The sequence below is a fragment of the Thalassobellus citreus genome, from assembly GCF_044385915.1.
In the GTDB taxonomy this organism is placed as follows: domain Bacteria; phylum Bacteroidota; class Bacteroidia; order Flavobacteriales; family Flavobacteriaceae; genus Thalassobellus; species Thalassobellus citreus.
The window spans coordinates 461,374-519,044 of sequence record NZ_JBISCC010000127.1 but is presented as its reverse complement, the minus strand read 5'-3'; the positions used below and the strand labels follow the sequence as shown (position 1 = coordinate 519,044).

At 32.4% G+C, this 57,671-nt stretch carries 48 protein-coding genes (2 of these 48 only partly in view); 12 read left to right on the top strand and 36 right to left on the bottom strand.

What is annotated here, in order from left to right:
- The 3 genes from ACH5TX_RS15870 to ACH5TX_RS15860 all read left to right on the top strand — a co-directional run.
- Positions 1-100, top strand: partial view of a 4Fe-4S binding protein gene (locus ACH5TX_RS15870; RefSeq protein WP_439340466.1) — the 3' end only. It extends 1,481 nt beyond the left edge of the window; 100 of the gene's 1,581 nt are visible here — the last part of the coding sequence; its start codon lies beyond the left edge, outside the window; it ends in the stop codon at positions 98-100.
- 282 nt (positions 101-382) lie between these two features.
- Positions 383-1,075 (top strand): glycosyltransferase family 2 protein, encoded by a 693-nt coding sequence (locus ACH5TX_RS15865; RefSeq protein WP_439340465.1) that lies wholly within the window; start codon positions 383-385, stop codon positions 1,073-1,075.
- Positions 1,072-2,562 carry a cellulose synthase family protein gene (locus ACH5TX_RS15860; protein ID WP_439340464.1) on the top strand — a complete coding sequence of 497 codons (1,491 nt, stop codon included), beginning with the start codon at positions 1,072-1,074 and terminating at the stop codon, positions 2,560-2,562. Before ACH5TX_RS15865 ends, ACH5TX_RS15860 begins: the two co-directional genes overlap by 4 nt.
- A gap of 249 nt (positions 2,563-2,811) precedes the next feature.
- Here ACH5TX_RS15860 and ACH5TX_RS15855 read toward each other — a convergent pair whose 3' ends face one another.
- Positions 2,812-3,891 (bottom strand): GTP pyrophosphokinase, encoded by a 1,080-nt coding sequence (locus tag ACH5TX_RS15855; protein WP_439340463.1) that lies wholly within the window; start codon positions 3,889-3,891, stop codon positions 2,812-2,814.
- A gap of 240 nt (positions 3,892-4,131) precedes the next feature.
- Between ACH5TX_RS15855 and meaB the strand changes: the two genes are divergently transcribed.
- Both meaB and ACH5TX_RS15845 read left to right on the top strand, forming a co-directional pair.
- Positions 4,132-5,136, top strand: coding sequence for a methylmalonyl Co-A mutase-associated GTPase MeaB (gene meaB / locus ACH5TX_RS15850; protein ID WP_439340462.1), 1,005 nt, complete (start codon positions 4,132-4,134; stop codon positions 5,134-5,136).
- Positions 5,137-5,887: 751 nt separating this feature from the next.
- Positions 5,888-6,187: a GIY-YIG nuclease family protein gene (locus ACH5TX_RS15845; RefSeq protein WP_439340461.1), complete on the top strand. Its 300-nt coding sequence runs from the start codon at positions 5,888-5,890 to the stop codon at positions 6,185-6,187.
- A 569-nt stretch (positions 6,188-6,756) separates the two neighbouring features.
- On the opposite strand, the gene scpA is transcribed toward ACH5TX_RS15845, so the two are convergent.
- The 8 genes from scpA to mce form a co-directional block, all read right to left on the bottom strand.
- Entirely contained in the window at positions 6,757-8,889 is a 2,133-nt protein-coding gene (scpA, locus tag ACH5TX_RS15840; RefSeq protein WP_439340460.1) for a methylmalonyl-CoA mutase, read from the bottom strand.
- Positions 8,886-10,703 carry a methylmalonyl-CoA mutase family protein gene (locus ACH5TX_RS15835; RefSeq protein ID WP_439340459.1) on the bottom strand — a complete coding sequence of 606 codons (1,818 nt, stop codon included), beginning with the start codon at positions 10,701-10,703 and terminating at the stop codon, positions 8,886-8,888. Before ACH5TX_RS15835 ends, scpA begins: the two co-directional genes overlap by 4 nt.
- A gap of 10 nt (positions 10,704-10,713) precedes the next feature.
- Positions 10,714-12,003, bottom strand: coding sequence for an acetyl-CoA hydrolase/transferase family protein (locus ACH5TX_RS15830; protein ID WP_439340458.1), 1,290 nt, complete (start codon positions 12,001-12,003; stop codon positions 10,714-10,716).
- Positions 12,004-12,051: 48 nt separating this feature from the next.
- The gene (locus ACH5TX_RS15825) at positions 12,052-13,371 is read right to left on the bottom strand and encodes a sodium ion-translocating decarboxylase subunit beta (RefSeq protein ID WP_439340457.1); all 1,320 of its coding nucleotides are present in this window, start codon (positions 13,369-13,371) and stop codon (positions 12,052-12,054) included.
- Positions 13,372-13,440: 69 nt separating this feature from the next.
- A complete protein-coding gene (locus ACH5TX_RS15820; protein WP_439340456.1) occupies positions 13,441-13,866 on the bottom strand; it encodes a biotin/lipoyl-containing protein in 426 nt (141 codons plus the stop codon).
- Between the two features lie 32 nt (positions 13,867-13,898).
- Positions 13,899-14,261: an OadG family protein gene (locus ACH5TX_RS15815; protein WP_439340455.1), complete on the bottom strand. Its 363-nt coding sequence runs from the start codon at positions 14,259-14,261 to the stop codon at positions 13,899-13,901.
- Positions 14,261-15,820: an acyl-CoA carboxylase subunit beta gene (locus ACH5TX_RS15810; protein WP_439340454.1), complete on the bottom strand. Its 1,560-nt coding sequence runs from the start codon at positions 15,818-15,820 to the stop codon at positions 14,261-14,263. Before ACH5TX_RS15810 ends, ACH5TX_RS15815 begins: the two co-directional genes overlap by 1 nt.
- A 40-nt stretch (positions 15,821-15,860) precedes the next feature.
- Positions 15,861-16,268, bottom strand: a complete 408-nt coding sequence (mce, locus tag ACH5TX_RS15805) for a methylmalonyl-CoA epimerase (protein ID WP_439340453.1) — start codon at positions 16,266-16,268, stop codon at positions 15,861-15,863.
- A 220-nt stretch (positions 16,269-16,488) separates the two neighbouring features.
- On the opposite strand from mce, the gene ACH5TX_RS15800 reads away from it, so the two are divergent.
- A complete protein-coding gene (locus ACH5TX_RS15800; RefSeq protein ID WP_439340452.1) occupies positions 16,489-17,868 on the top strand; it encodes an MptA/MptB family glycosyltransferase in 1,380 nt (459 codons plus the stop codon).
- A 61-nt stretch (positions 17,869-17,929) separates the two neighbouring features.
- On the opposite strand, the gene ACH5TX_RS15795 is transcribed toward ACH5TX_RS15800, so the two are convergent.
- The 9 genes from ACH5TX_RS15795 to mvaD all read right to left on the bottom strand — a co-directional run bounded on the left by ACH5TX_RS15795 (position 17,930) and on the right by mvaD (position 26,278).
- A complete protein-coding gene (locus ACH5TX_RS15795) occupies positions 17,930-18,151 on the bottom strand; it encodes a hypothetical protein (protein WP_439340451.1) in 222 nt (73 codons plus the stop codon).
- 45 nt (positions 18,152-18,196) lie between these two features.
- A complete protein-coding gene (locus tag ACH5TX_RS15790; protein ID WP_439340450.1) occupies positions 18,197-18,496 on the bottom strand; it encodes a hypothetical protein in 300 nt (99 codons plus the stop codon).
- Positions 18,497-18,524: 28 nt separating this feature from the next.
- Entirely contained in the window at positions 18,525-19,499 is a 975-nt protein-coding gene (locus ACH5TX_RS15785; protein ID WP_439340449.1) for a deoxyhypusine synthase family protein, read from the bottom strand.
- Complete coding sequence (gene speB / locus ACH5TX_RS15780) at positions 19,489-20,427, bottom strand: agmatinase (protein WP_439340448.1); 939 nt, start codon at positions 20,425-20,427, stop codon at positions 19,489-19,491. Before speB ends, ACH5TX_RS15785 begins: the two co-directional genes overlap by 11 nt.
- Positions 20,417-21,814 carry an arginine decarboxylase gene (locus ACH5TX_RS15775; RefSeq protein ID WP_439340447.1) on the bottom strand — a complete coding sequence of 466 codons (1,398 nt, stop codon included), beginning with the start codon at positions 21,812-21,814 and terminating at the stop codon, positions 20,417-20,419. The genes speB and ACH5TX_RS15775 overlap by 11 nt, the downstream gene beginning before the upstream one ends.
- A gap of 516 nt (positions 21,815-22,330) precedes the next feature.
- The gene (locus tag ACH5TX_RS15770) at positions 22,331-23,185 is read right to left on the bottom strand and encodes a pseudouridine synthase (protein WP_439336823.1); all 855 of its coding nucleotides are present in this window, start codon (positions 23,183-23,185) and stop codon (positions 22,331-22,333) included.
- A gap of 80 nt (positions 23,186-23,265) precedes the next feature.
- On the bottom strand, positions 23,266-24,168 hold the full coding sequence (locus ACH5TX_RS15765) for a geranylgeranylglycerol-phosphate geranylgeranyltransferase (RefSeq protein WP_439340446.1): 903 nt from the start codon (positions 24,166-24,168) through the stop codon (positions 23,266-23,268).
- Between the two features lie 53 nt (positions 24,169-24,221).
- Positions 24,222-25,148, bottom strand: coding sequence for a mevalonate kinase family protein (locus ACH5TX_RS15760; protein WP_439340445.1), 927 nt, complete (start codon positions 25,146-25,148; stop codon positions 24,222-24,224).
- Positions 25,149-25,198: 50 nt separating this feature from the next.
- Positions 25,199-26,278: a diphosphomevalonate decarboxylase gene (mvaD, locus tag ACH5TX_RS15755; RefSeq protein WP_439340444.1), complete on the bottom strand. Its 1,080-nt coding sequence runs from the start codon at positions 26,276-26,278 to the stop codon at positions 25,199-25,201.
- Positions 26,279-26,451: 173 nt separating this feature from the next.
- Here mvaD and ACH5TX_RS15750 point away from each other — a divergent pair, with 173 nt between their 5' ends.
- Both ACH5TX_RS15750 and ACH5TX_RS15745 read left to right on the top strand, forming a co-directional pair.
- Positions 26,452-26,787: a hypothetical protein gene (locus tag ACH5TX_RS15750; protein WP_439340443.1), complete on the top strand. Its 336-nt coding sequence runs from the start codon at positions 26,452-26,454 to the stop codon at positions 26,785-26,787.
- A complete protein-coding gene (locus ACH5TX_RS15745) occupies positions 26,771-27,634 on the top strand; it encodes a glycosyltransferase family 2 protein (protein ID WP_439340442.1) in 864 nt (287 codons plus the stop codon). Before ACH5TX_RS15750 ends, ACH5TX_RS15745 begins: the two co-directional genes overlap by 17 nt.
- A 98-nt stretch (positions 27,635-27,732) precedes the next feature.
- Here ACH5TX_RS15745 and ACH5TX_RS15740 read toward each other — a convergent pair whose 3' ends face one another.
- The 3 genes from ACH5TX_RS15740 to ACH5TX_RS15730 are packed head-to-tail and all read right to left on the bottom strand — an operon-like array spanning position 27,733 to position 30,170.
- On the bottom strand, positions 27,733-28,272 hold the full coding sequence (locus ACH5TX_RS15740; protein ID WP_439340441.1) for a DUF1697 domain-containing protein: 540 nt from the start codon (positions 28,270-28,272) through the stop codon (positions 27,733-27,735).
- Positions 28,273-29,484: a BaiN/RdsA family NAD(P)/FAD-dependent oxidoreductase gene (locus ACH5TX_RS15735; protein ID WP_439340440.1), complete on the bottom strand. Its 1,212-nt coding sequence runs from the start codon at positions 29,482-29,484 to the stop codon at positions 28,273-28,275.
- Positions 29,481-30,170, bottom strand: a complete 690-nt coding sequence (locus ACH5TX_RS15730; protein WP_439340439.1) for a glycerophosphodiester phosphodiesterase — start codon at positions 30,168-30,170, stop codon at positions 29,481-29,483. The genes ACH5TX_RS15735 and ACH5TX_RS15730 overlap by 4 nt, the downstream gene beginning before the upstream one ends.
- 61 nt (positions 30,171-30,231) lie before the next feature.
- Between ACH5TX_RS15730 and ACH5TX_RS15725 the strand changes: the two genes are divergently transcribed.
- Positions 30,232-31,074, top strand: a complete 843-nt coding sequence (locus ACH5TX_RS15725; protein ID WP_439340438.1) for a hypothetical protein — start codon at positions 30,232-30,234, stop codon at positions 31,072-31,074.
- Between the two features lie 112 nt (positions 31,075-31,186).
- On the opposite strand, the gene ACH5TX_RS15720 is transcribed toward ACH5TX_RS15725, so the two are convergent.
- The 6 genes from ACH5TX_RS15720 to msrB form a co-directional block, all read right to left on the bottom strand.
- Entirely contained in the window at positions 31,187-34,888 is a 3,702-nt protein-coding gene (locus tag ACH5TX_RS15720) for a metallophosphoesterase (RefSeq protein ID WP_439340437.1), read from the bottom strand.
- 170 nt (positions 34,889-35,058) lie between these two features.
- The gene (locus tag ACH5TX_RS15715) at positions 35,059-36,012 is read right to left on the bottom strand and encodes an aldo/keto reductase (protein WP_439340436.1); all 954 of its coding nucleotides are present in this window, start codon (positions 36,010-36,012) and stop codon (positions 35,059-35,061) included.
- Between the two features lie 33 nt (positions 36,013-36,045).
- The gene (locus ACH5TX_RS15710; RefSeq protein ID WP_439340435.1) at positions 36,046-37,608 is read right to left on the bottom strand and encodes a protein adenylyltransferase SelO; all 1,563 of its coding nucleotides are present in this window, start codon (positions 37,606-37,608) and stop codon (positions 36,046-36,048) included.
- Positions 37,605-37,850: a glutaredoxin family protein gene (locus tag ACH5TX_RS15705; RefSeq protein WP_439340434.1), complete on the bottom strand. Its 246-nt coding sequence runs from the start codon at positions 37,848-37,850 to the stop codon at positions 37,605-37,607. Before ACH5TX_RS15705 ends, ACH5TX_RS15710 begins: the two co-directional genes overlap by 4 nt.
- Positions 37,851-37,866: 16 nt before the next feature.
- Positions 37,867-38,406: a peptide-methionine (S)-S-oxide reductase MsrA gene (msrA, locus tag ACH5TX_RS15700; RefSeq protein WP_439340433.1), complete on the bottom strand. Its 540-nt coding sequence runs from the start codon at positions 38,404-38,406 to the stop codon at positions 37,867-37,869.
- Positions 38,399-38,854 carry a peptide-methionine (R)-S-oxide reductase MsrB gene (msrB, locus tag ACH5TX_RS15695; RefSeq protein WP_439340432.1) on the bottom strand — a complete coding sequence of 152 codons (456 nt, stop codon included), beginning with the start codon at positions 38,852-38,854 and terminating at the stop codon, positions 38,399-38,401. Before msrB ends, msrA begins: the two co-directional genes overlap by 8 nt.
- 185 nt (positions 38,855-39,039) lie before the next feature.
- Here msrB and ACH5TX_RS15690 point away from each other — a divergent pair, with 185 nt between their 5' ends.
- The 3 genes from ACH5TX_RS15690 to ACH5TX_RS15680 all read left to right on the top strand — a co-directional run bounded on the left by ACH5TX_RS15690 (position 39,040) and on the right by ACH5TX_RS15680 (position 44,029).
- Entirely contained in the window at positions 39,040-40,242 is a 1,203-nt protein-coding gene (locus ACH5TX_RS15690; RefSeq protein WP_439340431.1) for a Pycsar system effector family protein, read from the top strand.
- A 176-nt stretch (positions 40,243-40,418) separates the two neighbouring features.
- Positions 40,419-42,839: a TonB-dependent receptor domain-containing protein gene (locus ACH5TX_RS15685; protein ID WP_439340430.1), complete on the top strand. Its 2,421-nt coding sequence runs from the start codon at positions 40,419-40,421 to the stop codon at positions 42,837-42,839.
- Positions 42,840-42,898: 59 nt separating this feature from the next.
- On the top strand, positions 42,899-44,029 hold the full coding sequence (locus ACH5TX_RS15680) for a PepSY-associated TM helix domain-containing protein (RefSeq protein WP_439340429.1): 1,131 nt from the start codon (positions 42,899-42,901) through the stop codon (positions 44,027-44,029).
- Here ACH5TX_RS15680 and ACH5TX_RS15675 read toward each other — a convergent pair.
- From ACH5TX_RS15675 to ACH5TX_RS15635, 9 genes are all read right to left on the bottom strand, one after another.
- The gene (locus tag ACH5TX_RS15675; protein WP_439340428.1) at positions 44,026-46,410 is read right to left on the bottom strand and encodes a GAF domain-containing protein; all 2,385 of its coding nucleotides are present in this window, start codon (positions 46,408-46,410) and stop codon (positions 44,026-44,028) included. The two genes, ACH5TX_RS15680 and ACH5TX_RS15675, sit on opposite strands and share 4 nt — an antisense overlap.
- Positions 46,411-46,585: 175 nt before the next feature.
- A complete protein-coding gene (araA, locus tag ACH5TX_RS15670; RefSeq protein WP_439340427.1) occupies positions 46,586-48,091 on the bottom strand; it encodes an L-arabinose isomerase in 1,506 nt (501 codons plus the stop codon).
- 20 nt (positions 48,092-48,111) lie between these two features.
- Positions 48,112-49,701, bottom strand: coding sequence for a solute:sodium symporter family transporter (locus tag ACH5TX_RS15665; protein WP_439340426.1), 1,590 nt, complete (start codon positions 49,699-49,701; stop codon positions 48,112-48,114).
- 46 nt (positions 49,702-49,747) lie between these two features.
- A complete protein-coding gene (locus ACH5TX_RS15660) occupies positions 49,748-50,455 on the bottom strand; it encodes an L-ribulose-5-phosphate 4-epimerase (RefSeq protein ID WP_439340493.1) in 708 nt (235 codons plus the stop codon).
- Between the two features lie 4 nt (positions 50,456-50,459).
- Positions 50,460-52,133, bottom strand: coding sequence for a ribulokinase (locus ACH5TX_RS15655; RefSeq protein WP_439340425.1), 1,674 nt, complete (start codon positions 52,131-52,133; stop codon positions 50,460-50,462).
- Positions 52,134-52,310: 177 nt separating this feature from the next.
- Positions 52,311-52,997 (bottom strand): NUDIX hydrolase, encoded by a 687-nt coding sequence (locus tag ACH5TX_RS15650; RefSeq protein WP_439340424.1) that lies wholly within the window; start codon positions 52,995-52,997, stop codon positions 52,311-52,313.
- Positions 52,998-53,020: 23 nt separating this feature from the next.
- A complete protein-coding gene (fsa, locus tag ACH5TX_RS15645; RefSeq protein WP_439336802.1) occupies positions 53,021-53,677 on the bottom strand; it encodes a fructose-6-phosphate aldolase in 657 nt (218 codons plus the stop codon).
- Between the two features lie 10 nt (positions 53,678-53,687).
- The gene (locus ACH5TX_RS15640) at positions 53,688-55,724 is read right to left on the bottom strand and encodes a transketolase family protein (protein ID WP_439340423.1); all 2,037 of its coding nucleotides are present in this window, start codon (positions 55,722-55,724) and stop codon (positions 53,688-53,690) included.
- Positions 55,725-55,984: 260 nt separating this feature from the next.
- Positions 55,985-57,671, bottom strand: the 3' portion of a protein-coding gene (locus tag ACH5TX_RS15635) for a DUF5107 domain-containing protein (protein WP_439340422.1). Its footprint extends 1,604 nt past the window's final position; the window shows 1,687 of its 3,291 coding nt (coding positions 1,605-3,291); the start codon falls outside the window, past its right edge; the stop codon is at positions 55,985-55,987.

The window sequence follows — 57,671 nt, the reverse complement described above, 5'->3', positions numbered from 1 at the left end:
TTTAAAACTTGAAAACGGACCAGAAGAAGGGCGCATCAATCCTACCGATATTTTATTAGGAAACGATATTGATTTAATGGATTTGGTTAATAAAAAATAAGTCCTCACAAGTAAAGAGTTCATATACTTTTTGTCACAAGGAACGCAATCAAAAGGCAATAAAAAACTAGCAATTCAATAAGTATTCAACTGCACTCAAACTGGCATAAAAACCTTAAAACTCCACTCATATCCACAAGCTTAAATCAAACACAAAACACTTTTTTTTAATTAAAAAAGCCTTCATCCTTATAATCTATAATCAAAAACAACAAAATCCTAATATTTTGTTAAAATTTTAACTAAAAGTATTGTACTTTTGCCCCCTTACAACGAACACTTAATGCCCAATATAAAAGTCATCATACCTGCTTATAACGAAGCAAATTCTATTGCCAATGTCATTCATGACATTCCAGAAATTGTTGACGAAATAATTGTGGTAAATAATAATTCTACTGATGCTACAAAAGCCAACGCAAAAAAAGCGGGCGCAACAGTTTTAACCGAAACCAACAAAGGCTACGGATACGCTTGTTTAAAAGGCATGCAATACATTGCTAACCAAAGCAAAAAACCAGATATTATTGTATTTTTAGACGGTGATTATAGCGATTACCCAGAAGAATTAACCAAAATAGTAGCACCCATAATTAACGATAATATAGATTTTGTAATTGGCACTCGTGTAAAAAAACTACGTGAAGTCGGTTCTATGACCACACCTCAAATTTTCGGCAATTGGCTAGCAACCAATTTAATGCGATTGTTTTTTGGTGCAAAATTCACAGACCTCGGCCCTTTTAGAGCCATTAAATACAATAAGCTTTTAGCGCTCAACATGGTAGACAAAACCTATGGTTGGACCGTAGAAATGCAATTAAAAGCTTTAAAACAGAAACTAACATATACCGAAGTACCTGTAAACTACCGAAATAGAATTGGTGTTTCAAAGGTGTCAGGAACAATAAAAGGCGCTATATTTGCAGGCGTGAAAATCTTGAGTTGGATTTTTAAATACAGTATTAAAAAATGATTTTAGAAACAATAATTATAGTTATTTACACCGTAGCACTGCTAATGATTTTCACTTATGCATTAGCACAACTTAACCTGTTATTTAACTACCTAACCTCTAAAAGAAAAAAATTCACAGGAGAGATATTCGATTTATCTAAACCAGAAGAAGTCCCATTCATTACCATACAACTACCCGTTTATAACGAAATGTATGTTATGGAACGCCTGCTAGATAATATTGCTAAAATTGATTACCCACAAGATAAACTAGAAATTCAAGTACTAGACGATTCTACCGATGAAACCGTAGCAACAACTCGCGCACATATTGAAACCTTACAAGCAACAGGTTTAGACATACAACACATTACCAGAACAGACCGTAAAGGTTTTAAAGCAGGCGCTCTTAAAGAAGGTTTAGAAATAGCAAAAGGCGAATACATTGCCATTTTCGATTCCGATTTCCTTCCAGAAGAAGATTGGCTAAAACGTACCGTACCTTACTTTAAAAACCCAAAAATAGGAGTCGTTCAAACCCGTTGGGGACATATTAACCGAAACTACTCCATACTAACAAAAATACAAGCCTTTGCACTAGATGCGCACTTTACTTTAGAGCAAGTAGGCCGAAACAGTAAAGGGCATTTTATAAATTTTAACGGTACCGCAGGCGTTTGGAGAAAAACCTGCATTTTAGATGCTGGAAACTGGGAAGGCGACACCCTTACCGAAGATCTAGATTTAAGCTACCGCGCCCAATTAAAAAACTGGGAATTTAAATATTTAGAAGACGTACAAACTCCTGCCGAACTTCCAATTATTATAAGTGCTGCACGCTCACAACAATTTAGATGGAATAAAGGAGGAGCCGAAAACTTCAAAAAAATGATGTGGCGCGTTCTAAAAAACCAAAACATATCTACAAAAACAAAAGTACACGGACTTTTACATTTACTTAATAGCACCATGTTTTTAAACATATTAATTGTAGCTATTTTAAGTATTCCTATGCTGTACATAAAAAACGAATACGCCCATTTAAAATCGTATTTCATCGTTATGAGTTTCTTTGTACTAAGTACACTCATCTTTTTTATATGCTACTGGTTTATGTATAAAAACACTTATGGCGGCGGCTTTAAAAGCTTCTTTAATTACATAGGCATGTTTTTCGTGTTTTTCTCAATAGCCATGGGCTTTTCACTACACAATACCATTGCCGTTTTAGAAGGTCATTTAGGTAAAAAATCAGAATTTGTACGTACACCAAAATTTAATATTGGTGCGCTAAAAGACAATTGGAAAAAGAACAAATACATAAAAAAAACCGTCTCTATACATGTTATTTTCGAAGGCATCCTCATGCTATATTTCGCATTTGGTATGTATAGCGCCTTTATTGTGGGCGACCAAGGTGGCGATTTCGGACTCTTCCCATTCCACCTTATGCTATTTTTAGGCTTTGGCTACGTGTTTATAAAATCGTTAACCTCTAAGGTTTAAAACCAATTACCGAATAAAAGAATATTTAATATTATTTGGGCGTTACCTTTATCCTGAATTTAGTTCAGTATAAAGGTCGGGCTATTCGTTACAAGTCCTCGCTCGTACCTCGCTGTGGGCTTTCCTCTGCTATCCCTAACGCGGAAAAAGAAAGAGGTTCGTTTAACGGTTGCATAATATTAGTGGCGCGTTTAAACACTAATTTAATAAATAGAAACTTGCCATTAATTTATACTTTGTTGGCAGTAGTTATTTTTTCTTCCAACTTCTTATTACACTCAAAACACTTTCTAATATGTCTTCCGCCCAATCTTTAGGATTATAATTTTCTAATTCCTTTTCATTTAAAAGACTCATGAGTACTAAATAAATCAAAAATATCTCATCAGACATCCAAGTTCTTTCTCCTGATTCGTCAGTGTCTTGTCTTAAAAACTGAAGTTTAAGGTATTCGCCAGCAAATTCTTTTGATTTTTCTAAAGTCTCATTAAATTCTTCGATAGAATTTATTCCAATTGTTTTTGAGATATTTACAATGTGAGACAAATACCTATTTGAATCTTCGTCTTCTTCTGGGCTATATTCGAATCCAGCATCCTCACCAAATTTCCGGTAGACATCTGATATTGATTTATTCTCACTAAAATAATGTTTAATGGTATCAAGATTCAGTTCATTGTAGATAGATATATTCTCAATATCTGTTTTGTTTTCTATTGCTTTTGATAATTCAAATTGTTTTTGCTTTACTTGAACAAATTGTTCATCAGCTAATTCGAATAAGCCAGCTAGTCTGAATAGTTTACGCTTTAGTAAATCTGGAATATCAAATTTACTTTTATATTCTAATTCATGAGAAATTGCAGCCCAAGAATGCTGTAATACAGTCCTTAATTGAATTTCTGCATTCAAACCGTTAAATTTTGCCCATTCTGGCAGGTGTGACCTAATGGAATTAATTGTGACTATATAATGGTTTGAAAGATATCCAAATTCATTGCTTTTTAATATAGTACTTTTATCCACAGAATTCTTCAAATCAACATCAAAGTTCTCTCTAATTAGGGAATCTATTTTATCTATATCTGTTTGATAGTAGACGATTATTCGAACTCCACATAAATCCATAACTTCTTTTAAAGGATTTTTATATTTTCCTTTTTTTGATTCAACCTTATTTTTGAAACTTTCTATATCTTTGGATCTTCCCTCTACTAAATGAAATTTTATGTTGTTAGCATCGAGTATAGACTTAAGTAAGACTACAAGACTTTGAGAGAAACTTTCGTATATGGGTTTTAGTTCTTTATATTTTTCGACATGATTCATAAGTTGTTTTTAATTACTGCCACTAATAGATATGAAATCGCTTTAATGTTTTATATCTTACTCTAAACGAAGTTAGCTATTTTTTCTGACAAAGTCAAGTAAAAACACAGCTAACTAACAGCTATTCAAAACAATCCATTCTTTCTTAATTTTATCCTATTTAACCACAAAAAACAAGGTGTTATTCATGGTGCTTTTTTGTATTATCAGTATCTTTATATCAGTAATGTTATTCAAAAAATGAAAGACTACAAACCAAAAAGCAGACTCACCGCACAAGCCTATATTGATGGTGTTTTAAGTGGTAGCAGGGTTATTTTATCGAGAGCCATAACCATTATAGAAAGTAATTTAGAAAGCGACAAAGTACTTGCCAAAGATATTATTCAACATATTTTACCAGCTTCTGGAAACTCAATACGCATTGGTATTACGGGTGTTCCTGGTGTGGGTAAAAGTACGTTTATCGAGGCGTTTGGAAAACACCTTATAAATCAAGGTCATAAAGTTGCTATTCTGTCTATAGACCCAAGTAGTCAACGTTCCCGAGGCAGTATTTTGGGCGATAAAACCCGTATGGAAGAATTAAGTAATTTAGAAAATGCTTATATCCGTCCGTCGGCTTCTGGCGAAACGCTTGGTGGTGTTGCCAATAAAACCGCCGAAAGTATGCTGCTTTGTGAAGCGGCTGGTTACGATGTTATTTTAATTGAAACCGTTGGGGTTGGGCAATCGGAAACCGCTGTTCATGGTATGACCGATTTTTTCCTTCTGCTAATGCTTGCTGGTGCTGGCGACGAACTGCAAGGCATCAAGAAAGGCATTATGGAAATGGCAGATATGGTGGTTATTAATAAAGCCGATGGCGATAATATTCAGAAAAGTGAAATGGCGCGTTTACAATATCAAAATGCGCTGCATATTTTTCCGCAATCAGATTCTGGTTGGTCTCCGGTGGTTACAAAAGCATCGTCTACAAAAAATACAGGTATTGATGTGGTTTGGGATGAAATTACAAAGTACAAACAACTTGTTACCGACAATGGCTATTTTGATGAAAACAGAAATCAGCAAAAAATACGCTGGATGTTCGATAATATTAATGATGAGCTAAAACAGTTGTTTTATGGTTCGAAAGATATTGCGAATCAGCTTGATGTTTTAAAAAAGGATATTATTTCTTCTAAAATATCGCCTGTAAAAGCCGCTCAAAAAATAATTAAGGAGTTTAAGGAGTCGTTTTGATTAATTGTCATTCCTGCGCAGGCAGGAATCCATAATTACAGTAAAGTATAAATTTTGTAAAAACTGGGTGCGATGTCTCCTATCGTCGACATGACTAACGAACATTAATTTATATCTAAAACTTAAATAAAAACCCACAAGTCATTTCGACGAATGGAGAAATCACATAAAACAGCTCAAGTATTACGTAAAAAGCAGGATGTGATGTCTCCTATCGTTGACATGACTAACTAACACTAATTTATAATTAAAACTTAAATAAAAACCCCCAAATCATTTCGACGAATGGAGAAATCACATAAAGAAGCTCAAGTAGTACGCAAAAAGCAGGATGTGGTATCTCAGTCGTACCTCCTTCGATATGACTAATAAACACTAATTTATCTATAAAACTTAAAAATAAAACTCTCAGTCATTTCGACGATAGGAGAAATCACATAAAACAGCTCAAGTATTCTGTAAAAAAACAGGATGCAATGTCTCCTATCGTCGACATGACTAACGAACAACTATTTATATCTAAAACTTAAAAATAAAAACTCTCAGTCATTTCGACGAGAGGAGAAATTACATAAAGCAACTCAAGTATTGCGCAAAAAATAGGATGTGATCTCTCAGTCGCACCTCCTTCGACATGACTAACGAACAACTATTTATCAATAAAACTTAAAAATAAAAACCCCCAAGTCATTTCGAGCGCAGGGAGAAATCACACAACAGTAAGTTTTATAAATTTTTCTTACATTTAAAAATGCAAAAACGGTACTTCGTTTATATTCTTACCAATCAATACAGAACCACTTTATACATTGGGTTTACTAATAATATTCAAAACCGACTTGCACAACACTACTTTGATAGTCAAAACGCAAAAAAGTCTTTTGCTGGAAAATATGGTTGTATCTATTTAGTTTATTACGAAACTTTCGAATTTCCAAAACTCGCGATTGCCAGAGAGAAAGAATTAAAAAAGTGGCGTCGCGAAAAGAAAAATAATTTAATCTCGAATTTTAATCCAAAATGGGAAACATTGAATAATGACATTTTTTAATGCTCATGTTTGTTTATGCGTGTGCGATGTCTCCTTTCGTCGACATGACTAACCAACACTAATTTATATCTAAAATCTAAATAAAAACTCCAAGTCATTTCGAGCGTAGGGAGAAATCACACAACAGTAATCCAAACATTGCTTTAAAACAGGATGAGATTTCTCCTCTCGTCTACATGACAAGCAACAACAATTTATAACTAAAACCTAAATAAAAACTCCAAGTCATTTCGACGCTAGGAGAAATCACATAACAGTAAGCAATACATTGCCTTAAAATAGGATGCGATGTCTCAGTCGTACCTCCTTCGACATGACTAACAAACACTAATTTGTCTATAAACCTTAAATAAAAAATCCAAGTCATTTCGACAACAGGAGAAATCACATAATATAACTCAAGTATTGTGTAAAAAACAAAATGTAACATCTCTGTCCTACCTCCTTCGACATGACTAGCGAAAAACTTTTTGTCTCATTCCTCAGCAGGAATAAAAAACCCCATTTATGTTTAAACACAAATGGGGCTTCCAATCAAATCAATTTACTGAGTAAGTCACTCTGCCACTCTAGTCTTGTTCTAAATATTTCTCCATAATAGTAATTGCCGATTCTGAAATAACCGTTCCAGGTCCGAAAATAGCAGCTACTTTACGTTCTAATAAATAATCATAATCTTGTTCTGGTATAACACCTCCGGCAAACACCATAATATCTGGTCTTCCTAATTTTTCTAATTCGGAAATTAATTGCGGAATTAACGTTTTGTGTCCTGCTGCTAAACTAGAAGCGCCTACAAAATGCACATCATTTTCAATGGCTTGTTTTGCTACCTCTTCTGGTGTTTGAAATAAAGGTCCCATATCTACATCGAAACCTAAATCGGCAAAACTAGAAGCGACAACTTTCGCACCTCTATCATGTCCATCTTGTCCCATTTTTGCAATCATCACACGTGGACGACGCCCTTCTATTTCTGCAAATCTATCGGCAACTGCCTGCGCTTTTGCAAATGTATTATCGTCATTTACTTCTTTACTATACACACCACTTATTAATTTAGTATCTGCTTTATGTCGTCCAAAATGCACTTCTAAAGCATCTGATATTTCTCCTAAAGTTGCAAAATTTTCGGCAGCTTCAACAGCTAATTCCAATAAATTTCCTTCTCCTGTTTCAGCACAAGCTGTTAATGCTTTTAATTTAGCATCAACCACATCTTGATTTCTATTGGCTTTCAACTTCTTTAAACGCTCAATTTGAGACAATCTTACTACCGAGTTATCAACTTCTAAAATCTCGATATCCGATTTCTCATCAGTTTTAAATTTATTAACCCCAACCAAAATATCTTGACCTGAATCTAAACGCGCTTGTTTACGTGCCGAAGCTTCTTCAATACGCATTTTAGGAACACCGGTTTCAATAGCTTTTGCCATACCTCCAAGTTCTTCAACTTCTTCAATAAGTTTCCAAGCTTTTTTAGCAATTTCTTGCGTTAAGTATTCTACATAATAAGAACCCGCCCAAGGATCGACAGATTTAGTAATCTGTGTTTCATCTTGAATATAAATCTGCGTATTACGTGCTATTCTTGCCGAAAAATCGGTTGGTAACGCAATCGCTTCATCTAAAGCATTGGTATGCAAAGATTGTGTACCACCTAAACCTGCTGCCATAGCTTCTATACAAGTTCTAGCAACATTATTAAAAGGATCTTGCTCACTTAAACTCCAACCCGATGTTTGACTATGCGTACGCAATGCCATCGATTTTGGGTTTTGTGGGTTGAATTGTTTGATGATTTTTGCCCAAAGCATACGTGCTGCACGCATTTTAGCAATTTCCATAAAGTGATTCATACCTACTGCCCAGAAAAATGATAATCTAGGAGCAAACTCATCAATTTTTAATCCAGATGCTAATCCTGTTTTAATATATTCTAAACCATCGGCTAAGGTGTAAGCCAACTCAATATCTGCCGTTGCACCTGCTTCTTGCATGTGGTAACCACTAATTGAAATAGAGTTAAACTTAGGCATATATTTGGTGGTATATTCAAAAATATCACCAATAATTTTCATAGATGGTAATGGTGGATAGATATAGGTATTACGCACCATAAACTCTTTTAAAATATCATTTTGAATGGTTCCGCTCAAGTGATCTAAAGAGACTCCTTGCTTTTTGGCTGCTGCAATATAAAACGCCATAATTGGTAATACCGCACCATTCATTGTCATGGAAACCGACATTTTATCTAACGGAATTTGGTCGAATAAAATCTCCATATCCAAAATAGAATCGATAGCCACACCTGCTTTACCAACATCGCCCGTAACACGAGGATGATCGGAATCGTAACCACGATGCGTTGCTAAATCGAATGCTACCGACAATCCTTTTTGACCTGCAGCTAAATTTCTTCTATAAAATGCATTAGACTCTTCTGCTGTAGAAAACCCAGCATATTGTCTAATAGTCCAAGGTCGCGTTGCATACATCGTACTGTAAGGTCCTCTTGTAAATGGAGGCAATCCTGCAGCAAACTGTAGATGCTCTGCGTCTTTAATATCTTCTTTTGAAAAATGCTTTTTTACAGGAATGCCTTCTGGAGTATTCCAAATATCTTGATTGTCTGAAACAGCTGTGTGCTGTTTAGAATCTGTGTCTAATGTTAAATCTGAAAAATCCCGTCTCATACTTGTAAAGATTTAATTTTTTTTTGAATTTTATTCTGAACACTTGAAATAGTTTGTATCACATCCGATTTTAAATGAATGTATCCATCTAATCCAGCTTCATTTAATGCCTCAGCAATACCCACAGGGTTTCCTGCTAACAAAAGTACTTTATCTGTATTAAGTGACCTAAATGTTTCTACAAATGCTAAAGCATGTGCTTCATAATCGGCATCTGAACTACAAATAACCACCACATCAGATTCTGATAAGGCTGTGCATTTTGCGGCTTCAATAGCATCTTCATGACTTTTTTCTTGCCATACTTCAAATCCTGAAACCCCTATAAAATCATACGAAAAAGCAGCTCTCGCTTTTCGCATGGTTAAATTACCAAAACTGGTGAGTTCTACAATAGGGCGTTTATTAGTTTCATCAACCAATTGCTCTGTCACCTTTCTTACAGCTTCTATTTCTAATGACGCTCTTCGTGGTGTTAGTACTTTTGAATTGGATGCATCTCCTTCTGAAAGTATTTCTGAAGGTACCGTTTCCATAAGATTAGGATATTTATTAACCCCAACCATTGGCAATCTTCTTTGGCTTATCAACTTTATTTTTTCTTGACGAATCTCGGCAATTTGTTGTTGAATAAATTCACTTTCAAACGCTTTGTAAAATCCGCCTTGTGCTTCAATAGCTTTAAAAAGCTCTAAGGCCTTTTTAGCTATTTTAGTACTTGCTTCTTCTATAAAATAAGAACCATCAACCGGATTTGAAACTTTACCAAAATAAGATTCTTCTTTTAAAATGGTTGAAATATTTCCAGCGATTCTACTTGAAAAATCAGATGCATTATTAAATTCTTTATCGTAAGCATCAATAAGCACACCATCTACATTCCCTAGAATGGCAGACATAGCCTCTGTAGTAGCTCTTAATAGATTAGTATGTGCATCGGTTACCGATTTGCTCCAAATAGATGTTTTAGCTGTTAAAGCATGTTTAAAGTCTGTAACACCATATTGTTTTGCTACAGCACTTAATAAACTATTAAAAGCTCTAAACTTTGCAATTTCAATAAAATACTCTGAGCCTATTGCTAGTTGCACATGTAAATTATTAAATATAGGTTCTACATCTATACCCTTATCAACACACTGCTCTATTAAATACACTAAAGCATTTAACGTATATGCTACTTCTTGAACCTGATTAGATCCTGCATCTAAAAATGTGGTTCCAGACACCGTAATAGTTTTAAACTCTGGATATGACGCTCCTAATTTTAAAAGTGCTTCTAAAGTTTCAAACTTACTTGCATCTATACTTCCTTTAGTAAGATACTCTGATATTATTTCTAAATCGAAATACCCTCTCAGGTTTTTAGAATTATTTAAATTCTGTTCTGCAAAAGCAAAGAAATCTTTAGCAAAAGCAATAACGTTATTATCTAAAGCAAACGAAACTGCAATTTTATTGATATCTACTTCATTTAAAAGAATAGCTGCAGATACAGGATCTTTCATATGAAACAAAAGCCCAGTAACACCTTCTTTAACAGCTTTTAAAGCCGCTTTGTTTCCTGCTTTAGGAGAATCTACACAAATGGCTCTGTAATTAATTAAATTTTGTGAATTCTTACCTGTATTAGGAAGATACTCTAAAACATCCTCTGTATTATAAAAAGGTTGAAATTCTAATTTATTTAAGTTTTTCCAAACTAATTTCCTATTGAAATCTGCGCCTTTTAAATCGACATGCACTCTCTCAGTCCACGCCTCTTTAGTAACAGGGTTGAAATCTGAAAAAAGTATTTTTTTATTAGTTTCCATATAATTTATATTAAACCATTACATTATTACTTCCAAAACGCTCAAAAATAGCTTCATCTAATTCAGCTCTATGATCTGGATGTGCAACATCTCTAAGCGATTCTGCTCGTTGTTTTAAAGTTTTACCAAATAACTCTGCAACACCATACTCTGTTGCTACATATCTAGCATGCGCTCTTGTTGTAACCACACCTGCGCCAGGTTTTAACGCTGGTACTATTTTAGAAACGCCTTTTAATGTTGTTGATGTGATTGCTATAATTGGTTTTCCGCCTTTTGATAAAGCAGCACCACGCATAAAGTCCATTTGCCCTCCAACTCCAGAGAACATTCTAGTTCCTATTGAATCGGCACAAACTTGACCAGTAAAATCTATTTCGATAGCTGAGTTAATAGCCGTTACTTTTGGGTTTTGACGAATGACAGCTGTATCATTTACATAAGCAATATCATTCATTTCTATTTCAGGATTATCATCCATGAAATCATACAAACGTCTAGTTCCCATTGCAAATCCTGATATAATTTTATAAGGATTCACTTTTTTCTCTGCACCATTTACAATGCCTTTCTCTACCAAATCAACAATACCTTCAGAGAACATTTCTGTATGTACTCCTAAATTTTTATGATTATGAAGAAAGGTTAACACCGCATTTGGAATACCACCAATACCCATCTGTAGTGTTGCGCCATCTTCAATAATTCCTGCAATGTTTTTACCTATGGCTTTTTCCATTTCAGTTGGTGCCACAAATTTCATTTCATAAATTTCCTCTTCAACTACAACACAAGCATCAAATTTATTTACATGAACCAATGCATCTCCAAACGTACGAGGCATTCTAGAATTAATTTGAGCAATAACTGTTTTGCCTCTTTCAATAGCTGATATTACGATATCTACAGAGACACCTAAAGAACAGAATCCGTGCTTATCTGGTGGCGATACATTTACTAATACCACATCCAAATCCATATAACCTTCACGGAATAAACTTGGAATATCACTTAAAAAGATGGGGATATAATCAACAGTATTACCTACCATTTTTCTAACATTTCCTCCAATAAAGAAAGCGCTCGTATGAAAACTTTCTCTTAATTCAGGATTTGTATATCCGCATTCCCCTTCGGTATGCAAATGGCAAATTTCAACTTTTCTAAGTTCAGGTGCACGAGCCACCATAGCTTTAATTAAAGTTTGAGGTGTTGCGGAACCGCCTTGAATTAACACCCTATTTCCAGATTTAATAAGCTTAACAGCTTCGGAAGCTGACATTACATTTGGAATTTTCATCTTTAAAAATTTTAATTAGTTCGTCTTATATATATTTAGTTTTTATCTTTATCCTAAGAAACTTAATATAATACCTGCTGCAATTGCAGAACCTATAACCCCTGCTACGTTTGGTGCCATAGCATGCATTAATAAATAGTTCTGTGAATCGGCTTTAAGTCCTTCGGCATGTACTACCCTCGCACTATCTGGAACAGCAGATACACCAGCTGCACCAATAAGTGGATTTAATTTATCGTCTCCTTTAAGGAATAAGTTCATGAATTTTGCAAATAATAAACCTCCGCAAGTTGCTATTACAAACGAAATGGCTCCTAAAGCAAATATCATCATAGAATCTTTCGTAATAAAAATATCGGCTTGTGTAGATGCTCCTACTGTAACACCTAACAGAATGGTAACAATATCAATTAACTTAGTACGAGCTGTATCTGCAAGTCTTTCTGTTCTTCCTGATTCTTTAAGTAAATTACCAAAGAATAACATACCTAATAAAGGCAATGCACTAGGCGAAATAAATGTGGTTAATAATAATGCTACAACAGGGAAAATCATTTTTTCCTTTTGAGAAACCGCTCTAGGTGGTTTCATTCTAATTAATCGTTCTTTCTTTGAAGTTAATAACTTCATTAAAGGCGGTTGAATTACTGGTACTAAAGCCATATATGAGTATGCTGCAATGGCAATAGGCCCAATTAAGTTTTTAACCGTAGTACCATCTGCCAATACATTAACACCATTTGCTAATTTTGATGAAAGGAAAATAGCGGTTGGACCATCGGCACCTCCAATAATACCAATTGCACCCGCTTCTGGAAGATTAAATCCTAAATAAAGCGCCCCTAAAAACGTAGCAAATACACCTATTTGTGCCGCAGCACCTAAAAGCATTAACTTAGGGTTTGCAATAAGTGATGAAAAATCGGTCATAGCACCAATTCCTAAAAATATAAGTGGCGGATAGATACCTTTTACAACTCCAAAATAAAGGTAATTTAATACCGATCCTGCTTCATAAATACCAGTTTGATTTCCTGCTACAAATGGAATATTACCGATAATAACCCCTGTACCAATTGGGATTAACAAAAGTGGTTCGTAATCAAATTTAATGCCTAGGTATATAAAAATAATACCTATTAAAATCATTATAAGATTCCCCGATTCTGCATTTGCAAAACCTGTATATTGATAAAATTGTTGGATGCCGTTTATTGCTTCTGAAAGAAAAGTATCTCCAGCAGATACTTCTGAATTTACAACTGTAGTTGAAACTGTTGCTGTAGCAGAATTAGAGTTTAGCCCTAAAACTGGTCTTGCAAAAATAAGTAGCGATAGAACTCCAAATATTAATATTAATTTCTTCATTTTTTTCTTTTTTAGTCACTTAGAAATGAAAAAAAACTTCTTTTTCACCTAGAATGACATTGACTAACTCTATTCTAATTCTATCATCACTTCTCCCTGAAGAACTTGTTGTCCTACTGCTACATTTACAGCCGTAACAACACCTGATTTTTCTGAAACAATATTATTCTCCATCTTCATAGCTTCAAGAACTAACAATTGATCGTTTTCTTTAATAGTATCTCCAACTTTAACATTAAGAGATAAAATAACGCCAGGAATTGGTGCAGAAATTTTAGTTTTAGCCGAAGAACTTGGATTTACTTTTACAGGTTCAACTGGTGCTGCCTTAGAAGGTTTACGCACTAACGTTGGTGTTTTTCGTGCTTTTATTTCTTCTTTCATTTTAACGGAATATTTAGTTCCGTTTACTTCCAACTGTATGGTATTGTTTTCTTGAGAAACAATTTTAACACCGTAACTGTTCTCGTTTATTTTGAATGTGAAATTTTTCATGTCTTTGTCTTTCTTATAAGATTCTTAAAAATCTAAAATCTATTTGTATATGCGCCGTATATTTTAGAACTCCAAGGAGAATATAATTTACGAGCTTGTTTAATAGTTAGTATCGCATTTTCTTTATCATGCTGTACATCTAAATACATGTGAATGGCTACCGATATTGCTGCCGCTATTTCTCCAGTAAACTCTTCATTTACTTTTGGAGAAATCTCTTTAGCCTTTTTATCTGGTCCTTTAGAAATTAATTTATAAACATAAAGCATCATGGGTAATCCAAATTTGAAAACCAATGTTAAAAGCAGTAAGCCACTAAAAACAATTGTTAAACCTGTAACTAGGATTACATATCCTTCGCTTAATGGATCGGTATATAATAGTAAATGCATCATTATAGTGGAATGTTTGAATGTTTCTTAGGTGGATTAACTTCTTTCTTATTAGCCAACAATTCTAAAGCTCTAATAACTCTAAACCTTGTGTTTCTTGGTTCAATAACATCATCAATAAAACCATACTTAGCTGCTACATAAGGATTAGCAAACTTGGTATTATATTCATTTTCTTTTTCTTCGATGAAGTTTTGTTTTTCTTCGGCATTTTCAATTTTACGAATGTTAGAACCTTCTAAAACCTCAACAGCTCCTTTAGCTCCCATAACAGCAATTTCTGCTGTTGGCCATGCATAATTTAAATCGCCTCTTAATTGTTTACAACTCATAACATCATGAGCACCTCCGTAAGATTTACGAAGTGTAATAGTTACTTTTGGCACCGTAGCTTCTCCATAAGCAAATAATAATTTGGCACCATGTAGAATAATACCCGCATATTCTTGTCCTGTTCCTGGTAAAAATCCTGGTACATCTACTAAAGTGACAATAGGAATATTAAAGCCATCGCAGTAACGAACAAATCTAGCTGCTTTTCTAGATGCTTCACAATCTAAAACACCTGCGTAATATTTAGGCTGGTTGGCAACAATACCAACAGAACGCCCATTAAAACGTGCAAAACCAACAACAATATTTCGAGCATAATTTCTATGAACTTCTAAAAACTCACCATTATCTGTTATGGTTGAAATAACATCTAAAATATCATAAGGTTGATTAGCATTTTCTGGAATAATATCATTTAAAACATCATCTAATCTATCAATAGGGTCTGATGTTACAATTGTTGGAGGATCTTCAAGATTATTTGAAGGCAAGTAGCTTAATAATTTTCTAATAAGTATTAAGTTTTCTTCATCATCTTCTGCTAAAAAGTGAGATACCCCAGATTTTGTAGAATGCACTGTTGCACCTCCTAATTGTTCGGTAGTTACAACCTCTCCTGTTACCGCTTGCACAACCTTTGGCCCTGTTACAAACATGTAACTTGTTTTATCGGTCATAATGGTAAAATCTGTTAAAGCAGGCGAATAAACAGCTCCACCAGCACAAGGCCCTAAAATGGACGATATTTGAGGAATAACACCAGAAGCCATAATGTTTCTTTGAAAAATCTCTGCGTATCCAGCAAGCGATCTTACACCTTCTTGAATACGTGCACCACCACTATCATTAAGTCCAATTACAGGTACACCAATTTTCATTGCCATATCCATAACTTTACAAATTTTCAACGCATAGGTTTCTGAAAGTGAACCTCCAAATACTGTAAAATCTTGCGCAAAAAGGTAAACAATTCTACCATCAATGGTTCCATGTCCTGTAACTACCCCATCTGAAAGATAAATTTGTTTATCTAATCCAAATGATTTTGTTCTATGGGTAACGAACATATCAAACTCTTCAAAACTATCGTCATCTAAAAGAATATCAATTCTTTCACGAGCTGTTAACTTTCCTTTAGCATGCTGAGAGTCTATACGCTTTTCGCCACCTCCCATTTTTGCTTTAGCTCTTTTTGCTATGAGTTCGTTTATTTTATCTTGATTTGCCATAAATTTCTATTTTTGCTTATCTACTTTTGTTTACTCAATATTAGTCTTGTTTTGAACATAGCTCTGTAAGAACACCCAAAGTTGATTTTGGATGTAGGAAACCAATATTTAATCCTTCGGCACCTTTTCTAGCTTCTTTATCTATAAGTTTTACACCACGTTCTTCTGCCAACTTTAATGATTCATTAGTATTATCTACTGCAAAGGCTATATGGTGAATTCCTTGCCCTTTTTTAGCAATAAATTTACCTATAGGGCCATCTGGCGATGTGCTTTCTAATAATTCAATTTTTGTATTCCCTACTAAGAAAAAAGCAGTCTTTACTTTTTGATCTGCAACCTCTTCTATTGAATAGCATTTCATTCCTAAAACGTCTTCATAATACTTAATGGATTCTTCTAGATTATCAACTGCAATTCCCAAGTGTTCTATATGTGAAATATTCATAACTAATATGTTTATTATAATATGTTTAGACTTTTAATAATATGCCAAAATTAGAATAGGAGTGTTTTTTAATTCATGATAGATGTCATGTAATCCAATTATTTTCATATAAATATTAACTACAACGTAATAGTCAGGTTAAATTTTCGACTGCATGATGAACAAATAAGTTTATATTTGGAATATGCTTTTAAATCCTACTTTTTTTAAATTGAATAGGATGCCTTTACTCATGGTTTTGGTAAGTTTTCTGTTTTACATATCGTTTGCATACGATTTATTACGTACCGATTATGTAAAATTAATAATGCTTTATACTGCACTATTTTTTTTGTTTTATAAACTAATTCACTTCTTTAAAAGCAACATTAATTTTTTAACTTATTTGGCTTTTGGATTTAGAGCTATTTTCATTTTAGCAATCCCGAATTTATCACAAGATTTTTATCGTTTTATTTGGGATGGACGTATGATTTTAGAGGGTTTTAATCCTTATCTTTTTACTGTAGAATCATTTATATCTAAAGATGTTTTTCCTGTAGCACAAGCACAAGAACTCTATACGGGCATGGGTGTTTTAAATGCGAGTCATTTTACAAACTACCCGCCAATAAACCAATTATGTTTTGTTATCGCCGGTTTGTTTTCAGGCAACAGTATTTTAGGTTCGGCTATCGTTATGCGACTACTTATAATTTTTGCCGATTTTGGAACACTTTACTTTGGAAAAAAGCTTTTAGAAAAGCTAAAACTACCTGTTTACAATATTTTTTGGTATGTTTTAAATCCGTTTATAATTATAGAACTTACAGGTAATCTTCATTTTGAAGGCATCATGATTTTCTTTTTAGTTTGGAGTCTGTATTTATTACATGTTGAAAAATGGCCATGGGCTGCGGTTGTTTTAGCGTTATCAATTTCAACAAAACTGATACCGATAATATTTCTGCCTTTATTTTTTCAGTGGTTTGTGAAACGTGATGATAAAAAATGGATTCCTACCTTCGGAGGCATAACAAAACTTATTAAGTTTTATGGCATTGTAGCCTTCATAACTTTGCTACTATTTCTTCCTTTCTATTCTTCTGAATTTATAAATAACTATACACAAACTGTAGCGCTTTGGTTTCAAAAATTTGAGTTTAATGCCAGTTTATATTATATAGCTAGAGAAATAGGATACACTTTTAGAGGTTATAACGAAATTGAAATTATTGGAAAAGTTATGGCGCTTTTGGTTGTTCTGTTTTCACTCGCTATTAGCTTCTTTAGAAAAAACAAAACAACCGTAGAACTTATTACTGCTATGTTATTGGTTTTAAGTTTTTTTTATTTTACAACCACCACATTACACCCTTGGTACGTAGCTATGCTTTTAATACTTTCGGTATTTACAAAATATAAATTCCCGTTGGTTTGGAGTTTTGTAATTATACTGAGTTACTTGGCGTATATAAACATTAATAAGCAAGATAAATCTGAGAATTTATGGATTATTGGATTAGAATACACCATAGTTTATGGCGTATTTATTTGGGAAGTGTTTTATAAAAAACAGCTTAATAATAAAGCAAGTAAATTTAACCTAACAATAAATTAAACGCATTTATTGTAGCTTTTAGTTAACTAAATTCTATTTAGTATATAAGAAAGACTAAATCTTAAAGAGGCTTTAAGCTTTGTACTGTATAGATAACATCATCACCATCTGCATGTTCTACAAAAGTGATTTTAAATTCTTTATCTATTAAATTTTTATCGGTTTTTAAATTGAATTGACTTAATACTCTTGGGTGCACTTCCTCAAATACTAATTCGTTTCCATTATCGAACCAAAAGGTGTAAAAACCGTTTTCGTAAGACTTAAAAACAGCTGTTTTCATGTATATAAATTTATTGTTTTCTTTTCTTAAAATTCACTATTCTTCTTAATCCATTTTAGGATCTTGAACAGCTTCTGGATTATTATTATCTAGTTCTTCATAATCATCTTCATCGTAATTTTGCATAGTAGTCGCTAACTTAGAACTTACTTTTACCAAATATTTAGTGTCCTCAGTTGTAACTTCTACAGCTTCAATTAAATCATTATGATGATTTCTAAACGAAATAATATGATCATCATCATAGCCATCAGGATACTTAGCAACTAATAAAGCTAAAATCTCGGGTGTCAGTTTTTTAAAATCAACAATGACACGTTTTAAATTATCATTTCTATGTTTCATGGTTAGTTATTTTTTTAATTTGGTTGGTTTACATACCCAAAAGATAAGCAAAAATTAAAGGTGCAACAATAGTTGCATCACTTTCTATGATAAATTTTGGTGTATTAATATCTAATTTCCCCCAAGTAATTTTCTCGTTTGGTACCGCTCCAGAATATGAGCCATAACTGGTTGTTGAATCGCTAATTTGGCAAAAATAACTCCAGAAAGGCGTATCTGTACGTTCCATATCTTGGTACAACATAGGCACGACACATATTGGAAAATCACCTGCAATACCGCCTCCTATTTGAAAAAACCCAATACCATTTTTAGAATTATTAGTATACCAATCGGCTAAAAATGTCATGTATTCTATTCCAGATTTCATGGTACTTGCCTGCAATTCTCCTTTTAAAACATAGCTTGCAAAAATATTACCCATAGTACTATCTTCCCATCCTGGACAAACAATTGGTAAGTTTTTTTCGGCAGCAGCATACATCCAAGAATCTTTTAAATCAATTTCATAATACTGTTCTAACACGCCAGATAATAACATTTTGTACATGTACTCATGTGGTAAATAACGTTCACCTTTAGCTTCGGCATCTTTCCAAATTTCAAAAATATGCTCTTGCAAACGTCTAAAAGCCTCTTCTTCAGGGATACAAGTATCGGTAACTCTATTTAATCCTTTTTCTAACAAACCCCATTCTTCTTGTGGTGTTAAATCGCGATAATTTGGTACACGTTTATAATGAGAGTGTGCTACTAAATTCATGATATCTTCTTCAAGATTGGCACCTGTACAAGAAATAATTTGCACTTTGTCTTGACGAATCATTTCTGCAAAACTCTTACCTAACTCTGCAGTACTCATAGCTCCTGCAAGCGACACTAACATTTTTGCACCAGAATTCAACTGGGCTTCATACCCTTTTGCTGCATCAACTAAAGCTGCTGCATTAAAGTGTAAATAATGTTTTTCTATAAATTGAGAAATTGGTCCTTTAGTACTCATCGTCCTCGTTGAATTTAGAAGTGTTATTTTTTTGTTTTAAATTATTAAATGTACTCTCGTAGTCATCATCTATAGATTCATCCATAAATTTATAACTTAACATTTTATAATACAATTTTGCCGCTAAAAAATCTGAAGATTTTTCTTTTTTGTTTGGACATAACTCGACGATATCGAATCCTACCACGTTTTTTTCAGCAAATACTTGTTTTAAAAAATCTAAAGTTTCATACCATAATAAACCACCTGGTTCTGGAGTTCCTGTACTTGGCATGATAGATGGATCGAACGCATCTAAATCGAATGTAATAAATACATTATCTGTCATTTGATCGATCGCTGAATCCATCCAAGTATCATCAACTGCCATATCGTGAGCAAAATAAGTTTTCTCTTCATCCATTACAGTTTTCTCCATAATGTCCATAGAACGAATGCCTACTTGAATTAAATTGGTTGTTTGGCTTGCTTCATAAACAGCACAAGCATGATTGCAAGTAGAACCATCGTATTCTTTTCTTAAATCGGCATGGGCATCAATATGTAACACCGTTAAACTTGGATACATTTCGTTAAACGCACGAATGGTTCCAATAGAAATAGAATGTTCGCCACCAAAAACGGTTACAAACTTATTTTTTTTGATGTATTTTTTTGTTGCTTTGTGCACCGCTTCTACCATAGCTTCTGGTGATGCATCTTCTGTAACTGCATCTGCTAAAAACACACCTTGTTGATATACTTCGGTACCGGTTTCTATATCATATAATTCCATGTTTTCAGATGCATCTAAAAAAGCATCAGGACCTTTATCTGCTCCTTTTTGCCATGTACTTGTACCATCATAAGGCACAGGAATTAAAACAATTTTTGCGCGTTCTAATTTTGCAAACTCTTCTGGTATTCCAGCATAAGTATTATTGCTCATAACCTAAAATTTTAAGTAAGTCTTCACTTTTTTGTTGTTCACTAAATAATTTTGTTGTGATATTTCCATTAGTATCTCTATCAATTAAAATATGCTTAGGAGACGGAATTAAGCAATGCTGCAAACCACCATAACCACCAATAGTTTCTTGATAAGCTCCTGTGTTAAAAAAACCGATATATAAAGGTTTATCTTTATTATATTTTGGTAAGTAAATAGCATTCATATGCTGCTCGCTATTATAATAATCGTCACTATCACAGGTTAAACCTCCCAATAATACACGCTCGTAACTATCTTGCCACCTATTAATAGGTAGTAAAACAAAACGTTTATTTATAGCCCAAGTATCTGGCAATGTTGTAATGAAAGACGAATTAATCATATTCCACTTTTCACGATCGTTCTGTTGTTTTTGATACAAGACTTCATAAATAGCACCACCACTTTCTCCAACAGTAAAACTTCCAAATTCTGTAAAAATATTTGGTACATCTACCTCTTCCTCTTCACAAACTAATTTAATTTGATTAACAATTTCATCAATCATATACTCATAATCAAACTCGAAACCTAACGAGTTTTTTATAGGAAACCCTCCGCCAATATTTAAACTATCTAACGACGGACAAATCTTTTTTAAACTGGTATAAACCTTTAAACATTTATGGAGTTCGTTCCAGTAATACGCATTATCTCTAATACCTGTATTTATAAAAAAGTGAAGCATTTTAAGAGACACCTTTTTATTATTCAGAATTTGATTCTTATAAAAAGGAACAATGTTTTTATAGCCAATTCCTAAACGCGATGTGTAAAACTCAAACTTAGGCTCTTCTTCTGAAGCTATTCTAATACCAACATTAAAGTCTCCATCAATTTTTTCAGACAGTAAATCAATTTCCTCATAATTATCAATAATAGGAATGGCATTTTTATGTCCGTTATTAATTAACCTAGCAATATTAGTAATGTATTGTGCGCGTTTAAAACCATTGCTAATTACAAATGTATCATTGGTAATTTTACCTTCTGCTTTTAAACTTTCAACAATATCAATATCAAATGCCGAAGACGTTTCAATATGAATATTATTCTTTAAAGCAGTGTCTAATACATGTTTAAAATGCGAACTCTTTGTACAATAGCAATAGTTGTAATTACCTTTGTAATTATGTTTCTCAATAGCATTAGCAAACCACCTCTTCGCTTTATTAATATTATTAGATATTTGCGGTAAATAAGTGAATTTTAATGGTGCTCCATATTCTTTTGCCAATTGCATTAAATCTATATCATGAAAATGCAATTGTCCGTTATTTACAGTAAATTCCTCTTGAGGAAAATCAAAAGTTTGATTTATTAAATCAATATATTTAGTATTCAATTTATTTTTTATAAAAGGTTAAAGATGTAATTGGTGTATGAACTACACGTTAAGCGAATAAAAAATAAACAATATCAAATACGGATTTGTTTTTTTGTAGTTGGCACAAAAAAGTATTGATGCTGGCTAGCATCTAATGCAGATACGGAAGTTAGCTTTAAAATTCGGTCACTTAATCTGTAAGCTGCTTTTGAATATAACTTCCTATTTTTCAAAAGCCCGAACATATAAACAAAGTTCAAAGTGTTCAGCTAATAATATTACAAATGAAATATTTTTTTTGGACTTTTTTACTTTTTTTTCAAAAAATTTTAAAAGCACTAAAACCATAACCAAAAACAGTAAAACGCTATCAATTAAACAAATAAAAATTTATTAGTTGTCGTCTTTTCATTTATGTCTCACAAAAAGTTCCTCTACTACCTTATTAATACAAAAACTCAACATAAAAAAAGAGGTGCGATTAAAAAATCACACCTCTCTCTTAATTAATAAAAAATTAAAATATCTTCTATTTTATAGCATCTTCAATGTATTCAATTCCTGCTCGGTTAAATGTTTCCAGCTACCGCGTGGAATATCTTTTTTGGTAAGATGACCAATAGCAACACAATCTAAATTAACTACTTCGTAATGTAAATAATCAAAAATAGTTCTAATAATAATGTTACCAGTGTTCTTAATTTTTAAGCCAATTTCTTTTTTAGAAGCACCATCAATATAGCTAATCTCTTCAACAGCTATAAGCTTTCCTTCTACTTTAAAACCTTCTTGAATTTTCTTTAAATCTTCAAGTCTTAAATTTTTATTTAATTCTATATGAAATAAACGAGCAACGCCTGTTTTAGAATTTGTAAACTTATCGGCAATAACATCATCATTAGTAAAAAACAATAAACCTTTAGAGTTTCTTCCTAAGCGCCCAATTGGTTTTATACGAGACGATGTCGCATTGGCTACCAAATCCATAACGGTTCTACCTTTACCTTCACTTGTTGTTGTAGCAAAACCTTTTGGTTTATTAAGTAACACATAGGCTTTTTGCTCTGGATTAATACGTGCTCCATCATAACGCACCTCATCATCCAATTTTACTTTGTAACCCATTTCGTTAATTACCTTACCATTAACAGTTACCAAACCTATAGCAATATGCTCATCGGCTTCACGACGTGAACAGATTCCTGAATTAGCGATATATTTATTAAGCCTAATCTCGTTTGGATTGCTCGGTTTTTTAGGTTTAGGTGTTGATGATGCCCCACCCTTTTTTATAGGTGCATTTCCTCTTGCATAACTCTTTCCTTTACTAGTATCACCACCTCTACCTGATGGTTTTCCTTTTCCTTTACTACCTTGATGCCTATTCATTGATTACAAAATTTTTGCAAAGATACAGAAAGCTTTATTGCTTTCAATCTTCAAAATAACAAATCTAAAATTACGATTTTTTATATCCGATTTAAAATAACTCCAACATCTATTAATAAAAGACTAAAAACACCTGTTAGAATTATAAATTTAAGAATATTATGAAGTATTAAATAATGTGTTTTAGTATTCGATTTCCATAAAATAATCAGAAACAAAATCAATAAAACAACACTTAAATAAAAGAAATAATACATATATCCAATCTCATATTTATATAACAAAAAGTATGTTGGTATTAATGTAAATCCTGCTAAAACAGTTAACATTATTTTTGATGCTTTTTCGCCATAAAGAATTGGAATGGTATGATAATCCTGAACTAAATCGCCTTTAATGTTTTCTAAATCTTTAGTAAGTTCTCGCATAGAAATAATTAAAAACAAAAACATAGCATGCACAAAAACAACATGCTCAAAATTTTTGTAATACATGAAAATAGCGAAAAACGGTGTGATAGTTAAAATAGCAGATGTTAGATTACCTATAAATGCGAGTTTTTTTAATTTATGTGAGTAAAACCAAATACCAAAAATATAAAGCGCAAAGAAAATAACTGCCCTAAAAGACACATAACTAGCCATAACAACTGCCATGAAATTAAGCACAAAATAAAATGACAATTTTGTGTTTTGACTTACCAGTCTATCTAACTTAGATTTAAAAGGCTTATTGATTAAATCTTTTTCTGAATCGTAAAAATTATTAATAATATATCCTGCTGCAATAGTTACTGAAGATGCTAAAACAAGCATTAATAAATTAACATCGAAAAGAACTGATTTTAAAGGCTTATCATGTGCCAACACATATACAGATGTGATGTATTGAGCAATAACCACAATAAGAATATTGTAGCCTCTAACTACAGAAAACATACTAAAAAATTTAAGTAAAATATGTTTCTGTTTTCTGCTTAACATAAAAACGTATTTGAAAAATGCTTGGACTTAACTCAATATAGCAAGCTTAGTAATTAGAAATTATAAACGACTTCTAATTTATAATCTGAAAGTGATTGTTTTGCTTTTTTAATATCTTCAGTAAAACCAAGGATATAACCACCACCGCCAGAGCCACAAAGTTTTAAGTAGTACTCGTTCGTATCAATACCCTTTTTCCAAAGTTCATGAAACTGATGTGGAATCATAGGTTTAAAATGGCTTAAAACAACTTTAGAAAGTTGTTTCGTATTACTAAACAAAGACTTGATATCTCCCTTTAAAAAATCGTCTACACAAGCATCAGTATATTTTATAAATTGATTTTTAAGCATACTACGGAAACCTTCTTGTTTCATGTTTTCCATAAACAAACTCACCATAGGAGCCGTTTCTCCAATAATACCACTATCAATTAAAAACACAGCGCCTTTTCCATCACTTTGTGCTGGAATGCCAGTAGCTTCAATATTGTCTTTTGAATTTATAAGAATAGGAATACTTAAATAACTATTTAAAGGATCTAAACCAGATGATTTTCCATGAAAAAAAGATTCCATAGCCGAAAAAATGGTTTTCAACTTTAATAATTTTTCTCTCGTTAAGTTTTCTAGAACTGTAATTTTATCAAAGGCATATTTATCGTAAATAGCAGCTACTAAAGCACCACTACTACCAACACCATAACCTTGAGGAATAGAAGAATCGAAATACATTCCTGAATTCACATCGCTTAATAAGGCTTCATTATTAAAACGCACTAAATCATTATCAATACTTTGAATATGTTCAGCAAAACGTTTTAAACTTATATTAGATTGGATAGCTTCTTCTGAAGGATTTTCATCTTTCTTTAAAGCACCATTATAGAAACTGTAAGGAATAGATAAACCTTTAGAATCTTTTATGATTCCATATTCTCCGAAGAGTAATATTTTTGAGTAAAATAAAGGTCCTTTCATATTTTTATAATTATTGTTTTCTAACAACTTTTAAATTGGGTTTTACAAAATTACAACAGTTTTGCTCCAAAACCAATTCTATCATTAATATAGTGACCTTTTTGACAAAATGCAACTAATTCATTTTGAATGAATTCCAAAACCTGTTTACATTCATTTTCAGGATACAAAACATGTACATTGGCTCCAGCATCTAGTGTAAAACACACTTTTGAGCCTGTGCTTTGTCTGAACTCCCATATTTTATTAATAATTTCTAACGTGTTAGGTTTCATTAAAATGAAATACGGCATACTCGTCATCATCATAGCATGAAGCGTTAAGGCTTCACTTTCTACCAAAGCTATAAACGTATCTAAATCGCCACCTTTTAAAATTGAAATGATATCAGAAAGATTTTTATTTGCCTGTTTAAAACGTTCTTGAGCAAATGGATGCCCGTACATTAAATTATGACCAACCGTACTACTTACTTGTTTTTCTCCTTTATCGACTAACAAAATAGTGTCTTGATAGTTTTTGAAATTCTCATGTACTTCAAACGGATATTTTACTCCAAACAAATCAGAACTTCCATCAATTTCATCGTGTTTACCCCAAACTACTAGATCGCCTTCTAAACTTCTGCAAGCACTTCCTGAACCCAACCTTGCTAAAAAAGATGCTTTTTGAATGAAGAACTCATCAGAGACACTTCCTCCTAATTCTTTTTCAATACTCATTAAACACAACGCTAAGGCACTCATACCTGAAGCCGACGAAGCTATTCCTGAACTATGCGGAAAGGTATTTGATGTTTCAATTTTAAAATGATAGTCTTTCAAAAAAGGCAAATAAGCTTCAATTCGTTTAAAAAACGTTTCAATTTTTGGTTTAAAACCATCTTTGTTTTCATCATCTAAATACACTTCAAAAGAGAAATTATCGTTAGCTTCCTTCTTTGAAAAACTTAATTTAGTTGTCGTCTTACAATCGTTAAGCGTAAAACTTATAGATGGATTTTCAGGAATTTGATGTTCCTTCTTCCCCCAATATTTAACTAAGGCAATATTACTTGGAGACGACCATGTAAAACTTCCACTTTCAATAGAAGCGGTATATGGTTTGGGAATAAATTGTTGTGCTGTCATTTATTAAATTAAAAGACAAAGATAACAACTTAAAAAGAGATTATAATCCATCTCAATTTCCCTTTTATTAATATTCATAACAATAATATAATAATAGGATAAATTATAAATAACTATTTCTAAATCTAGAATAGCTCATTCATTAATAATATTGAATTTGTTTTATAGGCCATATGAAAATCAAAGAATTACCATATTTATTATACAAAAGCGCTACTCTAATTACAAAAAGTGTAAACCAGTTAAAACACTCTAACGCAGAAACGGTACATATTACTATTAGAAGCTTATTAACTCAAAAATGTCTTCCTGAGAAAATTATTTTGTGGTTAAATAACACTTTAAGCAAGCAATCAACTAAAAGCGCTCAAGACCCTATTCATATAATTGGAACTCAATCAATATCTCTTAAAAAGAGATATACTAAACAAGACTACAATAGAACACAATGGCTACAAATCACTAATCATTTTAACTTAAAATTAAATTTTCATGATAAAAAAATCTAGTATATCTGTTATAATAAGTACTTATAATTCTGAAAAGTGGCTAGAAAAAGTACTATGGAGTTATCAGGCTCAAGATTTTAAAAATTTTGAATTAGTTATAGCTGATGATGGTTCTAGAAAAGCTACAGAGACCCTTATAAACTACATGAAATTATTAGTTGATTATGAAATAATTCATGTATGGCAAAAAGATGAAGGCTTTCAAAAATCACGTATCTTAAACAAAGCTATTTTAGCTTGTAATTTCGACTACATATTGATGAGTGATGGCGACTGTATAGTAAGAAAGGATTTTCTAAGTGCCCATGCAAAAAAAAGAAAAAAAGGTTTTTTCTTATCTGGTGGCTATTACAAATTGCCACTAACTATTTCTAAAGCCATATCCAATGAGGATATTTTACAACAATCTTGTTTTAATATTAAATGGTTACGTTCACATGGACTTAAATCTTCTTTTAAAAACAATAAAATAACTGCAAAATCTTTTAAAAGTGAATTTTTAAATACTATTACTCCTACAAAAGCTAGTTGGAATGGACATAATTCTTCTGGATGGAAAGAAGACATTCTTGCTGTAAATGGATTTGATGAACGCATGCAATATGGTGGACAAGATAGAGAATTAGGTGAACGTTTAGTAAACTTAGGTATAAAATCAAAACAAATTAGGTATTCTGCAATCTGCTTACACCTAGATCACCCTAGAGGATATCTGAATCAAAAATCTATTGACAAAAACAAGAGTATCAGAAAAGAAACTAAAAAAAATAAAAAAACATATACTCCTTTTGGAATAAAAAAACACAACAACTTTATTCTTAAAAAAGAAAAAAAAGAGCTAGCATAATAATCAAATCCTTCTTTGGAAAACTCAATTTAGGTATAATTTTACAATTATTAAACGTACAAATCATAGGTTTCAAGGAATTTGACACCCTTCATAACCTAACCTATTTCATTTGACAAAGACAATAACTTTAGCACGGTTTTATAGTTTCTTGTGGTACCTGATACTTTTAATTTTCGTTCGAAGAAATTATTATTACATTTCGCTTTTCCGTAACCTATAGATGAATAGAAATACACACAATTATTGGTGATTACAAATTCTTCATTTGGGTATTGAATTTCTTGTGTTTCTTCAATTAAATTAACATCTGGAACTGCATTTAAAATTGAAAAATAGCTATTTTCTTTTTTTACTTCTGAAAACGGACAGGTATTAAAAATAGCTTTTAGTTCTTCTGAAGTTCTTACTAAAACAGTAACTTCAAACCCAAAGTGATCGAGAATCAATATTTGAATATTATTTTCTAAAGCTTTTTTATTTTCTTCGGAATGTTGAAATATAACGTTACCACTTTGAATATAAGTTTGCACATTTTCTAAACCAAATTTAGAGAGTAACTCACGTAATTCTGCCATAGGGACTTTTTTCTGACCGCTAACATTTATGCCTCGTAATAATGCGATGTATGTATTCATTTATTTCGAAATATTCTGAGCTACAATATAAGCACCTGTCCAAGCATTCTGAAAATTGAATCCACCTGTAACCGCATCAATATTCAACACTTCACCTGCAAAATACAAACCTTTATGAAATTTACTTTCAAAGGTTTTAAAATTAACTTCTTTTAAATTGACTCCTCCTGCTGTTACAAACTCCTCTTTAAACGTGCTTTTACCATCTACACTAAAAACCGCTTTTGTAAGCTGACCTGCTAACACTTCTAATTGCGCTTTATTTAAATCTGCCCAACGTGTTTCGGTAGTCATATTTGAAGCCAGGACTAATTTATGCCAAAGGCGTTTTGGTAAATCAAATTGCGTTGATTTAAACACTGTTTTTTTAGCTAAATCCTGCTTCAGTGTTTTTAAAATATCTAAACAATCATCAAATGCTTGTCTGATAAAATTGACTTCAATTTCAAATTTATAATCTCTCTTTGCAAATTCTATTGCTCCAAAAGCAGATAATTTTAAGATTGATGGCGCACTCATACCCCAATGCGTAATAAGCAGCGGGCCTTCACTCCACAAATCGGTTCCTAAAACTTTCACTTCTACATTTAAAGCGACAACTCCTGGAATATCTTGTATGCGTTCGTCTTTTATGTTAAACGTAAAAAGTGACGGTACAGGTGACGACACCGAATGTCCTAAATCTTCTAAAAGTTTCCATATTTTAGGATTACTTCCTGTTGCTATCAATATTTTTTTTGAGGAAAAAACGTCTTGTGTTGTTTCAATTTGAAATGATTCAGCGTCTTTATCAATTGACTTTACCGAATGATTCATTAAAACCTCAACCTGATGCTTTTCAGCTTCACTTAAAAAACAATCTATAATTGTTTGCGATGAATTTGACACTGGAAACATTCTGCCATCATATTCAATTTTAAGTTCTACACCACGCTTTTCGAACCACTCAATGGTATCACCCGTCATGAATTTATGAAAAGGCCCTAACAGTTCTTTTTCACCACGCGGATAATTCTGAACTAATTCTTGCGGAATAAATTCAGCATGCGTAACATTACAGCGTCCGCCACCAGAAACTTTAACTTTGGTAAGCACTTCCTTTCCGCGTTCTAGAATAGCAACCTTTAAATCAGGGTTTTGTTCAGCAATATTAATGGCAGCAAAAAAGCCTGCCGCACCACCACCAACAACTATTATATCTTTCTCAATCATATTCTATCTGGAAAATCTGAAATTATAGCATCAACGTTATAATCTTTCATTCGTTTAATTACATCTTCATCATTTGCAGTCCATACATTAACATTATACCCCATATCTTTTGCCTTCTTAATATTATTTCTAGTTACAATAGCAATATTTGGATGTATCGCATTGGCTTTAACTATTTCGGCAAACTCTATAGCCTCATCCATATTGGCTTTTGTAAGCACCGCCAATGGCACTTTTGCATTTTGGTTATAAACTTGTTCTAGTTCATGATGTTGAAAACTAGAAACAAGAAAATTGTTGTATGTCCATCCTTGGTAATCTATATATTTTTTAATGATCCTTTCGGTTTCAAATGCTGTATTGCGTCCTTTTAATTCAATATTTAACAAACACTTCCTATCTATAAAATTGATAACTTCTTGCAATGTTGGGATATCAAACTGTTCTTTAACTTGAAACCTTTTTAATTCTGAAAGTGTATATTTTGAAATTTCACCACTAGCATTGGTCATTCTATCTAAAGTAAAATCATGAAATACAACAAGTTCTCCCGAAGCACACTTATGTACATCTATTTCAATGCCATCAACATTAAACTCTAAAGCTTTATTTATAGATGCCATCGTATTTTCAACTACATGCCCCATAGCTCCTCGATGCCCAATACGTAAACAAGATTTTTTCACTTAAATAATTCTTATTAAAAATATCTCTGTAAATTTAGCATTATAAATTATCACAGCCTAAATGAATAAATTTCTTTTATTAGTCATCCTCCTAAATGCTTCTTGCTATAATAACGACTCTAAAATTATAGCCGATTTACCAAAAGATTTAGCAGAAGTTTCAGGAACTGAAACCCTTATTGATTCGGAATTCATTTGGATGCTAAACGATAGTGGCAACAAACCCAAACTTTACGGCGTCAGTAAAAAAGGAAACATAAAAAAAGAGCTAAAAATAAAGGCTAAAAATAACGATTGGGAAGATTTAACTTCCGACAAAGCTGGCAATCTTTATATTGGTGATTTTGGAAACAATCTGAATGAACGCAAAAATTTAGCGATACTTAAAGTAAAACATTCCGATTTAAAAAAGGATAAAACCATTAAAGTAGAACGCATTTCATTTTATTATCCCAACCAAAATAAATTCCCTCCTAAAAAAGACAAAATGTATTTTGATTGCGAAGCGTTCTTTCATTTTAATGACAGTCTTTATTTATTTACTAAGAGCCGAGTAAAAGGTAATCACGGAAAAACAGATGTTTATAAAATCCCAGCTACTAAAGGAAACCATGAAGCTAAATTCGTTGACACTTTCACTACTTGTGAAGATTTAACCTGTTGGACAACCTCTGTAGATATTAGTGATGACGGTAAAAAAATCGCTTTACTAACTCAAAAAGCAGTCTGGATATTTTCAAACTTTAATGCCGATGATTTTTTTAGCGGTAGTATTGAAACTTATAATTTCAGTTCAGAAACTCAAAAAGAAGGTGTTTGTTTTAAAAACAATAACACCCTTTACATTACCGATGAAAGAGCTCATGGTGGTGATGGGAATTTGTATGAGCTTAAGTTGAAATAGTTTAGAGCTTCTTTAATATTATTCTATTTTTTGACCATTCAAGAATACTATAACCAACCATCAAATACCCTACCGTAAATTGATGAGATCCTGAATCAAGTTCAGGATAAAATTAAAACCCAAAACCAACTTTAAACGCTAAGCGCAAACCGTCATCGCCATGAAATGCCGATACGTTAAGCGTTAATATATCTGCAGCATTTGCAAACACACCACCACCAATTGAGGTGTTCCAAGTATTTGAGTTAAACGCCGTGTTATTATTTGAAACTAATTCGTTATCTACCCAAACACGACCATAATCGAAACCTCCATACAACCCGATATTTAAAGGCAGTAATCCTGTTTTCACTTTACGAAGATTTAATCGTAAATCGGTACTTTGATAAAAAGCATTTTTGCCAGAAAATCGTTCGTTTCTATAACCACGCAATCCGTTATTAGCCCCTAAATTTGCCGATTGATAAAACTCAAAATCATCTCCAAAAATAAAATGCGCTTTGGCATTAGTAGCCAAAACCAATTGTCCGCTAGAAACCAATTTATAATCGAAGCCTAACTCCGGAATAAAATATGCAAAGCCTTTTGATTCCTCTAAATTCGATTTATATCCAAGTTGTAAACTCGTTTGCATTCCTAAAGTTGGGAACGCTTCGTTGTCTTTATTTTTATAATTATAAGTCGCTTCAGCTCCAAGAAAATCTTTTTGATTTTCCATACCGTTTGCTATATAAAAATCATTAACAAATCTATCGCTAGTTTCTTCTACTTCAATAGACTCATAACTTAAACCTAGTTTAAAATGCGCTCCTGTACTTCCTCTCCAATTTAATGATGGTGAAAATTTTAATGTACTTAGTTTTACACGGTTATAATCCATACTAAAATTAGCTTCGTCATCAATATTTAAATTAGGTGTACTATTTCCGTAACCAAAGAAATTAATAGCATAATTAGGACTTGTATATTTAACATTTAAACCCAAATTCCACGAACCAACAACATTAGCAAACTCGCCTTGATATTCAAAATCGTACCCGCTTGTAGCAAAATAATATGCCGCAGAAAAGGTATGCTGCGAACTAAATGGGTTACGTTCAAACCCATAATTAGTAAGTGTATTTACAAAGCCTATTTTAAATCCATCATCAGGATTTGCTCCTATAGTTGGCATAAATTGATTCGTCGTGTTTTTAGGTTTGCTATAATCATACACATTGGTTTCATAATCATCCGTTAAGTTTTTCTTCCCTTTATTTGTAGTAAACTCACTTTTCTTAGACTTGTAATCATACATCTTAACCTTCTTACCGTTTTCAACAATATAGGTATCCTTATTTTGCCCACCAACAAGTCGTAATGTTATTAAATCATCTCCTTCACCAAAGACTTTGAACACATCTTCATCATCTAAACCATAAATCCAAAGTTCTTTAGTTTCAGATTTACTATATGTTTTCTCATGCAACAAAGCCCCTTTTTCCCCATCCTTTATTCTATATGCAGTTAATTTTGTTTGTCCGTTTGGCAAACGCTCAATTTCAAACAAATCATCTTTATCGGTTCCTTTTATTAAAGGTGTTTTATTGATGGCTTCATAATATGTATTAGCAATTTCTGGAAGATTTTTAAGTCTTGCTTTCAGTACACGTTTTATTTCTGTTATAGTTTCATCCTGCACTTCTTTTGGAAATGCTTTAAATGCTTTATCAATAACAGCATCGGTTAAATTATTTTGAAGAAACTCCACCTGTTTTTCCCATTGTTTTTTAGTCGTATTAGATAGTAACATCATATCTAATGAAAATGGACTTGAATTAAACCCTTTTACATTTCTAATATCGTCATTAAAGCCTTCCATAAGGTTTAAAGCTGGCACAATTCGGGTTGCTAATTTCATTAAAGCACCATCTCCCATAATAGAAAAAGCTTGATCTCTATCTCTAGGAATAGGTCTATAAACTACTTTACCTGATTCTTTAAATTTCGCCCAACGCCATTGATCGGTATGTCTATCCCAATCTCCAATAGCCATGTCAAACAATCTAGCTCTTAAAAACATATCTTCATCAACTACATATTTTTCATCTTTACGTAGTCTTTTCATTAAATCGCTAGTGCTTTCTATTTTATTGGCATTCCCAAAACTTTTAATATCTCCATGACCATCAGACACATGCTCTTCAATCATATACAATTCATCTCCAAAACTAGCATTAAAACTAGCTAAAGCCTTTTGCTTAGGCACGAAATACAATACCGGGTTTGTATGATATAAGTTAACGGCATCAGACAAACCTCCTGTTACAAATGGTGCGTATGGATAAGAACCTGTGTAAAAATCTTGTAATATGCTCTCGGTTACTGTACCATCAAATTGCCCTTCTATATATTGATCTTTAAAAGCCATAGCTTGTAAATACACCGTCGCACTTTTTCTCATAGCACGCATCACATAACGTTTTCCTTCTTTATTTATTAATTGAAGTGATTTAGATTGATGCCCACCACCTCGTCTTGTTGGTGTTAAACCTCCAAAAAGCGTATCTAAATTTACTGTTGGCACATTTACTTTTGCACCATAATATTTTCTATAACGATCTCCCCAAACGGATTTATAAAAATTACTTTTTTCAATTTCTTTTTCAGAATAAATTGAAGCCGATTCTCTGTTTGGAAATGATGTATTATAATTTTGAATAACATCTTTTTTATCTTCAGGATAGATTTCTGTTTGAAAAATGACTTTATCTGTTTTTGCTGAATAAAACCGAACAAAAGAAGAACCATCTTTAAAAACATCTAATCTAGCAAACCCATTATCGCTAGAAGTAAACGCACCACTTACATTACGTGTTTTTGTGGCTTTAGAACCCGCGCCACTAATAATTTGAGCCAAATTATCTTGCTCTAAATATTGTAAACTATGTTCGTGCCCCGACACAAAAATAACTTTATCATTCTCCTGAGCCAATGTTACAACACGCTTTTTAAAAGCACTATACTTTTGATTTTGTAAATCGGCAGGCGATACACCACTTGTTTTTCTTAATAGATTTTTAAGCGTTCCTAAAACAGGAATCGGTTTTAAATTTGAAGCAAAATCGTATTGCCCTCCATGTGGCCCATTACTAAACATAGGATGATGCAAAGCTATAACGGTTGTTTTACCTCGAGCTTTTTTTATTAAACTTTCTAATTCTTCAAAAAACTTAAATCGTGTTTTAATTTCACAATCATCATTAATCGTTGGATGTTTATCCCAATTTGTAATATACCATTCAGAATCAATAATAATCATAACAACATCATCTGAAATATTAACTTTTTCAATAGGACAACCATTTTCGGGCAGAAAGGTGTTTTTCCCTAGAACCTTTTCTACAAAATTCTCTTGACGCTTTAAGCCTTTTAAACCGTCACTATACCAATCATGATTTCCTGGAATAAAAATAGCTTCTCCCTTAAAATCTTTTACAGCGTTGGTTTGAACGATTAATTGATGTTCGGCAAAAGCACGACTTTCTTCACTCTTTTTTGGCATACCCTTCGGATAAATATTATCGCCTAAAAACAATACCGTACTATTTTCTGAAGCTTTTTTTAAAGTTTCACTAAGATCTTTTATAGCTTTAGACTGAGATCCTAAAGGCGAATTACCACCATCTCCAATTAAATAAAAAGAATGCGCTATTTCCTTGTTAGGAAAAATAGTTTCAGTTTGAGGGGTTTTATATTGAGTCTTATAAGTAGCACATGCATTTAGAATAATGACTGCTACAAATAAGTATGCTGATTTTTTAAACTTCATCATAAGGTTGGTTTAGTTTATCAAAGATAATAATTAGGTTTTTCAATAAAGAATTTCTTATTACAAGTCATATTCAAGTGACAAGCTAGTAAAATTCTATTATTTAGATTCCCGCCTTCTCGGAAATGACAATTTCAACAGAAACTTCGAGACAAATCTCGGAGAATTATTTTTCAATTCCAGTTCATTTTACTGCGTTCTTCCCAATAATTTTCTGAAGAAACTTTTAATGTCTTGAGAATTTCTAATTCCTCTTCTGTAAAACTAAAACTTAAAGCTTTTAAATTTTCTTCTAATTGAATTTTATTAGATGCTCCACTTAACACGTAAGCAGGCTTTAAATTATCAATTACAAAACGTAAAGCTAACGCATCAAAACCAACTTTATATTTTTCTGAAAGCTGTTTAATTATTTTATATGCTTTTTGATAATTTAAAAACTTCTCATTTTCAAACACGCGTCCATTCGCTAAAGCTTCTTTTATAATAACCGTTTTTCCGCTTTTAATAATTTTATTTAAAACAGAACATGTAGATTGCTCAAATACATTATAGGTTACTTGAAAACTATCAAATAGTGATTCGCCTACAACTTCTATTTTCAATGCGGCTTCTAAAACATCTTTTTGATTCTCACCACTGGTAGTAATACCAATTTGCAAACCTGTTTCTTTTTTTAATTTATAAAGCTGATTTAAAACATCTCGGTTTTCTAACAAACCGCTTTCAAAAGTTGCCGAATGCACTTGGTAGTATTTCAACTTTGGAAGCATGTCTTTTGATACTTGCCATTGTTCCATTAACTTTTCTAACGAATGTTCTTTAACTTCATGTTTCCCAGTATAACCCAGTTCCCAATTCGCTTTATAGGTGTACCCCCATTTTGTACCCAAAACAACATCAGTGTGGTTATTAGTATTATTCCATTCCTGTAAAAAAGCTTCTCCCTTACCGTAAGATGGCGCCGTATCAAAATAACGAACCCCTAATTTATAGGCTTCATCTAATACTGAAAACGTATTATTTTTAAACGCTTCTTCAGATTTATCGATACTATTATTGGTTCTAATATTTATATATTCTGGTCTGCCCAGAGCAGCCAATCCTAATCCTATTTGTGTTTCCAAATTCCTGATAACTCTTATTTTTAATTTACCTTTTTATGAACTGCATGACAACATAGAACAACCTGCCTTATGACGTGCCCACTCTGGCCGTTTTGCAAACCATTTTTCATTTTCGGGTTGTTCAGCATAAGGTTGTTTTAAAAGTTGAAACAATTCATCTATCAATTCATAATTTCCTTTATCTGTTTCATCAATTGCTAATTGCGACATATAATTACGCAATACATACTTAGGATTTACCAAGTTCATGTTTTCTTTTCGCTTTTCTGAAGTGATTTCTTCTTGCTCTAAACGTTCTGCATAGCGTTGAAACCATGCATGCCATTTTTGTTTTATTTCATCTGAAAGATCATCCTCATTATAAAACGCATCATTTATAATTGTTAATCCTTCTGAAGGTTTTTCTTTATTAAAATCGCTTAATTTTCTAAAGAAAATCGTCATATCTGTTTCTATAAGTAATAGATTGTCTTCTAAATTTTCAATTAAAGATGCATCAAAAGAATCTTCCATTTCTAATCCTAATTTAGAACGCATCATTTTTAATGAGTTTGCTTCAAAATCTATTTTATATTGATCTAAAATACGTTCTAGAGCTTCAACATCTTCAATTAAAGGAAACAATGCGTTTGCTAATTTGTATAAATTCCAAAGTCCGATATTAGGCTGATTCCCGTATCGGTATCTTTTATGCTGACTATCGGTAGTGTTTGGCGTCCAACCATAATCGAAACCTTCTAACCAACCATAAGGTCCGTAATCTATAGTTAAACCTAGAATTGACATGTTATCGGTATTCATAACACCGTGTACGAAACCAACGCGTTGCCAATGAATAATCATCTCTAAAGTACGTTGCATCACATCGTTAAAAAATGCTAAATAAGTATCTTTTGAAGGTTCTCCTAAATGACTAAAAAAATGTTTAATGGTATAATCTACCAGTGTTTTTAAAGTTTCTGAATCCTGTTGTGCAGCAAATATTTCATAACTACCAAACCTTAGAAAAGAAGGTGCTGTACGGCAAACTACGGCTCCTTTTTCATAAGCAGCATTACCATCATACAGCATATCTCTTAAAACATGATCGCCTGTTAAAGCCAACGACAAAGCTCTGGTTGTTGGTACGCCTAAATGATACATAGCTTCGCTACACAAATATTCTCTTACCGAAGACCGCAATACCGCTAAGCCATCGGCTGTTCTAGAATACGGTGTTTCACCTGCTCCTTTTAATTGAATAGCCCAATGCTTATTATTGTGTTCTACTTCAGCTAAATTAATAGCGCGTCCATCACCCAATTGTCCTGCCCAATTCCCAAATTGATGCCCTGCATAACACATGGCATATGGCTTTGTATTTGGCAACACAGTGTTTCCTGTAAAGACTTTTAGAAATTCTTCACTTTTTGAATCTGTTTCTGAAAATCCTAAATTGCCTAACATTTCTGGAGACACATGAAGTAATTTAGGCTTTGCTGTTTGCTTTGGTGTAACATAAGAAAAACAGGCTTTTTTAACCTGTCTTCTTGTGTTTTCAAGAATAGGATCTGCAGGTAATTCTTTATTAAAAGTATCTTTTATATTTAATTTCATATCAATTTAGCTAACCATTTATTCAAATCCTTTTCAGAAGGATTTCTTAATCGCTTGTCTCCAATTGTAATTGTTGGAAAATGAAGTTCTTTAGTTGCGTACAAATTACGTAATTCTTCTGCTGAATCTTTGTTTTCTTCAACATCAAAAAACTGATACTCGACTTTTTTCGCTTCTAAAAAAGCTTTATAATATTTAGTTTTATGGCATCTATCGGTGCCATAAAGTTTAATTACTTTCAAAAATAATATCCTTTCTTTATTTTAATTTATCAGCATGTATTTTACGCAATTTTGCAAGCTTCGGTGTAATTACAGCACTACAAAACCCTTGCGTGGAATTATTTGCATAATAATCTTGATGGTAAGCTTCTGCACTATGAAAAACGCCCATTTTACTTATTTCTGTAACTATGGGGTCTTCATAGTATTGAGCCATTTCTTTAGCAACGACTTCAGCTATTTCTTTTTGAGTATCATTATAATAATAAATGACCGAACGGTATTGTGTTCCTGTATCTGCACCTTGTCGGTTTAAAGTTGTAGGATCATGACTCGTCATGAAAACAACTAATAAATCTTTATACGAAATTATATTAGCATCAAACGTTACTTGTACCACTTCGGCATGACCCGTTAAACCAGAACACACTTCTTTATATGTTGGTGTACCAGGAACCGTACCACCTGTATAACCCGAAACTATTTTTTCTACACCTTTTAATTCTTTTAAAATAGCTTCAACACACCAAAAGCATCCACCTCCAAGTGTTGCCAATTGTAAATTTTGTTTATTCATTTTCTTCCCTTTCAATTATCATAGATTCTGAATTAATACAATACCTTAAACCACTTGGTTCTGGACCATCTGGAAATACATGTCCTAAATGCGCATCGCAAGTATTACACATAACTTCAACGCGAACCATTCCAAAAGCAGTATCTCTTTCGTATTTAATAGCATTTTCTTTAATAGGTTGTGTAAAACTAGGCCAACCTGTACCCGAACTAAACTTAATAGTAGAATCGAACAAAGGTGTATTACAACACACGCAATTGTATTTACCTGCATCATGAATACTACAAAGCGCTCCACTATGTGGACGTTCTGTTCCTTTTTGTCTTGTAATTCTGAATTGTTCTGCTGTTAATTGAGATTGCCATTCGGCATCTGTTTTTTCAACACGTTTGTCTGGAATTGGGTTTCCCTTTACGGAAAAATTAATGACTTCTTTCCAAGTTAGCATAATTATGAGTCCTTTCTTTTTTTAGTTAATTATAATATGCCTTTTCAACCTAAATATAGTCGAAATTTTATTCAAAAACTTACACTTTTACTTCTTTGAAAGTATTCGTGAAATTTACGACAAATTATTCCGTTACTTTATATTGCCAAAGTTTAGTATTTTTACTTAATAAACTCATACAATTTATGAATAAACTTGTTGTTGAAGCCGAAAAATTTGCAACTAACCTTTTAAACGAAACGTTAGATAGTTCTTTTATATACCACAACTTAACGCATACAAAACGTGTTGTTGAAAAAGCAAAGGAATTGGCAGAACAATCTGGTTTAACTGATTCTGAGAAAAACATCCTTATAATTGCTGCTTGGTTTCATGATACAGGTTACACAAAAAACGTAAAAAATCATGAAGAAGAAGGCGTTGTTATTGCTAAAGCATTTTTAAATGCTCAAAATTGTTCTGAAAAAGATATTGATGCTATTTGTAATTTAATTTTGGCTACGACATTTAATTATGTACCAAAAAATCAATTAGAAAAAACAATTAGAGATGCCGATTGTGCTCATATTGGCAGCAAGAATTATATTGAAATATCTGAATTGCTTAGAAAAGAATGGGAACTTACATGCAATAAAACATTAACTGAAACGGAATGGTTAGATGAAAACATAACCTTTTTATCTACCAAACATAAGTTTTACACCAACGAGGCTGCTTTAAATTGGGATAAAAGAAAGAGTAAAAATATTTCTGAATTATTAAAAGCTAAAAAGAAATTAGACTTAGACAACAATAAACTTCAGCAAAAAAAAGAAGAATTATCTTTTAAGAAAAACAAAGTAGAATTGCCTGAACGTGGTATTGAAACCATGTTTAGAGTTACAATGAAAAACCATATTACACTAAGTAATATTGCTGATACGAAAGCCAATATTTTACTTTCGGTAAATGCTATTATTGTGTCGTTAGTATTATCAAACCTTATTCCTAAATTAGATAACCCATCTAATCATTACCTTATAATTCCAACCGTTATTTTTGTAATTGTTACGGTTGCTTCCATCATTTTATCAGTTTTAGCAACGAGACCTAATGTTACAAGTGGGAAATTTACAAAAGATGATGTTGCTAATAAAAAAGTGAATTTATTGTTCTTTGGAAACTTTCATAAAATGGGACTTAAAGATTTTGAATGGGCTATGGGAGAAATGATGCAAGATAGAGACTACCTGTATTCTTCTATGAAAAAGGATTTGTACTTTTTAGGTTTAGTACTTGATAAAAAATACAAAATTCTTAGACTTACTTATTCTGTTTTTATGATAGGGATTATAATAAGCGTTATTGCTTTTACTATTGCTTTTCAATATTCAGAAAGAGTAATGTAATAAAACATATAGCTAGAAACAAACCCTACTTTACAACTTTAAACACATTAACTCTTCTTAAATCAATACGTTAAATAATTTTATTTAGAATAATTATAAATAACTTGCAAGATTCGTTACAAGAATATACTTTTGCGTTTTAATTTACTATTTATATTAAGTCTAAATAAAAACAAATGAAACAAATAATTACTTTTTCACTTTTCATTATGCTAAGCGCATACTCATTTGCACAAACTGGCACAATAAAAGGAACAATCTCAGATGATGCAAAAAACCCAATACTTGGAGTTAATGCTATTATTAAAAACACTACAAAAGGATCTCAATCTGATGAAAATGGAGCTTTCGAAATAACAGCTCTAAATAATGGAGAATACACGCTTATTATTTCTTACTTGGGTTATAAAACTAAAGAATTAACTGTTACAATAAACAACAATGTTGTAAACTTAGGTTCTATTGTTCTTTTTGAAGGAAACGAACTTCTACAAGCCGTTGTTCTAGAAAATAAACGTAAAAACAAGTTTTCGAGAAAACAAAGTGCTTATGTGGCTAAAATGCCACTTAAAAACATTGAAAACTCACAAGTTTACAGTACAGTTACCAATCAATTATTAGTATCACAATCAGTTTATAGTTTTGAAGACGCATTAAAAAATGCTGTGGGTGTAGATAAATTATGGTCTTCTACTGGTAGAAGTGGTGATGGTGCAGGTTACTATTCTATTCGTGGTTTTTCTGTTCAACCTCAACTCGTAAACGGGGTGTCAGGTATTACAAATGGTTTTATAAATCCATCAAATGTAGAACGTATTGAAGTTATCAAAGGTCCTTCTGCAACATTATTTGGGAGTTCTGTAACCTCTTATGGCGGTTTAATTAACATCGTTACAAAAAAACCTCATAACGGCACAGATGGGAGTATTTCTGTTTCTGGAGGATCTTTTGATTTTAGAAAACTAAACGTAGATGTAAACGTAAGTGAAAACGATAATTTCTCAATGCGTTTTAATGCAGGTTATCAAAAAGAAAACAGCTTTCAAGATGCTGGGTATAGAAAATCTGTATTTTTAGCCCCTTCTATGTCATATAAAGTTAATAATAAATTAACGCTAAACTTTGCATATGAAGCATCAGCAAACGAACAAACCAATCAAACATTCCTGTTTTTTAATAGAACCGTTCCTTTAGCATTTAACACTGTAGAGGAATTAAATTATAACAGAGATTTATCATTAACAAATAACGATGTTATTATAAAAAACCCAACGCAAAATTACAGAGGTGAGATTGCATATAAAATATCAGACAATTGGTCTTCTCAAACTATTATTGCAGGCGGACTAGCAAAGTCAAAAGGTTTTTACACCTATTTATGGAATGCTGCAGACTGGACAATTCCTACGGCGCCAATAGCAACAACAAACTTTGCTTTATATGCTCAAAACACTAACGCAAGAACAAAAACATTCAACGCACAACAAAACTTTACTGGAAATTTTAAATTAGGCGATTTAAAAAACAAAGTTTTAATTGGTATAGATTATTTAGAATCTAATATAATTGATAAAAGTTCTAATTGGGGTTACTTACATACTGTATCTGCTCAAGGTGATTTAATATATGGAGAACCAGTAATAAACGCTGCTAATTTAAACACAGCATTGTCTGGTTTAGGAAATATTAATACAAATACGAAACAAAATGTTTTAGGAATTTATGCTTCAGATGTTCTAAACATCTTACCGAATCTATCGGCCATGGCAAGTATTCGTTATGACAGATTTAAATATGAAGGCGATATAAATAACCCTGCAGATGATCATCAAGCATATGATGAATCTACATTTTCTCCAAAATTTGGTTTAGTCTTTCAACCGATATTAAATGAATTATCTGTTTTCGGAAATTACCAGAATAGTTTTTCATATGTAAACCCAGAATTGGTTCCTATAGATATTAACGACCCAACATTAGGAACCCAATTACAATCCTATGATTTAGAACAAGCCAACCAATACGAGTTTGGAGTTAAAACAAATCTTTTTAATAATAAATTAGAAGCAACTGTAAGCTATTACAATATTGAAGTTAAAGACAAAGTCATGGGATTTGGTGCAGCAAAACAACAAGATGCTACAGTTAAAAGCAAAGGAATGGAACTTGAAGTAAATGCAAACCCCATAGATGGATTAAATGTACGCGGTGGTTTTAGTTTTAATGATGCAGAAGTTTCAAAATCTGAATCAAGACCTGATTTAATTGGAGTGCGTCCAGCAGAATCAGGATCTGAAATTCTTTACAACTTCTGGGGAGATTACCAATTTAAAGAAGGTGTTGCAAAAAACTTTGGCTTTGGAGCAGGTTTTAATGGCGCAAGTGATTATAATGCTATGGCAGATTATACAAATTCTGGTGGGTTCACGTTGCCTGCCTACACAGTATTTAATGCATCTATTTATTACGAATCAGAAAAATTTAGAATTAGCATAAAAGGAAATAATTTAACTAATGAAGCTTATTATTCCGGTTGGAGCACATTAACACCTCAACAAAATAGAATGTATATAGCTTCTTTTGAATACAAGTTCTAATAACGAATATATATTTTCCAGGGCAATCTTAAAAAGGTTGCCCTTTATTGATTTATACTATGAGCTTTAAAAAAAATATTCTTACACTTCACAAGGTTTTAGGATTAGCAACAGGAATTGTTGTTTTTATTGTAGCAATAACAGGCTGTTTTTGGGCTTTTAGGACCGAAATTGAAAGTCTTTATTCTGATTACAAAAAGGTAGCATCTCAAAATCAACCCATTTTAACGCCAACCGAAGTTAAAACCATTGCTGAAAAAGTTTTACCAAACAATACCATACATGGCAGCCTTTTTAAAAAAGCAGATGATGCCATTGAAGTTATTTTTTATGATGCCGATCCAGAGTTTTATCAGAGTGTGTTTTTAAACCCGTATTCGGGAGACCTCATTCAAATAGACGACCATCTTTCAGGCTTTTTTGCCTTTATTTTAAAAGGTCATATGCGTTTATGGTTACCAAAAACTATTGGTGAACAAGTAGTAGGTGCATCCATTCTTATTTTTATTTTAATAATCATTTCAGGTTTTATATTGTGGCTGCCTAAAAAGCGTAAAAACTTAAAGCAACGATTAAAATTCGATTGGAAATCTACAACACGTTGGAAACGTAAAAACTTCGACTTACATACTGTTATTGGATTTTATATTTGTTCTTTAGCACTCGTCTTAGCCTTTACAGGTTCTGTTATGTCTTATAACTGGTTAAAGTATGTACTTTACAAATCTACTGGTGGTGATAAAGTTGCTGCATTTATTATTCCTGAAAATAAAAGCAAAACTAAAACCAACAGCTCCACGCTTCCAATTGACAAACTGATTATAAAACTTCAAAAAGAATCGCCAAATGCTGAAAGTTTTGAATTGCACTATCCCGAATCTGATTCGTCAAGCGTTTATATAGAAGTATCAAATAGTAAAGATTTATTTTATGACTCAGATTTTCGATTTTTCGACCAAAACACTTTAGAAGAAATTGAAACACCTGGGGTTTATGGAAAATATAGCGATGCTAAAGTTCCTGAAAAAATACTTCGGATGAACTACGACATACACATTGGAGCCATTGGTGGCATTATTGGAAAAATAATCGCTTTTATTATTAGCTTACTAACGGCTAGTTTACCCGTAACAGGATTTCTTTTATGGTACGGAAGACATTATAAAAAGAAAAAAACAGTTAACACCTAAGCCTTAATCTCCTTCATTAAATCATCATAGGTATAGAACGATTTGTCTTCTTCATTTTTATGATACAACACACTAACTCGAATGGCTTTTAAGCCTGTTACTGCTTGTAAATCTTGTAGTTCTACTATTTCAATATCTGTATCCAAATAATGCTTAGATTGAAGGAATTTAATATATCTTAAATATTCATTCTCATCTTGTTTTTGAGAATATACAATACTAATCTTTCCTTTTTGAGTAACACGTTCTTTAGTGCCTTTTATATAAGCTTTATCTACACGTTTTTTTACAATTTCGTATCTAGCATTATAAGTACCATCTACATCAAATTGCTTTTCATCCATTCTAAAACTTATTGATAATGGTTGATTAAACACCAAAACCATAGAAGCGACATCCAGTGAGATAGGGAATTTTGATTGCATTTGATAAAATGAATTTTCCATTTCACACATGACTTGCAATTGCCATAACCTTAAATTATATAAATAAATAGGATTAAAACTATCTTCTTTTGTAATAGCTTCACCTATATACATGTTATGCTCTACACCATCCGTTTTAAAACGTTCGAAATAATGCGGATACATAGCCTGTGCTTCTACTTGTTTCTTATCTAAAAGCGACGCCATTTCCTTATTAATTAAGGCTACAGTTTCGTCGTAGTCTTTTCTATGACTATAAAGCACTTCTACTTTATCATCTATACTATCAAAATAAGCGTTGATTTGTTTTTTTAAAGCTTCTAAAGTAAATAAATGCTTAAATACAGGTTCTATGTCTTCCTTAAAAAACTCCGAAATTTGCTGTTCGCTATCTACCTGAAAATGCGAAGTCAATCCTTCTAAATAATCATTGATTTGATATATATACTGATCATAAATTGGTAATGATTCAATTTGCGATGCGCTTTCAAAAATATTTTTTGCAGCTTTCAACTGCAGTGTTAAATCTTGTTTTGTAGCTTCATTTCTTGCTTCCGAAGATCCTTTTATATCAATCTGCCCATACAAAGGGTAAACATCATCAAATGCTATTTTCTTAAATATAGCTTGTTCTCCTTTAAATTCTGATTTAATAAAGTTTTTAGCTTCTTTTTGAAATCTCCATTGTACACTAGGATGAATAGAAGTACATTCCTTTTGAATAATAGCATCAATTAAATTTTCCTCTTCACTTTTTGAACGTTCAACTGCCGATACAATATATGGCATCACATCTATGAGCTTATTAGCATTTATACTATTAAGCACTTTGGGTTTATCTGATACTATTTCTATGATTCCCATTAAGCCATCATCATTTGCTATAGGTGCAAAAATAACACTCTTAATACCTTGATTGTGTAAAGCCATTACTTGTGGCACATGTGATTCTGGATCTTGCTTTAATTTCTTAACATTTTTATCAATATCAGATATTGCAAAGCAATTATTTTCCTTTATTAATTTATTATAAGACCAACCACATAAAGCATCAGAACAAGATATACTTTCCTTTTCGTTTAATAAAAAACTATTCATACCTGCACCATAAATATGCTCGAAACTATTCTCCTCTTGATTATATATTGAAAAACCTACTTTAATATCTTTTAATCCGAAAAGTGATCTAAAAATCTCATGAAACGACTCTATAAAAGTCTCATCCTTACGTTTGTCTTCTCCTATTAAACTCGATTTAATATTTGAAATAGATTGATCCTCTGTAACATCGAATATATTTGAGATAACAAAACCTTTAAAAATATAACTATTAGGCGGAAATTTTTCTTTCCATAGATCTATATTATCAAAATTATCTAATAATTCGTCGTAATCTTCTTGCGTTAATTTTACAGCATTTTCAGTTGGTGTAATTTCACAAAAATCGGCATTATACAATATTTTATAATAACGTATTACACCGTTTTCATCTGGTATTTCGTAATAAAATGGACGTTTAAAATTTAAATCGTAACCATAACAAAAATTTAAAACAATGGTACAAGCAATAATATACCTATCATTTTCAGGCATGTTTTTAATTTTCAATTCAAAATCATTACCACCTGTTTTTATAATATTCTTAAATCTTTCAGAAGAATTAAAAATCAGATTTTGAAAAGGCACTGTGGCTGCTTTTATTTCATTTTTAGTTAAAACAGGACTAAATACATCTTGCAGTATAAACTGTATTTCTTTTTCATAAGTTTCTAATAATGAAAAATCTGTAAAACCTGCTCTTAATTCCGGATATGGTTTTTGAATTTCTAATATATGTCTTGCTTTAGCAGCAACAAACTCATCCTCGCTATTAACAAGCGCTTCATATTGCTCTATAAGCTTATTAAAACTTATTTTTAAATATAGGGGCGATTCTGATTGATCAAAGAATTTCATAATATTAGATTTCTGATATAACAAAGTTACGAATAATTGATTTAGTCGTTAAGCACTAGACTATCTAACATTAAAAATGTTACCAATATTTATGTTAAATATTTACTTTTTTAAACAAATACAAAAAGACCACCTTTTCAGGCAGTCTTTTAGTTTTATTAATAAGTTTTATTACTTAATAACCTTTATTTAAAACATAAGCAGCATCATTCCAACGAAGCTCTTGTTTAAATCTGTATAAATCTGTTTTTTCATCTATTAGTAAAAACTCTATATCCATTATTTCAGCAAAATCTTCTAAAGACTCCGCAGAAATATTTTGACTATAACAAGTATGATGAGCACCTCCAGCATAAATCCAAGCAGCAGCAGCTGTTTGTAAATCTGGTTTAGCATCCCAAAGCACACGCGCCACAGGAAGTTTTGGTAAATCATTTTTAATATCGACTGCTTCAACAGTATTTACAAGCATTCTAAAACGATTCCCCATATCTACCACAGAAGCATTTAATGCTTTTCCTGCGCCACCGTTAAACACTAATCTTACAGGATCTTCTTTTCCTCCTATTCCTAACGGATGAATTTCACAAGACACATCGCCTTTAGCAATAGATGGACAAATTTCTAACATATGAGATCCTAAACATGTTGAATTATCTGGATCGAAATGATACGTATAATCTTCCATAAAACTATTACCGCCTTCTAAACCAGCTCCCATAACTTTCATGGTACGAACTAATGCTGAAGTTTTCCAATCGCCTTCACCACCAAAACCATAACCACTAGCCATTAAACGTTGTGTTGCAATACCTGGTAATTGTTTCATTCCATGTAAATCTTCAAACGTATCGGTAAATGCTGTATAGCCACCTTCTTCTAAAAAGGCACGCATTCCTAATTCTATTTTAGCGGCATCTTTTAAAGCAGATCGCATCGTGCCATCTGTTTTAATTTTTGCTGCCATTACATAAGTATCATCATATTCTTGTACAAGTCTATCAACTTGAGCATCTGAAATACCATCAATGTATTTTACTAAATCGCCAACACCGTAACCATTAACTTCATACCCAAATTTAATTTGAGCAGACACTTTATTTCCATCGGTTACAGCAACTTGTCTCATATTGTCTCCAAAACGAGCCACTTTCATTTTTCTACTATCGGCAACTGCATTAGCAACACGACACCAATCGGCAACTTTAGCAATTACTTTTTCATTTTGCCAGTGTCCAACAACTACCTTACGATTTAATCGCATTCTTGATGCTATAAATCCAAACTCACGACCACCATGTGCCGATTGGTTTAAATTCATAAAATCCATATCAATAGAACTCCATGGAATATCTCTATTGAACTGCGTATGTAAATGTAAAAATGGTTTTTGTAAAGCGTTTAAACCTGCAATCCACATTTTAGCTGGTGAAAATGTATGCATCCAAGTAATAATACCAATACAAGTATCATCGTTATTAGCCGCTTTACAAATGGCATGAATCTCCTCTGGTGATTTTACCGTTGGTTTAAAAATGACATTTACAGGAATGGTTGTATTAGCTGTATAAGCATTAGCTATTTCCTTTGAATGTTCGGCTACCTGCTTAAGTGTTTCAGGGCCGTATAAATGCTGACTTCCAGTTACAAACCAGATGTCTCCTTGTTTAAAATTAATCATTATTTTTTAAAATTTTATTCTTATGATAAATAAATATAAAGTGCAACAACTGCTGCAACAACTGTATATCCAACTGGTTTTAAATATTTCCACGCTGTGATATCAACTTGTTTAGTATATACTTGTTCATAATCAGTTTCTCTTGGGAAGAACTTACTAACAACAAACATAATTAATACTACAAGAACGAAAAGAGCTCCCATTAAATGCAAGAAATGTGGAAAATATGCACCAGATTCTATACACATTGGTCTAACAACATACAATAAAATTAAATAAGTAATAGCACTAAATAAGATGGCGATATTAGCTGCTTTTCCAGATACACGTTTAGAAAATATCCCAACAATTATAATCGCTAAAATTGGCACACTGTGTGTCCCGTTTAATTCTTGTAAATATGTAAAAATACCACCTTGTACTCCATATAATAAAGGTGCTATTGCCATTGAGAATACAGCTAAAACTATACCGAATGTTTTACCTGCTTTTACAACTTGTTTCTCAGAAGCATCTTTGTTTATATATTCTTTATAGAAATCTAAACCAAATAATGTTACCGAACTATTTAAAGCACTATTAAACGAACTTAAAATAGCCCCAAAAAGAACAGCTGCAAAGAAACCAATAAATGCTACTGGCAATACTGCTTTTACAACCATTGGATACGCTTCATCTGCATTTGCTAAATCACCTTTAAAAATATAAAAAGCAATAATACCCGGTAGTACTACAATAAATGGCCCTAGTATTTTAATAAACGCTGCCATTAAAAGTCCTTTTTGACCTTCTTTTAAGTTTTTAGCACCAAGTGCTCTTTGAATAATAGCTTGATTGGTTCCCCAATAATAAAAATTCACAATAATCGTTCCTGTAAAAAGTGTCCAAAATGGCACATCAGAATCAGGTCCACCAATAATATCAAACTTTTCAGGAAGTGCAGTTGTTAGCTTTTTCAAACCAGTAAATACATTACCATCACCTATTTTCATTAAACCAAAAATTGGAATTAATGATCCTCCAACAATTAATCCTACTGCATTAATTGAATCTGAAACAGCAACGGCTTTTAAACCTCCAAAAATAGCGTAAATACTACCTATTATTCCAATACTCCAAACCGTGACCCAAAGTGCTGGTTCTGGTTCCATACCCAACATTTCTGGAATATCAAACATGGTATTTATTGCCAATGCACCAGAATATAATACTGTTGGCAACATAGATATAGCGTAACCTAATAAGAATAATAATGAGACAATTGTTTTTGTGCTTTTACCATATCGGTTTTCTAAAAACTGAGGAATGGTAGCAATTCCACTTTTAAGATATTTAGGCAGTAATACAAATGCTGTAAATACCATAGCGATAGCTGCTACAACTTCATATGCCATAATTGGAATACCATCTCTAAAAGAAACACCATTCATACCTACAATTTGTTCTGTCGATAAGTTGGTTAGTAACAGTGAACCAGCAATTACTGGACCTGTTAGACTTCTTCCTCCAAGAAAATAGCCATCCGATGAATTCTCATCTGTTTTTCGTGTAGACCACCATGCGATAACAGCAACAAGTAAAGTAAAGGCAACAAAAGATAAAATACTCATATTTATTTAGTTTAAATTAATAATTAGTTAATTGGTATATTTATTTTTAACATCCTTGTCCGTAATAAGCATCAGTTCCATGCTTACGCTCAAAATGTTTCTTTTTTAATGCATCTTTCAAAATAACAGCATTTGGATTAATCTGCAAAGTTAAATATGCCATTTTTGCAACTTCTTCACAAACAGCACTATTATAAACCGCTTTAGCAGCCGTTTTACCCCATGTAAATGGTGCATGATTGCCAACTAAAATCATTCCTATTTCATTATAATCTAAGCCACGTTCTTTTAAACAATCTATAATTTGATAACCCGTCATATGCTCATAATCGCCAGCAATATAATCATCCTTCATAGGTGGTGCGCAAGGAATATCTGAGATTAAATGATCGGCATGTGTGGTTCCAAAAATAGGCACATCTTTAACAGCTTGAGCCCAAGCAGTTCCATAAGTTGAATGTGTATGAACTACACCTCCAATATCTCCCCACTCCTTGTATAAAACAGCATGCGTTTTTGTATCGGAAGAAGGTCTCATGCTTCCCTCAACTATTTTAGCATCAAAATCACAAATCACCATATCTTCAGGCTTCAAATCTACATAAGGTACACCGCTAGGTTTTATTGCAAATACGCCTTTATCTCTATCAACAGCACTGGCATTACCAAATGTAAATAACACTAAGCCTAATTCTGGAAGTTCCATATTGGCCTCGTAAGCTTCTTCTTTTAATGTTTTATAAATACTCATAATTTTATTATTGCATGATATGATTTTCCATAGCAACACATAATTCGCTATAATTTTTATATACTTTTTTGTAGGCTTCTACATTTTCTTCTATTGGCTCATAAACCTTTTCAAAAGGACTCGCCATAGCATCCATTGCTGCTTCCGTATCTGTATACACACCAGCTGTAACCGCTCCAAAAATTGAAGCTCCTAATGCACAAGCTTGTTCAGATTTTGCAACTTTGATTGGGGAATTTAAAACATCTGCCATAACCTGCATAACAAAAGATGATTTTTTTGCAATACCTCCTAAAGCAATAACTCCTTTTACAGGAATACCTTCACTTATAAATCTATCGGCTATTTTTTTAGCTCCAAAACAAGAAGCTTCTACCAAAGCTCTAAATACTTTAGGCGATGTGCTTCCTAAATTGATTCCAGAAATAACACCTTTTAAATTTTGATTAGCATCTGGTGTTCGTCTTCCATTCATCCAATCTAAAGCCAATTCTCCTGAAGCACCGATAGGTTCTTTTGAAGCTGCTTCACTTAATTTTGGGAGTATATTAGCTATTGATTCTTCAACTAATTTTTCTTTTATGTCTTCACTTATTAAACTAGAATCTCCAATAAGTTCTTTAATTGGCCACGATACTAAACGCTCGAACCAAGCATATATGTCGCCAAAAGCAGATTGTCCTGCTTCTAAACCTAACATATTTGGCACTACAGAACCATCTACTTGTCCGCAAATACCTTTTACTAAATATTCTTCTTCTTGCAAAGGCGTTACTAAAATATCGCAGGTTGAAGTCCCCATTACTTTTGTTAAATAGTAAGGTTCTATATTAACACCTACGGCTCCCATGTGACAATCGAAAGCACCAACAGCAACTTCAACAGACGTTGACAATCCTAATCGTTTTGCCCATTCCTCTGAAAGTGTTCCAACAGAAACATCAGAAGTATATGTTTCTTTATACAACCTATCTGTTAAACCATCTAAAACAGGATCTAGAGCAACAAAGAAATCATTTGGAGGCAAACCACCAAAAGACTCATGCCATAAGGCTTTATGACCTGCAGCACAACGACTACGTTTCATCTGGCTTACATCATTTCCTCCTGTTAATAAAAACGGTACCCAATCGCAATGTTCTACCCAAGAATGCGCTGCCTTTAAAACCGTTTCATCGGCTCTAGAAACATGTAATATTTTAGACCAAAACCATTCTGAAGAATAAATACCTCCTTCAAACTGAGAATAATCTATATCCCATTTTGCACATAAATCATTTATTTCGTCGGCTTCTTTAATACCTGTATGATCTTTCCATAAAACAAACATAGCATTTGGATTTTCTTCAAATCCATTTAACAACGCTAATGGTGTTCCAGCTTTATCAACTGCAACAGGCGTAGATCCTGTAGTATCGACACCAATACCAACTATATTATTTACAACATCATCAGACACCTGAGACGCCACTGCTTTAATAGTATTTTCGATCCCTTCAATATAATCTAAAGGATGTTGTCTGAATTTATTTTTTGAAGGCTCACAATATTTACCGCTTTTCCATCGTGCATAATAATGAACGGCAGTAGCCATTTCTTCGCCCGTTAGAGCATTAACTATTAAGGCTCTAACTGAATCTGAGCCAAAATCCATTCCTATGGTATATTTTACTTCACTCATAATATTAATCTAAATAGATATTATTCCACATTGCAATATAAGGTTTATTTTTATAAGTGTAACAAAGACGCTTATAAAATTTAAAACAAAAAAAACAACTTTCAAAAAAGTCATTTCTTCATCCTATACTTTCAATAAAATTTACAATTCAAAAGTAAGGTTATACTACACTTTTAACTATAAATTAAAATTCTGTTCTTTATTATATAGGGCTTCATCAAAATAATAAAAAAAGGCGCCTTTTCTTGATTCGGACATATCCTTTTCTTCTAATTTGACTAAAAATTTCATTTGAGATACTTTTCTCCTGAAATTCCTCTTATCAATAGTTTCATTCAAAATACCTTCATAAAGCAATTGCAACTGTGGCAATGTGAATTTTGGAGGTAATAAATTAAAAGCTATTGGAAAATTTCTAACACGTCTTCTCAATCGTCTTATTGCTGATTCTACCATATCTTTATGATCGAAAACAAGCTCTGGAAGCGCATCAATAGGAAACCACTTTGTGTTATAAGCACTTACTTTTTCTTCATCGTACTCCGATTTCAAAATCATAGCACTATAGGTTGTCGATATAACTCGACCTGATGTATCTCTATTTGCTTTACCCCAAGTACGAACCTGTTCCATATAAATATTCTGCAAACCAGATAAATTATATAGAACTCTATTAGCGGCTTCATCAAGATCTTCATCATTACCAATGAAACCGCCAATTAGAGACCATTTACCTTTTTCGGGTTCGAACCCTCTGTGAATTAAAAGTAACTCTAATCTATTGTTATTAAAGCCAAAAATAATACAATCAACAGCTAATTTTAGCTTTTGCGTTTCTTCGTATATTCTACTTTCAATTCTCATTTATTGCAATCAACAACTATTAATTATTGATTTCCTTTTTTATAATCTTCTAAAAACTTAGCTAATCCGCTATCAGTTAAAGGGTGTCTTAATAATCCTGTAATTGAAGATAAAGGCCCTGTCATAACATCTGAACCTAATTTAGCACAGTCAATAACATGCATTGTATGACGTACTGATGCCGCTAAAATTTCTGTATCGAAACCGTAGTTATCATAAATTAATCTAATTTCAGCAATTAAGTTTAAACCATCTGTAGATATATCATCTAAACGCCCTAAGAAAGGAGACACATAAGTTGCTCCAGCTTTCGCTGCTAACAAAGCTTGACCAGCTGAAAACACTAATGTTACATTCGTTCTAATACCTTTATCTGAAAAATACTTACAAGCTTTAACTCCAGCAGCAATCATAGGTAACTTAACAACAATTTGAGGGTGTAAAGCAGCTAATGCTTCACCTTCTTTAACCATACCTTCAAAATCTGTTGAGATAACTTCAGCACTTACATCGCCTTCAACTAAATCACATATTTTTTGATAATGCGCTAAAATATTTTCAGCACCAGTAATACCTTCTTTTGCCATTAATGATGGGTTAGTTGTAACACCATCTAATACTCCTAAAGCTTGAGCTTCTGCAATATCATCTAAATTTGCTGTATCAATAAAAAATTTCATATCTGTAGTTTTATACTGTTTTTAAATATTCTAATACTTCTTTGCTTACTTTTTCGCCTGTAAAACCAAACTTATCATCTAGTACCGTTGCTGGTGCAGAATAACCAAAGTGATCTAAACCAAATACTTTACCGTTAGCTCCAACCAAACCTTCTAAGTTTACTGGCAATCCTGCTGTTAAACCAAATAATGGTTTGTTTTGAGGAATTACAGAGTTTTGATATTCTTTAGATTGTAATCTGAAAACACCTTCTGAAATTACAGAAGCAATATTCACTTTCAGTCCGTTTTCAGCTTCTAAAATTTCAGCAGCAGCAAATAACGTTGCTACTTCCGATCCGTTTGCTACTAAAACAACATCTGGATTTTCAACTTCTTTTACTAAATACCCACCTTTTTCAGCAGCTAAAGCATCACTATATCTTGAAGCTCCTTTTGCAGGAAGATCTTTAATACCTTGTCTAGATAAAATTAATCCTGATGGTGTCGTTTTATTTTCTAAAGCCATTTTCCAAGCAACACTAGTTTCTGCTGAATCAGCAGGACGTAATGCTAAGAAACTTGGTTTACCGCTATGGTTTTTAAGTTTTTCTAATAAACGAATTTGAGCTTCTTGTTCTACTGGTTGGTGTGTTGGTCCATCTTCACCTACACGGAATGCATCATGCGTCCAAACATATTTTACACCTAATTCTTGAATACCACTTAAACGAATGGCTGGTTTCATATAATCTGAAAACACAAAGAATGTAGCAACTACAGGAATAATTCCTCCGTGTAATGCTAATCCGTTTGCAATACAAGCCATAGTTAACTCTGCAACACCTGCTTGTAAGAACGACCCTGAGAAATCACCTTTTTTAAGTGCATGGGTTTTCTTTAAGAAACCGTCTGTTTTATCACTGTTAGATAAATCGGCAGAAGACACAATCATGTTTTCTACGTTTTCAGCTAAATAAGCCAATACTCCAGAAGAAGCTGCTCTAGAAGCTAATCCTGCTTTATGTTCGATAGATTCAAAATCTAATTCTGGTAATTCACCAGATAAGAAGAAATCTAATTTTGCAGCAAGTTCTGTATTTGCTTGTCTCCAAGCCTCAATTTCTGCTTTTTTCTCTGATGCTTTAGCTACTTTTTCTTTTAATATATCTTTATAAAAAGCACTTACATCTTCGTAAATATCGAACGGACTTTCAGGATTTGCTCCTAAGTTTAATAAAGTCTTAGTATAATCTGCTCCTGTATGTCCTATTGGCTGACCGTGTAATTCACATTCACCTTCAAACATAGCATCATCTGCAGTCACACAACCTTTACCCATTATTGTTTTACCAATAATTAAAGTCGGTTTTTCAGTTTCATTATTAGCATCTGTTAATGCTTGTCTTATTTCATCATGATTATGACCATCGATGGTAACAACTTTCCATCCCCATGATTCATACTTCATTGCTGTGTCTTCAGTAGTCACCTCATCTGTAGATGTTGACAATTGAATATCGTTAGAATCAAAAAACATAATAAAGTTACTCAACCCTAAATGTCCTGCAATTCTACCTGCACCTTGAGAAATCTCTTCTTGTACACCACCATCAGAAATAAAACCATAAACTTTATGATTCATCCAATCTCCAAAACGAGCTTGTAAAAACTTTGCTCCAATTGCAGCACCAATACCCATAGTATGACCTTGACCTAATGGTCCAGATGTATTTTCAATACCTCTAGCTACATCAACCTCTGGATGTCCTGGTGTAATAGAACCCCATTGTCTAAAATTAGCAACATCGTCCTTTTCATAATTACCTAAAAGATAATACTGTGCATACATTAAAGTAGATAAATGCCCTGCATCCATAAAAAAGCGATCTCTAAAAGCCCATGTCATATCAGATGGATCGAAATTAAAGAACTCTGAGTATAAAATATGCATAAAATCTGCACCTCCCATTGGCCCTCCAGGATGTCCTGAATTTGCTTTTTCTACCATTGCCACAGCTAATGCTCTAATATTATCTGCCGCTTGTTGATCTAATTTTTTGTTCATTTCAATTTTGGTTAATTTAATAGCTTGTTGTGTTCTTTTTATTCTATTGCAAACTTGTAAAAAAAATTAAAACTTTTTAAAACAAAAGTCTTAATTAAACACAATAGAAAGTTATATTTGCAAATATATAACAAAAAATCCATAAGTGTTACAAAAACACTTATGGATTTTTTGTTTTTAAAACACCTCTAATTTTATTGAATTAAAGCGTATTAAAATTCTGCTCCCTAAAAAAATCATAATGACTTAAAAATTTAATTTTAAGTCATTTTTTGATGAATTTCTGCAGCTAAATGATATAAATTTTGGTCTAAAACTTTATTAAAAACTTCTTTTGCACCTTCTAAGTCTTTCATCCCTAATTTTCCTAAACCAATTAAATAATTACAATGTACCTTGTTAAGGTCATTTAAATCTTCTTCCCATATTAAAAGATCAGGTAATGAGATTGCAAAATAATCTAATTTTATATGGTCGTTCATATGAGCTTTACCATAATTTATTAAATTATTGAATCGGTAATTGGCTTCTTCTATTTTGCCTAACTTAAGCAAAGCCAATCCTTGATAAAATATTTTGTCTGGTTGCTGATCGTTATAGAAAATAGCCGGACTAGGATCGCTAAGCCCTTGTGAAGCTAATTCCCAACTAGCTTTAGCTTTCTCTAATTCACCTAATTTTTCATAAGCACAACCTAACCAATAATTAATGTCGTTTTCTTGAGTACCATGTAACTTACCCTCTCCTAAATTATGAGGATATACTTGAGCAGCTTCTAAATGCGTAATCGCCTTTTTATAATCACCTGTTTTTATAGCTTGTTTTGCAACTTCAACTTGAGCTGTGATATGCTGAAACGGGACTTTACCTTCTCCGCCTTCCCAAGGATGAAATTGTCTTTTTTGAACTAAATTTAAAGCTTTAGAAAAATTACCTTTAAAATTACACAAAGCAACGCGTTCTAAATATAAATCGTCTCTAGATTCTGTTAAATCGATATGCTTTTCTAAGATATCTAATCGCTCATCAACAGAAACATTCATCTTTTTATAAAGCTGATCTAACTCCATTAACAAACGTGCATCTGTAGTATCTAATTTAAAAGCAGTTTCTAAATGTTGCTTTGCTAAACCTCTTTTATTCTCTTTATTAAAGTATAATAATGCTAAATTTCTATGCGTAATAGGATTTTCATTATCTAAACCAACAGCTGTTTCCCATACTTGCTTAGCTTTTGTATATTGTTTATTTGCATACCAAAAGTTACCTAAATAATAACATGCAATTGCATCGTTTGAATTAAATTGAATAGCAGATTGCAGCACAATTACTTCTTCTAATCGATTAGGAAAACAATAATCGCTAGACATTTTTTGTGCTAATCCATAAGCCTTTTTAGCTTCTCCTTCATTAAAATTTTGCTCGTGATACCATCCTAAGAAATAATAAACCATTGGATATAATTCTTTTTTAACATCAATTAATAAACCAATAAAATCTATAGCTTGATTAAATTCACCACATTGCGCATAATCTAAAGAGTATTCAATATAATTATGATCGTAATTTCTTAACAGACTTTTTAATTCATTAAGATTTTCTTTATCACTTGTTAAAAGACATTTCTCATATAATACACCAAAATTGAAATTATCTATAGCTAAAGAATCATTTACTAATTGAATGGCTTCTTCAATTCTTCCTAGCTTTTTTAAAATGATAATTTTTAAATGACGCGCTTTATGATTGTGCCAATTTTTAATTAAGGCTTTATCTATATGCTCCAAAGCTCTTGTGTAATCACCTTTTACACAATCTATTTGAGCTACATTAAAATAACCTGCATCTTGCCAAGCGGCATTCCAACATGATTTATAAAATGCAGCATAAGCTTCGTCTGTTCTTCCTAAATATCGAAGCGCTAAACCTCTATTAAAATAAGGTTCT

Coding starts and splice junctions, on each gene's coding strand:
- ACH5TX_RS15750 (WP_439340443.1), top strand. CDS start 26,452: ATGAAAATCAAAGAATTACCATATTTATTATACAAAAGCGCTACTCTA.
- ACH5TX_RS15640 (WP_439340423.1), bottom strand. CDS start 55,724: ATGAACAAAAAATTAGATCAACAAGCGGCAGATAATATTAGAGCATTA.
- ACH5TX_RS15760 (WP_439340445.1), bottom strand. CDS start 25,148: ATGAAAGGACCTTTATTTTACTCAAAAATATTACTCTTCGGAGAATAT.
- ACH5TX_RS15855 (WP_439340463.1), bottom strand. CDS start 3,891: ATGAATCATGTCGAAAAATATAAAGAACTAAAACCCATATACGAAAGT.
- ACH5TX_RS15690 (WP_439340431.1), top strand. CDS start 39,040: ATGAATAAACTTGTTGTTGAAGCCGAAAAATTTGCAACTAACCTTTTA.
- ACH5TX_RS15710 (WP_439340435.1), bottom strand. CDS start 37,608: ATGAAATTAAATATAAAAGATACTTTTAATAAAGAATTACCTGCAGAT.
- ACH5TX_RS15735 (WP_439340440.1), bottom strand. CDS start 29,484: ATGATTGAGAAAGATATAATAGTTGTTGGTGGTGGTGCGGCAGGCTTT.
- ACH5TX_RS15800 (WP_439340452.1), top strand. CDS start 16,489: ATGCCTTTACTCATGGTTTTGGTAAGTTTTCTGTTTTACATATCGTTT.
- ACH5TX_RS15795 (WP_439340451.1), bottom strand. CDS start 18,151: ATGAAAACAGCTGTTTTTAAGTCTTACGAAAACGGTTTTTACACCTTT.
- mvaD (WP_439340444.1), bottom strand. CDS start 26,278: ATGACAGCACAACAATTTATTCCCAAACCATATACCGCTTCTATTGAA.
- speB (WP_439340448.1), bottom strand. CDS start 20,427: ATGAGCAATAATACTTATGCTGGAATACCAGAAGAGTTTGCAAAATTA.
- ACH5TX_RS15720 (WP_439340437.1), bottom strand. CDS start 34,888: ATGATGAAGTTTAAAAAATCAGCATACTTATTTGTAGCAGTCATTATT.
- ACH5TX_RS15745 (WP_439340442.1), top strand. CDS start 26,771: ATGATAAAAAAATCTAGTATATCTGTTATAATAAGTACTTATAATTCT.
- msrA (WP_439340433.1), bottom strand. CDS start 38,406: ATGAATAAACAAAATTTACAATTGGCAACACTTGGAGGTGGATGCTTT.
- ACH5TX_RS15725 (WP_439340438.1), top strand. CDS start 30,232: ATGAATAAATTTCTTTTATTAGTCATCCTCCTAAATGCTTCTTGCTAT.
- ACH5TX_RS15740 (WP_439340441.1), bottom strand. CDS start 28,272: ATGAATACATACATCGCATTATTACGAGGCATAAATGTTAGCGGTCAG.
- ACH5TX_RS15685 (WP_439340430.1), top strand. CDS start 40,419: ATGAAACAAATAATTACTTTTTCACTTTTCATTATGCTAAGCGCATAC.
- ACH5TX_RS15650 (WP_439340424.1), bottom strand. CDS start 52,997: ATGAGAATTGAAAGTAGAATATACGAAGAAACGCAAAAGCTAAAATTA.
- ACH5TX_RS15770 (WP_439336823.1), bottom strand. CDS start 23,185: ATGAATAGGCATCAAGGTAGTAAAGGAAAAGGAAAACCATCAGGTAGA.
- ACH5TX_RS15835 (WP_439340459.1), bottom strand. CDS start 10,703: ATGGAAACTAATAAAAAAATACTTTTTTCAGATTTCAACCCTGTTACT.
- fsa (WP_439336802.1), bottom strand. CDS start 53,677: ATGAAATTTTTTATTGATACAGCAAATTTAGATGATATTGCAGAAGCT.
- ACH5TX_RS15765 (WP_439340446.1), bottom strand. CDS start 24,168: ATGTTAAGCAGAAAACAGAAACATATTTTACTTAAATTTTTTAGTATG.
- meaB (WP_439340462.1), top strand. CDS start 4,132: ATGAAAGACTACAAACCAAAAAGCAGACTCACCGCACAAGCCTATATT.
- ACH5TX_RS15865 (WP_439340465.1), top strand. CDS start 383: ATGCCCAATATAAAAGTCATCATACCTGCTTATAACGAAGCAAATTCT.
- ACH5TX_RS15820 (WP_439340456.1), bottom strand. CDS start 13,866: ATGAAAAATTTCACATTCAAAATAAACGAGAACAGTTACGGTGTTAAA.
- ACH5TX_RS15675 (WP_439340428.1), bottom strand. CDS start 46,410: ATGAAATTCTTTGATCAATCAGAATCGCCCCTATATTTAAAAATAAGT.
- msrB (WP_439340432.1), bottom strand. CDS start 38,854: ATGCTAACTTGGAAAGAAGTCATTAATTTTTCCGTAAAGGGAAACCCA.
- ACH5TX_RS15810 (WP_439340454.1), bottom strand. CDS start 15,820: ATGGCAAATCAAGATAAAATAAACGAACTCATAGCAAAAAGAGCTAAA.
- ACH5TX_RS15845 (WP_439340461.1), top strand. CDS start 5,888: ATGCAAAAACGGTACTTCGTTTATATTCTTACCAATCAATACAGAACC.
- scpA (WP_439340460.1), bottom strand. CDS start 8,889: ATGAGACGGGATTTTTCAGATTTAACATTAGACACAGATTCTAAACAG.
- mce (WP_439340453.1), bottom strand. CDS start 16,268: ATGAATATTTCACATATAGAACACTTGGGAATTGCAGTTGATAATCTA.
- ACH5TX_RS15785 (WP_439340449.1), bottom strand. CDS start 19,499: ATGAGTACTAAAGGACCAATTTCTCAATTTATAGAAAAACATTATTTA.
- ACH5TX_RS15665 (WP_439340426.1), bottom strand. CDS start 49,701: ATGAGTATTTTATCTTTTGTTGCCTTTACTTTACTTGTTGCTGTTATC.
- ACH5TX_RS15815 (WP_439340455.1), bottom strand. CDS start 14,261: ATGATGCATTTACTATTATATACCGATCCATTAAGCGAAGGATATGTA.
- ACH5TX_RS15655 (WP_439340425.1), bottom strand. CDS start 52,133: ATGAGTGAAGTAAAATATACCATAGGAATGGATTTTGGCTCAGATTCA.
- ACH5TX_RS15790 (WP_439340450.1), bottom strand. CDS start 18,496: ATGAAACATAGAAATGATAATTTAAAACGTGTCATTGTTGATTTTAAA.
- ACH5TX_RS15860 (WP_439340464.1), top strand. CDS start 1,072: ATGATTTTAGAAACAATAATTATAGTTATTTACACCGTAGCACTGCTA.
- ACH5TX_RS15830 (WP_439340458.1), bottom strand. CDS start 12,003: ATGAAAATTCCAAATGTAATGTCAGCTTCCGAAGCTGTTAAGCTTATT.
- ACH5TX_RS15680 (WP_439340429.1), top strand. CDS start 42,899: ATGAGCTTTAAAAAAAATATTCTTACACTTCACAAGGTTTTAGGATTA.
- ACH5TX_RS15825 (WP_439340457.1), bottom strand. CDS start 13,371: ATGAAGAAATTAATATTAATATTTGGAGTTCTATCGCTACTTATTTTT.
- araA (WP_439340427.1), bottom strand. CDS start 48,091: ATGATTAATTTTAAACAAGGAGACATCTGGTTTGTAACTGGAAGTCAG.